This window comes from Bartonella sp. CL266QHHD (assembly GCF_042195355.1).
Lineage (GTDB): Bacteria > Pseudomonadota > Alphaproteobacteria > Rhizobiales > Rhizobiaceae > Bartonella.
Map to the genome: position 1 here is coordinate 57,672 of NZ_JBHIOD010000058.1, position 57,671 is coordinate 115,342.

The 57,671-nt window shown below is 37.5% G+C and carries 40 protein-coding genes and 2 pseudogenes (1 of these 42 only partly in view); 30 read left to right on the forward strand and 12 right to left on the reverse strand.

The features are described from left to right. Window positions 1-989 precede the first annotated feature (989 nt). Window positions 990-1,760: an energy transducer TonB gene (locus tag ACFIK7_RS07990; protein WP_375657761.1), complete on the reverse strand. Its 771-nt coding sequence runs from the start codon at window positions 1,758-1,760 to the stop codon at window positions 990-992. Window positions 1,761-2,004: 244 nt separating this feature from the next. Here ACFIK7_RS07990 and ACFIK7_RS07995 point away from each other — a divergent pair, with 244 nt between their 5' ends. The 5 genes from ACFIK7_RS07995 (at window position 2,005) to ACFIK7_RS08015 (ending at window position 8,354) form a co-directional block, all read left to right on the forward strand. Then, entirely contained in the window at window positions 2,005-4,185 is a 2,181-nt protein-coding gene (locus ACFIK7_RS07995; protein ID WP_375630794.1) for a TonB-dependent hemoglobin/transferrin/lactoferrin family receptor, read from the forward strand. Between the two features lie 271 nt (window positions 4,186-4,456). After that, window positions 4,457-5,500, forward strand: a complete 1,044-nt coding sequence (locus tag ACFIK7_RS08000; RefSeq protein WP_273791108.1) for a hemin-degrading factor — start codon at window positions 4,457-4,459, stop codon at window positions 5,498-5,500. 18 nt (window positions 5,501-5,518) lie between these two features. After that, on the forward strand, window positions 5,519-6,421 hold the full coding sequence (locus ACFIK7_RS08005; RefSeq protein ID WP_273791109.1) for a hemin ABC transporter substrate-binding protein: 903 nt from the start codon (window positions 5,519-5,521) through the stop codon (window positions 6,419-6,421). Window positions 6,422-6,426: 5 nt separating this feature from the next. Next, window positions 6,427-7,524 carry a FecCD family ABC transporter permease gene (locus tag ACFIK7_RS08010; protein ID WP_375630798.1) on the forward strand — a complete coding sequence of 366 codons (1,098 nt, stop codon included), beginning with the start codon at window positions 6,427-6,429 and terminating at the stop codon, window positions 7,522-7,524. Further along, window positions 7,521-8,354: a heme ABC transporter ATP-binding protein gene (locus ACFIK7_RS08015; protein ID WP_375630800.1), complete on the forward strand. Its 834-nt coding sequence runs from the start codon at window positions 7,521-7,523 to the stop codon at window positions 8,352-8,354. The genes ACFIK7_RS08010 and ACFIK7_RS08015 overlap by 4 nt, the downstream gene beginning before the upstream one ends. Window positions 8,355-9,481: 1,127 nt before the next feature. Here ACFIK7_RS08015 and ACFIK7_RS08020 read toward each other — a convergent pair. Then, window positions 9,482-10,456 carry a tail fiber protein gene (locus ACFIK7_RS08020; protein WP_375630802.1) on the reverse strand — a complete coding sequence of 325 codons (975 nt, stop codon included), beginning with the start codon at window positions 10,454-10,456 and terminating at the stop codon, window positions 9,482-9,484. Between the two features lie 3,357 nt (window positions 10,457-13,813). On the opposite strand from ACFIK7_RS08020, the gene thiC reads away from it, so the two are divergent. The 9 genes from thiC to ACFIK7_RS08065 all read left to right on the forward strand — a co-directional run bounded on the left by thiC (window position 13,814) and on the right by ACFIK7_RS08065 (window position 25,520). Beyond that, entirely contained in the window at window positions 13,814-15,649 is a 1,836-nt protein-coding gene (gene thiC, locus ACFIK7_RS08025; protein WP_273791113.1) for a phosphomethylpyrimidine synthase ThiC, read from the forward strand. After that, on the forward strand, window positions 15,646-16,596 hold the full coding sequence (gene thiO / locus ACFIK7_RS08030) for a glycine oxidase ThiO (protein ID WP_273791114.1): 951 nt from the start codon (window positions 15,646-15,648) through the stop codon (window positions 16,594-16,596). Before thiC ends, thiO begins: the two co-directional genes overlap by 4 nt. 3 nt (window positions 16,597-16,599) lie before the next feature. Then, window positions 16,600-16,797 carry a sulfur carrier protein ThiS gene (gene thiS / locus ACFIK7_RS08035; protein WP_375630804.1) on the forward strand — a complete coding sequence of 66 codons (198 nt, stop codon included), beginning with the start codon at window positions 16,600-16,602 and terminating at the stop codon, window positions 16,795-16,797. A gap of 4 nt (window positions 16,798-16,801) precedes the next feature. Then, entirely contained in the window at window positions 16,802-17,575 is a 774-nt protein-coding gene (locus tag ACFIK7_RS08040) for a thiazole synthase (protein WP_273791116.1), read from the forward strand. Further along, entirely contained in the window at window positions 17,572-18,177 is a 606-nt protein-coding gene (locus ACFIK7_RS08045) for a thiamine phosphate synthase (protein ID WP_273791117.1), read from the forward strand. Before ACFIK7_RS08040 ends, ACFIK7_RS08045 begins: the two co-directional genes overlap by 4 nt. Next, the gene (locus ACFIK7_RS08050; RefSeq protein ID WP_273791118.1) at window positions 18,168-18,926 is read left to right on the forward strand and encodes a hydroxymethylpyrimidine/phosphomethylpyrimidine kinase; all 759 of its coding nucleotides are present in this window, start codon (window positions 18,168-18,170) and stop codon (window positions 18,924-18,926) included. Before ACFIK7_RS08045 ends, ACFIK7_RS08050 begins: the two co-directional genes overlap by 10 nt. Window positions 18,927-19,372: 446 nt before the next feature. Further along, window positions 19,373-20,212 carry a uracil-DNA glycosylase family protein gene (locus ACFIK7_RS08055; RefSeq protein ID WP_273791211.1) on the forward strand — a complete coding sequence of 280 codons (840 nt, stop codon included), beginning with the start codon at window positions 19,373-19,375 and terminating at the stop codon, window positions 20,210-20,212. Window positions 20,213-20,285: 73 nt separating this feature from the next. Further along, window positions 20,286-22,913: an aminopeptidase N gene (gene pepN / locus ACFIK7_RS08060; protein ID WP_375663203.1), complete on the forward strand. Its 2,628-nt coding sequence runs from the start codon at window positions 20,286-20,288 to the stop codon at window positions 22,911-22,913. Between the two features lie 285 nt (window positions 22,914-23,198). Beyond that, window positions 23,199-25,520: an ATP-binding protein gene (locus ACFIK7_RS08065; RefSeq protein ID WP_375630809.1), complete on the forward strand. Its 2,322-nt coding sequence runs from the start codon at window positions 23,199-23,201 to the stop codon at window positions 25,518-25,520. Here the strand turns inward: ACFIK7_RS08065 and ACFIK7_RS08070 are convergent. Then, complete coding sequence (locus tag ACFIK7_RS08070; protein ID WP_273791214.1) at window positions 25,517-26,041, reverse strand: methylated-DNA--[protein]-cysteine S-methyltransferase; 525 nt, start codon at window positions 26,039-26,041, stop codon at window positions 25,517-25,519. The two genes, ACFIK7_RS08065 and ACFIK7_RS08070, sit on opposite strands and share 4 nt — an antisense overlap. Window positions 26,042-26,858: 817 nt before the next feature. Here ACFIK7_RS08070 and carB point away from each other — a divergent pair. The 3 genes from carB (at window position 26,859) to ACFIK7_RS08085 (ending at window position 32,322) form a co-directional block, all read left to right on the forward strand. Continuing rightward, the gene (gene carB, locus ACFIK7_RS08075; protein WP_375630813.1) at window positions 26,859-30,344 is read left to right on the forward strand and encodes a carbamoyl-phosphate synthase large subunit; all 3,486 of its coding nucleotides are present in this window, start codon (window positions 26,859-26,861) and stop codon (window positions 30,342-30,344) included. 245 nt (window positions 30,345-30,589) lie between these two features. Continuing rightward, window positions 30,590-30,799, forward strand: a complete 210-nt coding sequence (locus tag ACFIK7_RS08080) for a cold-shock protein (protein WP_012754908.1) — start codon at window positions 30,590-30,592, stop codon at window positions 30,797-30,799. A 320-nt stretch (window positions 30,800-31,119) separates the two neighbouring features. Beyond that, window positions 31,120-32,322 (forward strand): pyridoxal phosphate-dependent aminotransferase, encoded by a 1,203-nt coding sequence (locus tag ACFIK7_RS08085; RefSeq protein ID WP_375630815.1) that lies wholly within the window; start codon window positions 31,120-31,122, stop codon window positions 32,320-32,322. A 1,156-nt stretch (window positions 32,323-33,478) separates the two neighbouring features. Here ACFIK7_RS08085 and ACFIK7_RS08090 read toward each other — a convergent pair. Next, window positions 33,479-34,384, reverse strand: coding sequence for a LysR family transcriptional regulator (locus ACFIK7_RS08090; protein ID WP_273791217.1), 906 nt, complete (start codon window positions 34,382-34,384; stop codon window positions 33,479-33,481). Between the two features lie 42 nt (window positions 34,385-34,426). Continuing rightward, entirely contained in the window at window positions 34,427-35,383 is a 957-nt protein-coding gene (trxB, locus tag ACFIK7_RS08095) for a thioredoxin-disulfide reductase (protein WP_375630817.1), read from the reverse strand. A gap of 310 nt (window positions 35,384-35,693) precedes the next feature. Here trxB and ACFIK7_RS08100 point away from each other — a divergent pair, with 310 nt between their 5' ends. Next, on the forward strand, window positions 35,694-37,088 hold the full coding sequence (locus ACFIK7_RS08100; RefSeq protein WP_273791219.1) for a TrkH family potassium uptake protein: 1,395 nt from the start codon (window positions 35,694-35,696) through the stop codon (window positions 37,086-37,088). A 1,212-nt stretch (window positions 37,089-38,300) separates the two neighbouring features. On the opposite strand, the gene ACFIK7_RS08105 is transcribed toward ACFIK7_RS08100, so the two are convergent. After that, on the reverse strand, window positions 38,301-39,359 hold the full coding sequence (locus ACFIK7_RS08105) for a glycosyltransferase family 4 protein (protein ID WP_375663204.1): 1,059 nt from the start codon (window positions 39,357-39,359) through the stop codon (window positions 38,301-38,303). A gap of 17 nt (window positions 39,360-39,376) precedes the next feature. Then, window positions 39,377-39,850 (reverse strand): transcription elongation factor GreA, encoded by a 474-nt coding sequence (gene greA / locus ACFIK7_RS08110; RefSeq protein WP_007347010.1) that lies wholly within the window; start codon window positions 39,848-39,850, stop codon window positions 39,377-39,379. 339 nt (window positions 39,851-40,189) lie between these two features. Here greA and ACFIK7_RS08115 point away from each other — a divergent pair, with 339 nt between their 5' ends. From ACFIK7_RS08115 to ACFIK7_RS08125, 3 genes are all read left to right on the forward strand, one after another. Continuing rightward, on the forward strand, window positions 40,190-40,504 hold the full coding sequence (locus ACFIK7_RS08115; protein ID WP_375663205.1) for an SH3 domain-containing protein: 315 nt from the start codon (window positions 40,190-40,192) through the stop codon (window positions 40,502-40,504). A 257-nt stretch (window positions 40,505-40,761) separates the two neighbouring features. Beyond that, window positions 40,762-43,071 carry an excinuclease ABC subunit UvrB gene (uvrB, locus tag ACFIK7_RS08120; protein WP_375663206.1) on the forward strand — a complete coding sequence of 770 codons (2,310 nt, stop codon included), beginning with the start codon at window positions 40,762-40,764 and terminating at the stop codon, window positions 43,069-43,071. A gap of 627 nt (window positions 43,072-43,698) precedes the next feature. Then, on the forward strand, window positions 43,699-44,481 hold the full coding sequence (locus ACFIK7_RS08125) for a BA14K family protein (RefSeq protein WP_375663207.1): 783 nt from the start codon (window positions 43,699-43,701) through the stop codon (window positions 44,479-44,481). Window positions 44,482-44,550: 69 nt separating this feature from the next. Here ACFIK7_RS08125 and ACFIK7_RS08130 read toward each other — a convergent pair. Next, window positions 44,551-44,862 (reverse strand): annotated as a pseudogene (locus tag ACFIK7_RS08130) (MBL fold metallo-hydrolase); the annotation flags it as partial. Between the two features lie 4 nt (window positions 44,863-44,866). On the opposite strand from ACFIK7_RS08130, the pseudogene ACFIK7_RS08135 reads away from it, so the two are divergent. Together ACFIK7_RS08135 and ACFIK7_RS08140 are read left to right on the forward strand one after the other, a co-directional pair. Beyond that, a pseudogene (locus tag ACFIK7_RS08135) lies at window positions 44,867-45,487 on the forward strand (sensor histidine kinase); the annotation flags it as partial. Between the two features lie 579 nt (window positions 45,488-46,066). Continuing rightward, window positions 46,067-46,690, forward strand: coding sequence for a BA14K family protein (locus ACFIK7_RS08140; protein WP_375663208.1), 624 nt, complete (start codon window positions 46,067-46,069; stop codon window positions 46,688-46,690). 69 nt (window positions 46,691-46,759) lie between these two features. Here ACFIK7_RS08140 and ACFIK7_RS08145 read toward each other — a convergent pair whose 3' ends face one another. Next, window positions 46,760-47,410, reverse strand: a complete 651-nt coding sequence (locus ACFIK7_RS08145; protein ID WP_273791225.1) for an MBL fold metallo-hydrolase — start codon at window positions 47,408-47,410, stop codon at window positions 46,760-46,762. Window positions 47,411-47,554: 144 nt separating this feature from the next. Here ACFIK7_RS08145 and ACFIK7_RS08150 point away from each other — a divergent pair, with 144 nt between their 5' ends. Continuing rightward, window positions 47,555-48,259, forward strand: coding sequence for a response regulator (locus ACFIK7_RS08150; RefSeq protein ID WP_273791226.1), 705 nt, complete (start codon window positions 47,555-47,557; stop codon window positions 48,257-48,259). 8 nt (window positions 48,260-48,267) lie between these two features. Further along, entirely contained in the window at window positions 48,268-49,608 is a 1,341-nt protein-coding gene (locus ACFIK7_RS08155; protein ID WP_273791227.1) for an ATP-binding protein, read from the forward strand. Between the two features lie 45 nt (window positions 49,609-49,653). On the opposite strand, the gene ACFIK7_RS08160 is transcribed toward ACFIK7_RS08155, so the two are convergent. Together ACFIK7_RS08160 and ACFIK7_RS08165 are read right to left on the reverse strand one after the other, a co-directional pair. After that, window positions 49,654-50,154 carry a YbjN domain-containing protein gene (locus tag ACFIK7_RS08160; protein WP_375629408.1) on the reverse strand — a complete coding sequence of 167 codons (501 nt, stop codon included), beginning with the start codon at window positions 50,152-50,154 and terminating at the stop codon, window positions 49,654-49,656. 403 nt (window positions 50,155-50,557) lie between these two features. Continuing rightward, a complete protein-coding gene (locus tag ACFIK7_RS08165) occupies window positions 50,558-50,803 on the reverse strand; it encodes an accessory factor UbiK family protein (RefSeq protein ID WP_375630830.1) in 246 nt (81 codons plus the stop codon). Window positions 50,804-51,107: 304 nt separating this feature from the next. Here ACFIK7_RS08165 and lgt point away from each other — a divergent pair, with 304 nt between their 5' ends. The 4 genes from lgt to ACFIK7_RS08185 all read left to right on the forward strand — a co-directional run bounded on the left by lgt (window position 51,108) and on the right by ACFIK7_RS08185 (window position 55,341). Continuing rightward, window positions 51,108-51,986 carry a prolipoprotein diacylglyceryl transferase gene (gene lgt, locus ACFIK7_RS08170; protein WP_273791229.1) on the forward strand — a complete coding sequence of 293 codons (879 nt, stop codon included), beginning with the start codon at window positions 51,108-51,110 and terminating at the stop codon, window positions 51,984-51,986. Further along, on the forward strand, window positions 51,961-53,040 hold the full coding sequence (locus tag ACFIK7_RS08175; protein ID WP_273791230.1) for a class I SAM-dependent methyltransferase: 1,080 nt from the start codon (window positions 51,961-51,963) through the stop codon (window positions 53,038-53,040). The genes lgt and ACFIK7_RS08175 overlap by 26 nt, the downstream gene beginning before the upstream one ends. 102 nt (window positions 53,041-53,142) lie before the next feature. After that, window positions 53,143-53,934 (forward strand): peptidoglycan editing factor PgeF, encoded by a 792-nt coding sequence (pgeF, locus tag ACFIK7_RS08180; protein WP_273791231.1) that lies wholly within the window; start codon window positions 53,143-53,145, stop codon window positions 53,932-53,934. A gap of 474 nt (window positions 53,935-54,408) precedes the next feature. Continuing rightward, window positions 54,409-55,341 (forward strand): ribose-phosphate pyrophosphokinase, encoded by a 933-nt coding sequence (locus tag ACFIK7_RS08185; protein ID WP_273791232.1) that lies wholly within the window; start codon window positions 54,409-54,411, stop codon window positions 55,339-55,341. Here ACFIK7_RS08185 and ACFIK7_RS08190 read toward each other — a convergent pair. Further along, window positions 55,338-56,837, reverse strand: coding sequence for a helicase HerA domain-containing protein (locus tag ACFIK7_RS08190; RefSeq protein ID WP_375663209.1), 1,500 nt, complete (start codon window positions 56,835-56,837; stop codon window positions 55,338-55,340). The two genes, ACFIK7_RS08185 and ACFIK7_RS08190, sit on opposite strands and share 4 nt — an antisense overlap. 292 nt (window positions 56,838-57,129) lie before the next feature. Here ACFIK7_RS08190 and ACFIK7_RS08195 point away from each other — a divergent pair, with 292 nt between their 5' ends. Then, window positions 57,130-57,671, forward strand: the 5' portion of a protein-coding gene (locus ACFIK7_RS08195) for a 50S ribosomal protein L25/general stress protein Ctc (RefSeq protein WP_273791234.1). The gene runs 88 nt beyond the window's last position; 542 of the gene's 630 nt are visible here — the first part of the coding sequence; its start codon is at window positions 57,130-57,132; its stop codon lies beyond the right edge, outside the window.

Consider the following 57,671-nt stretch of genomic DNA (forward strand, 5'->3'; position numbering starts at 1 on the left):
TTATTCCTTTTTAAATAGTACCCACATACCAGCCTTCTTATGATGTATAAGCAAGTAATTTTAATTGATTCAGTATCAATAAATTCAAAATAAGAAAACCCTGCGCTATTCGGGTCTTTTATTCTAAATACAAAATGATGAATTATCATTATAAATCAACATGTCATACAAATAGTTCATTTCTTCTCAACATAAACGACAATATCATAGAGATTACAAATATAAGAGAAGAGTGAAACAAATAGCTCATCCTTTTACTGTTGCTTATTAGTCAATATTCAAATCTTGTGAAACAGCATATTTTAAAACTATTTTTTTCTGCTTATAACATTTCTATACCAAATAGAGAGTAGGTTGTTATATATATCGTTTGGATTATCTCTGATAACAGAAAGACAGACTCATTGAGTTAGAAAGCCTTAAAGACAAACAATTTTCTTCTGCCCCTTCCCTTTCATTCGGTTTTACGACTTTTAAATATGTCAATATCTTTTAATGATGAAGATGAAGCTTTGCTTTTTGTTTTTCTCATTTTTACATATAAGTTCACATCCTTCACACAAAAACAGAGCATCCCAAAATAGTATGTTTTTCTTATTGATATTCTTGTTTTATTTTAATATTTCTAAGTCTATTTCACAACGGTGTATCTGGAAAGTACTTACGAAAATCCTCTCACGAACGGTATAAAAATCGATTAGACACGATTAACCTTTACTTAATTACTTAATAAAAGCTATAGCTCTATCATCCCATAACTCCCAATGTTGCAACAACCCTTTCATTTAGAGCATTCATAAGAAGTATATTCGCTGCTTTTTAGAAGTTTTTATTCATGCTCCCCCCTCAACTTATATCATAAGTAAGCGAATGGTTTTGATTAATTCAACGTCAAAAAAATTAGAACAAACTATATTTTAACTTTCATTAAAATTATAAACAATCATTATAAATCAATATATTATAAGAAAAGCGCCCCGCATAAGAAATCAGCTAAATATTAGGGATACTCTGATTGTTTTATTCACTTTTGATGGTGGTGGTGGTGGAAAAGAACCAATGCGTTGAAGTGCCGCCATCGCTAATCGATCAAGTTCCGGATCACCAGCAGAGACTGCTACACGACTAGAAAAAATACTCCCCTGCTCATGTACCATAAATTCTAACTTCACCGTTCCTTTTGTATGACTGGTACGCTGTCCCACAATATAATTTTTTTGCCTTTCTAATTGTGACTGTACCTTTGCTAACCACTCCATTAACAACATATCTTCAGTCCCTGCTGTAACACCGCCCTTATTGGTGGAAGAAGAACGTACCGCCTTTGTATTGGAGCGCTTTACTACAGCCTTTGGCATCGGTATTGTTTTTTTGATAAACGCTTTATGCTCCACTTTTTGAGGAAGGGGGTCTTCTAAAGACTTTAAGTCATCCTGTTCTACTATATGCTGAGGTTCTTGCGATTGAACTTCATCCACGGATTGCAATCCTTCTAACTCCTGCTCTAGGAGATCAGACTGTAATACTTCTGGCTCTGTATTAATATCCGACTCTGTATGAATATCTGGCAAATCTGTATCAACATCCGGATATACAGTTTCTTGCGCAAAAGTCAGCATAATCTCCGACGAGAGCAAGCCATTACTTACACCAATACTTTGAAAATAAAACTGCGCTCCCAATAATACATGCAAAAAGAAAGCTCCAACAAATGCACCAATCCAAAGAGTTAATAATTGCTTCGTATTTGCAAAATTCATCGTTTTTTCTGCCACTATTTTAAGCTTAATATTGGTGTTCAATCTCATTAAAACAGGCTATTTTGAAATTGCAACTTTTTTCTTGACTGATTTTGTCATGTTTAATATGGTTTTCCAGTGATTTTGTGTTGTTTTCAAAATCATTTCTACTTGGCTGGCAAGTTTTAATCAGCGGGTCCAGCCTTTTTGTATGTAAATAAAATTTCAAAACAGAGAGGGGACGTTAAAAGGGTTGTGATGTGTTATGCAAATAAGACGAAAAAATATCTATAAAAGCTGTGTGATTTTAAGTGCATTATCGGTCTGTATACCTTCATTTGTTTTCGCACGAAGTAATGATGGAGCTTCTGTCACTGAACTCAAACCAATTGTTATTGAAGAGAAAAAAATAGGGACGGCCTTGGATTCGGTCACTATTTTGACGAGTCGAAAAACCGCGAAAGATATTCGTGAAAAACAAATAACTGATGCCTATGATATTAATCGCCTTGATCCATCCGTATCCTATAACCCAGGGAATAACAGTTTTGTCATTCGTGGTTTAGAGGCAAGCCGTATTCTTACAACGATGGATGGTATCGTTCTTCCATGGTTGGACGATATATTCCGCGGAAATAGTGGTAACACAACGTTTGATTTTGGTGCACTTTCCACACTTGATATTATTCAAGGATCGGATTCTAGCCTTTATGGATCTGGTGCGCTAGGAGGAATTGTTGCTTTGCGTACCCTTGATCCTGAAGATCTTATCACAGAAGGAAAAAATTGGGGTGGTCTTATAAAAGGTGGTTATCATTCTGTTGATAATAGTTGGCACGTAGATCAAGCTGTTGCAATGCGTGCTCAACAAACGTTTTTGCTTTTCCAGGGTTCTTATGCGGAAGGTCATGAGCGCAAAAATATGGGAACCTTAGAGGGCTATGGAGAGCGCACACGTAAAAACCCTGCTCATTTTGATCAAAATAATTTGCTCTTTAAAATTCACCAATACCTTGATGATAATCACCGACTTGGTTTTACCGCCGAGCGTTTTGGTCACACCATTGATACACATTCATTGAATGCTTCTGAGAGATATTATGCCCCTAGTTCTGTTTATGATAAGGACGACAAACTCCGTGAACGCCTTTCTCTTTCTTATGACTATAATGGCAATGAAGATGCACTTTTTGATGCATTTCGTGGGCAGATTTATTGGCAAAGACAGTCAAATCGTCATATTCTGACCGGATTTCGTGTTAGGGCCCCCAAAGGGGATTTTTTGAGAGATAATTTTTTGCGTAATACTAATTATGGTATCAATGCTAACGCTCTCAAGAAAGTTCATATTGGCACTGTAGATCATACGTTAAAGATTGCCACTAATGTTTTATCATCTAAATTTCATCATTATTTGTTAGGGAAAGATAATTGTCATTTGGCGGAAAATGCACGGGGCTGTCTCTTTGTACCCGCTAATCGGTCAGATTCACCAGATGCGAATGGCTATAATTTGGGTTTTGTTTTCGAAGATGAAATTGGCTTTGCTGATAACCATTTCCGTATAACACCTGGAGTTCGTTATGATTGGTTTAAATATATCCCTCAAAAAACGTCCTCTTATGAGAAAGCTCTGATTTCTGACAAATTTCCTCCAGAAAGAAATGGTTCACGTTTTTCTCCCAAATTACGTATGGAGCTGGATGTTCGTAATCAAGTAACACTTTATGCTCAATGGGCGCAAGCTTTTCGTGCACCACGTATTCCAGAACTTTATGTCTCTTATATAAAACCCTCTGCTTATTATGTGAAGGGAAACCCTGATCTTAAAGCAGAAACAAGCAATGGATATGATGTTGGTATAAGGTATGGAAATGGAAATTTCGGCGGTTCAGTCAGTGCCTTTTTTAATCAATACAAGGACTTCATAGATACTATAGATAAAGGGCCATCAGAGGAATTCAAATTTGCGCGTCGCCATTACATAAATCGTGCGAATGTGCGTATTTATGGTGCTGAAGCCAAAATACATTTGGCTCTTAATGGTGGATTCCATAGCAATTTTGCTCTTGCCTATTCGCAAGGAAAAGATCTTGATAAAGATGAATATCTTAACTCAATTCCAGCTTTAAAAGCGATTGTTGGGATCGGATATGCAAAAGAAATCTGGGGAGCAGACGTTGTTCTTACCTCATCTGCCAAACGCGATAAAGTTGCTAAGGAATCGGACTATCAAAAAATTCCAGGTTATAATATTATTGATGTGTCAGGTTGGTTGAAGCCATTTGGTGAAAAGGGTCCTGTTATAAGGGCTGGTGTTTATAATCTGTTCAATCAAAAATATTGGAATGTATCAGATCTTCCTTCCGGTGAAAGCTCAACGCCGAAGGATTATTATACTCAGCCTGGTCGCAACTTTAAAGTTTCGTTCGTGCAAAAATTTTAGTTACTTTTGTTAACCATTAGATCAATTAAAAAGGTTAGATCGATAAAGAATAAGTCATTGTGTTTCTGTTCTTCTTGTTCTCTAAACAACAGATTTTGAGGTTTACGCTTTAGCTTTTTGCAATTTATCGGTTTTTATTGTTCTACTGTTAATAAAAAAAGGGCTTATTTGGTAGTAGGTTGAACCATTAGTTGATAGTGGTTCGACTTACTGTCTTTGAGTTGAAAAATTAAACAATTAACCCTCAAACAGGTAACATAAGGATAAGCCCATGTCATACACAGCCGAAATGATTATTCGCTTGCGTGAAGAAAAAAAAGAGATGCGTAACCGCGATTTCGCGGACTCTATTGGTATATCTGAAGCAGAACTCATTGCGGCTTATTGTACAATTGGAAAAGCAAAAAAACTACGCGCTGATGTCGCTACTCTCTTGGAAAATGCTCCTAAACTTGGCACAGTTATGGCATTGACACGGAATGATAATGCTGTCCATGAAATAACAGGATGTTTTGAGAAAATTGTTCAAAGCCAGCATATCCCGATAACACTCGGTGAAATTGACTTGCGTGTTTTTTCAAAAAAATGGAAGTTTGGTTTCGAGCATGATGTGATTATTCTCGGAACACCTATGAAAAGTTTGCAATTCTTTGATCAATATGGCATTGCCATTTTCAAACTCTATTCTAAAGACGCAACAAATATGGAAGAATGGGCTGCACTTGTTGAAAAGTTGCTTCATGACGATCAATCACCTGTACTTGATATTTCTCCCGTTCTTACTCCAGTACAATGTGATACGACAAAGCTGGATGTTGAAAAGTTCCGAGATCGTTGGCGCCAGATGACTGATGTGCATCAACTTCATGAGATTATTTCTGAACTGAAAATTAATCGACATGATGCTGTAAAACATGTCGGAAATGAGTTTGCCGATGAGTTAAAAATAGAAGCTGTTGAAATGATGCTCAGACAAGTTGCACAACAAGAGTTACCAATTATGTGTTTTGTTGGTAATAAAGGATGTATTCAAATTTTCACTGGGCAAGTAAAGAACATTAAGCAAATGGGACCTTGGCTTAATGTTCTCGATCAGAAATTTCACCTCCATTTACTCGTTTCTGGATTTTATAAGGTATGGCGTGTTCGCAAGCCTACGATTGATGGGTATGTCAGCTCACTTGAAGTTTTCGATAAAGCTGATGAGATGGTTATTCAATTCTTTGGCGTACGCAAGGAGGGACAAAAAGAACGTGACGATTGGCGCTCTTTATTGAATAGTTTGCCATCATGCCAAGAAAACAGCAGTAACTAAGATAAGGTAAGGTTGGACATGTTCATATCTCTTTTACATAGGTTATCAAACCTTTTTCTTATGTGTTTACTGCTCTCTCTTACTTGTTTTTCTAAACAAGTAATTGCTGAACCTGCAACGCGTTTTCCTGAAAATGCTCGAATTGTTTCTATCGGCGGAGCACTTACAGAAATTGTCTATGCATTAGGAGCCCAAGATCAACTTGTCGCCCGTGATAGTACAAGTGTCTACCCACAAGAAGCGCTCAAGCTTCCTGTGCTTGGATATATGCGTGCTCTTTCACCTGAGGGTGTTTTATCACTTGCTCCAGAGGGTATATTGCTTGTTGAAGGAAGCGGTCCCGCTTCAACAATTGATATTCTCAAAAAAACATCGATACCTCTGGTGATCATACCAGAAGACTACTCCCGTGAAAATGTGATAGAAAAGATTCGCCTCGTTGGTCAAGCCATTCATCGGGAAGTGCAAGCGGCTGCGTTAATTGAGAAATTGAAGCGTAATTTTTTAGACAACGATGCGCTTTTGGCGAAAGTAACAAGACCAAAGCGTGTTCTTTTTGTTTTCTCTGTGCAAAATGGACGCGTCATGGCATCTGGAACAGGTACTGCAGCTGATAGTATGATAAAACTTTCAGGCGCTATCAATGCTATCACCGATTATAAAGGATATAAACTTCTCAACGGCGAAGCGTTATTGAAATCAGATCCCGATGTTATCTTACTTGTAAAACATGGTGCAAGATCAACCAGCATTGATAAGATTTTAGCCATACCGGCAGTTCAAGCAACAACTGCAGCAAAAAATCATGCCATAAAACAGATGGATGCCATGTATTTTTTGGGATTTGGTCCACGCACTGCAGACGCATCAAGAGAGCTTATTGAGATACTTTATGGTGCAAATCAAAACGGTAAGAGCTGATAAAAATGGTAGACGGTACATCCATGATGCATTTACCTGAAGCAAAAGAAGGTAAAAAAATAAGCCGTTCAAAGCAGGGGAAGATTTTATTATTAAGCTTAATAATCTTCCTTATCTTCAGTATTTTTGGTGGGCTCTTGAATGGTGCTGCAAAAGTTTCTTTCGTTGATCTCCTCCATGTGATGCTTACACAAGATTTTTCGGTAAGTAGTAAAACGCGTGATTACCTCGTGCTCATAGACATAAGGCTTCCCCGTGTTATCTTGGGATTATTGATTGGAGCAGCTTTAGCTGTCTCCGGTGTTCTTATGCAAGGGCTTTTTCGTAATCCTCTTGCAGATCCCGGAATTGTAGGTGTATCAGCAGGCGCTGGACTTGGAGCAGTCTTAGCAATTGTTGTCGGTATTGCTTTTCCTGTTTCATTTGCACCTTTTCTAGAGCCTTATAAAGTTATCATAGGTGCTTTTTTTGGTGGACTTTTATCAACGATTATTCTCTACATAATAGCAACGCATAATAGCTTTACCTCTATTGCAACCATGCTGCTTGCTGGTATTGCTCTTGGTGCATTAAGCAGTGCAGTTGTCGGAACATTGATTTTTGTCGCAAATGACCAACAACTGCGCGATATCACTTTTTGGAGTCTTGGCTCTCTTGCGGGCGCTACATGGTTAAAAGTATGGCTCGTTCTTCCTTTTATCGTTATTGGTCTTCTTTTCTCTCCCTTTTTATCACGAGCACTTAATGCCCTTGCTCTTGGAGAAGCTGTTGCTGGCCATATTGGTTTCCATATTCAACGCGTCAAAAATATTGCTATTCCCCTTGTTGCTCTTATGTGTGGTAGTGCTGTTGCTGTCAGTGGTGGTATTGGTTTTATTGGTATTATTGTTCCTCATATTTTACGTCAGCTCATAGGTCCTGATCATCGCTATCTCATTCCTTGCTCTGCTCTCCTGGGAGCAGCATTACTTATTTTTGCTGATATGTTTGCACGCTTAATTGTTGCCCCCGCTGAATTGCCGATTGGGATTGTAACAGCACTTTTTGGTGCACCTTTCTTTCTATGGATCCTTATATGCAAAAGAGGAACAGACTTTTCATGATTGAAGCGACAAATATTTGTGTTCAGCGCGGAAAGAAGAAGATTCTTAAACACATTAATCTTCAAGCTAAAAGTGGTGCTTTTACCATTATTATTGGTCCTAATGGATCAGGAAAAAGTACTTTTATCAAAGCTCTGAGTGGTGAAATTCCTTACAGCGGAAAAATAACCTTAAATGGTTATAATGTACGCCAAACAAAGACTCATATAATGGCAAAAATGCGCGCTGTACTACCACAATCAACAACGCTCGTATTTCCATTCTTAGTCCATGAAGTTGTAGGACTTGGCCTTTCTGTAAACCAATTTACCTTTGCCACAACCGAATTGCAAAATCTTATCCAGAAAGCTTTAGAGTGCGTTGACCTTTCTGATTATGGCAGCCTGTATTATCACCAATTATCAGGCGGAGAACAAGCTAGAGTACAACTTGCCCGTGTACTTTGCCAAGTCTGGAAACCTGTTCATAATGGGATTCCTCGCTGGATGATATTAGATGAACCTATTGCTAGCCTCGATATTCAACATCAAATCATCGTTATGGATATTGCTAAACAATTTTCCTATTCTGGTGGCGGCGTTCTTGCTGTTCTTCATGACCTCAATCTCGCGGCACATTATGCAGATAACATGATCTTGCTCAAGGAAGGTGAGATTTATTGCGAAGGAAATGCAACTAATGTTTTGACAACACAAAATCTCCGCAATGTTTATCATTGTTCTTTAAACGTTTCTGAATTACCTAAAGAAGATATCCCTTTTATACTCCCTCAAACGGCATCCTCCTATGAAATTAGATCTCTAAGCTGTCGGCTTCAATCTAAAAACTAAAGTCCATAGCAAAATAAAACACGCAAATATTCAAGAATCTTTTTTATTTTTATATGAACTCCTTTTTGTCATCTATCATTAAAAAAGAAGACCAAGCACCCTAAAGATATTTTTTGAAAAAACTACCAGTTTAAAATCTTTCAAGATTTTACGTAACTAAAAACATGTGAAGTTTTGTTTTGCTATCAAACTGTTAGATAATACGAATTTATACAACATAAATATGCGTTTTCCTACTCTTTCTATCACTTTTATCTTTATAAAAATGATTCAAGAAATGCGTACAAATGCCTTTGTTATAATAACGGGTGTATTATTTATATCTTCTAAGGACCATATAGAAATCAAGTACTTTTCTCCCCTCCACAAAAGATTTGTTTGTAGCTTTAATAGTAACATCTTCTTTATAACACATATACTTTAACTTTTTTTATAAATAAATATTAATTTATACTAATATTTTTTACTTTTCTCTTTCTATTAAAAAATTGTTTATTGGCATATCACAAAGAATTAACCTATTGAATAAAAACTTTAAAATAAACTCAATAACACTTCTTGTAAGCCCCCCTAATGCAAAAACAATGCGAAATATAGGGATGAGGAGAGAGTATAGAAATAGCGTTTGTCTTCTGCTTCACAAGCATAATGATGATTCCACTCAAGGAGTACTATCATTTACAGATAAAGCCTCCACCATGGCAATGCAAAGAAATGAAATCGACAACAAGGTGAGAGATATCTTTATAAGATGAATTAACTCATACGGGGGTATGCTGTTTTTGCACAAAAAAACGTTAAAATATTGTACTTTATTTATGCCTCAGGTTGAATAATTTTATCACCTTACCCCCTATCAAAACACCTTATGAAAAAATGTATCTCTAGATCACTTCACGGTACAGTTTAAATGATTTTTACATATTTTCCCTATGTTATCATACAATTATAAAATAAATTATATCCTTAACTCTTTCTTTTAATCATTTTTAAATTGTTTTTTGACTCTCTCAAGTATCCTATTAACAATATAGATTTCCTCTTCATATGCATAGAAAATAACGCGGAATTGCTCCGCGTTAACAAAATTATCAAGGTCTATAGATTATTTATGGACCCGACCATACTCATGATTTTATAGCATAGACAACGGTTGTATTAACAGGGCGCGTTTCTGCCTCACCCGTATGGGAAAGAGTTACCTTGTGTGTATGTGCACCAGCAGAAGCTGTTCTCCCTTTCAGGGTCGTATTATAAGTATAATGATTCGGGAGTCTCCCAATATCACCAACGGGCCAGCCTACCCCTTGATACTCAAAATTGTGTGCATGCTCGCCTGCGTTTTCAATGCTTCCAATATGCGTATGCGATTTTATGCTATCTTGTTGTTCATCCGCAAACTTTCTACCACCATCTAAACCCCGACCATTATCAAAGCCGCGTAAAAACATGCCTCTAAAATCAGGAACTTTAAAAGTTTTATTGCTGTCTTTTCCCCATTTATCACCTATTGCATTGAATAACAGCGGATAATCTTCACGCTTATAGGCCTTACCATCACATAAAAGCCAACCATTTGGCACATTTTGCATAGCAAATGTTGCAATGAATCCAGCGGGAAAACTTTCTATCTTTGGTGGTGTAGGATTTAATAAATACCAACCCTCATGCTCTTTTATTAAAACACCATTATTGTATACCATTTCATAAATGCCATCTGTTTGAAATTCTCCACCTTCTAATGGTATAACCCCCACATCAGTGGCTTTATAGATAAGCTTTTCTCCTATATTATTAACAGTTATGGTTGTCGCGCCAATATTTACACCACAAGCTTTAAAACGTATGACGATATCATTGTTGTATTTCTTTATAGGCGAAACTGTCTTTAAAGTAATTAATGTTGTTTTATCATCCACATTTACTGTAAAGCTTGAATTAATAGATCCTCCATTATCTGCAAGATATTCACGTACGCGCTGCATCATCGCCCGTGCACTATCATTAACAGAACTAGGCGGCTGACCTTCTGCCCAATTAATGATACTATCTGAATAAGCATTTTCATCAGCCTTTAGAGACCAATCGTAAATATTAGACATTTTAAATCCCCCATTATTTTCATAGTTTTTCTAACAATTTCTCGTTCTGTGCACTAAAATGTGCGGCCGCTGTTGATTGGTACATCATAACCACTGTACCATCCGTATTTACGCATTTTATCTCTCTTCACTCCTTCCAATTTTATAACCTAAATTCACCAGACGCTTTTCATAACATTAGTATTAATGCTTTCTCTTCTAATGTGTAATGTAACCACCTCATTTGAGGTTACTCAGTATCTTGTTTTGTTGTTTTGCTGTTGTTATATAATTATTTCTCAAATCTTGCATCTTGTTGCAAAATTTATAAATACTGTTCAAAATTTTTCTTATTATGGATTTCATATAACCATTACTGAATGTAATAACTTATCACCCACATAGAAAGTTTCTGACTTAAACATTATCTTTTTTTATTTTTTCAATAGTTTAAATCTATCTCGTCGATATTTTATACCATATATTTTAAACAAAGAAATTCTATCTTTTAGCTATCATTTGTATTAAAATTTTAAAATTAGCTTCAAATTTTTTGCATGCTTCATTATGTTTTTATTCACATGCAGATACTTTGTTCTATTTTATTCAATTTATTCCTGAAATTGTGTTACAGGATTATCACCAATGTTTTTTTGAACAAGCTTTTGTTCAATCTAAATACATCATAGAGAATATATTCAATATGGCTATTTCCTCACGCTTTCATTGAACTGAAAAGAAATACTTTGAAATACTAAAGAAACACTACACACCTTCACAAAATTTGAAGGTTGTATCCGATCCGGAAAAAATTAAAAAGCATAACCTAGCACCCTCCCCCAATTTTTATGAACAATATCCTTGTTTTTTAAACGCCCCATAACCAACTTTTCCCCTCCCACACTTAGCACATCTGCCTCTATATATTATTATATGTATATCTTTTTTGCAAGAACAATAAATCATTCTAAACAACATCTTGCAATTATTGGTGTTCTTCTTAATTCATGACAATATCAAAAAGCATTCTCTAAACTGTTTTTCTAACTCATCTGCTTCATCAATCCAAACAAAAAATACGCTCCATCGATTTAACACTTGCTATACCCTTAACTATCAAAGAAAACACCTTACAAAATCTTGCATAAGTAGCCAGACAATTGGACTATCCATGGCTTGTCTTTTCCAAATAAAATATCCTCTCCACTCATTACCGACTTTATTTTCAGTGTTCTCTGCACCTTGAACTTCTATCTTCCCTTTAAAATATACATCATTTATTAGCTACACCCTTTACCAGCTCTCGATGGGGTTATTTTTACTGTTTTTGAAGTTATTGCTATATTTTCTAATGTCAGAAACATTTTCTTTAGGTAATAAAAAACTCAGAAATTCCAGACTTTTTACATACATAACGCTAATATATAACCTTACAATACATGAATAAAATGTGATCTATTCTACAAAAATATAATACGTATTGATGAATCAACAAAACCAACACTCAAAAAGAAAGATGGGAATATGAGTTTTGGAGATCTTATCGTATGCAGTATATTAGGATTTTTGTTTACAATCTTTTCATTGGGGGGGGGATGCTTAAAATCGTTACAGTAGAATTAAAAAAAAATATTTTAGGTGTCCTTTTCTATTCCTTCCAGCATTTACCTCACTATTTAGTATAATTGCACTACTTAAATATGATCTTTTTAACAAGATTTAAAAGATAAGCTGTTTTTATATCCTTCATAAGGTGCATAACGAGTTTTATGATGTGAGTGGAGTAATGCAAAGCGATTATAGAATGCTATGATACTGCAGATAAAGAATTCACTAACGAATTTATTTATGAATCTCTTGTCAACACATTTGTCTATCTTTGGGGTGCACCAATCATCACTGGCTGTATAGCTGCAGCTTTTATATGGCTACCATTTATAATACTGTTAATAATAGTAATATTGGTGGGAATTTGGTTACTCTTCCTCATAATTCCCTACTTATTCAAAAATTGGTTTTCGGCTTTATTAATCATCATTATAATAATTCTTTGTTTGTGTTTATTTTAATTATTACCTATTTTAGTGTTTAAAATTTTTTTTGACGCAAATTTTCTCAATTTTTCTCTTGTTGTATTATAATAATAAGAGCACTTCATTATAATTAGAAAGCTTTTTGTATATAATTAGTGATTTCTTATCTGTAATATTGTTGCACGATATCACATGACACTTGAATAACTTTACCTTGAAAACAAAGAGCTTTATGTCTCAGAAAATGAATTTTCACCTCGTCTTAAGCTAAAACACAGCGCTTTGCACGCATTTCTATTGCAAACTAATTAATGAATTTACGTATACTTTTGTGCTGAGATACATCCTTTTGCTTTCCTCTCTCTTCCAACTATTTAAAATTGTTGATGAAATTTCAAGATAAAAAGCCTTTGTGCATTTTCATCATCATTTTTTAATTCAGCTTACGATTTTCAAAAGATTCAAAACAATATTATTTTTAATAATAAAGATTAAGTATTGTTTCACGCTTTTGTTTATCGCATTCTTAATGGGAACATCCCCCTCATGAAGAATAGAATGCTCCAAACAAAATATAATGATATTGCATATTACGCACTTTTTAAAGAAATATTGCTCAAAATATACTCCTTTTATTTTACGACAGCGCACGTCAATAATAAAATAGTAAGCCATTATAGATCATCAGCGTTAAGCTTTTGAAGATACAAGCTGGAACCCATTATACATTTTACTGTCCCCCACGTTTTGACAGTCCTCACATCTTAGAATATTCATTAAATGACATTGGGCTTCCTTTCTTCAAGTGTTTTGCCCCATACGCCCCCACTTATGACGTGCAAGGAAGTGATTTTATATGAAAAGATGTATGATGAGAGAATCTTATGGTATTCTGAGTTATTATTTTAATATGAAAAAAATCTCAATCAGAGCCATAAACTATCTACTTTTTCCCTGATAATCCGTTTTTAACTTTATTCTGGTTTATAAAAGCTTCAATATCATAGTTTATCACTTCATAATATCTATTTACACTCTTAAAAACACACCAAAATCGTTTAAAATATATTTTTATGATTGACAATATAGATATTTAAGCCAACCATATTCGTATTAACAAAAATACTTCAAGTGGGAGGAGGCATGCAAATATTAGAATAGATATTGTATCAATTTTCAAAATAACTTTTCTTGAGCTGTATTGGATTTTCTTTGCTACAAAGCAATATTATTCCTATTCACTCGGATGCTCGTGATTGATAATTTGAATACATCTCCATTAACATCGTAACTCCATTAACATCGCAACCTATTTTTGAACTCTGTGTCTATAAGGAAAAAGTTTGTGCAGAAAAATACTCCATCAATCAGTTGTAGCCCCTTTCCCGCTTCACGCAAAATTTATCAACAGAGCCTTCTCTTTTCTGATGTGCGCGTACCATTGCGTGAAATTTCACTGACTGATGGCAGTGGTGAAAAACCTTTAAACGTCTACGATACTTCTGGCCCCTATACAGATAAAGATATGATCATTGATATTACAAAAGGCTTGCCAGCAATTAGCTTACCTTGGCTCTCTAAGCGGGATGATACTGAAACTTATCCTGCACGATTAGTTAAACCTGAAGATAATGGATTGACTTCTGATAAAAATCTTACACCAGCCTTTAAACAAAAACGTCCTATTTTACGAGCAAAAAATGGCAAAGCAATTACACAAATGGCTTACGCACGCGCAGGCATTATTACCGAAGAAATGGAATATGTGGCTATACGAGAAAATGAAGGATTAGCAGTAAAAGAACGGCAGAATGTACCATCAAATGAAACATTTTCTGGATCAATACCAGAAATTTATACTGCCGAATTTGTTCGCAATGAAATTGCTTGTGGACGCGCCATTATTCCACAAAACATTAATCATCCAGAGTGCGAACCCATGATTATTGGGCGTAATTTCCGTGTTAAAATTAATGCCAATATTGGTAATTCAGCAGTAACGTCATCTATGGAAGAAGAAGTTGATAAAATGGTTTGGGCCATTCGCTGGGGAGCAGATACAGTTATGGATCTCTCTACAGGACGAAATATTCACAATATTCGTGAATGGATTATCCGAAATTCTCCTGTGCCCATCGGAACAGTCCCTCTTTATCAAGCACTCGAAAAAGTACAGGGTATTGCCGAAAACTTAACATGGGATATTTTCCGTGATACCCTTATTGAGCAAGCAGAGCAAGGTGTTGATTATTTTACCATTCATGCAGGATTAAGATTACCATTTATTCCTATGACCATTGATCGTGTAACAGGTATTGTTTCACGAGGCGGTTCTATTATGGCAAAATGGTGTCTCCATCATCACAAAGAAAGCTTTCTCTATGAACATTTTGATGAAATTTGTGATGTTGCAAAAACATATGATATCTCTCTTTCATTGGGGGATGGATTGCGCCCTGGCTCTATTGCCGATGCCAATGATGAAGCCCAATTTGCAGAGCTTAAAACTTTGGGAGAATTGACAAAAATTGCTTGGAAAAAAGATGTACAGGTTATGATTGAAGGTCCTGGGCATGTCCCAATGCACAAAATTAAAGAAAATATGGAGCAACAATTAGATCTTTGTCATGAGGCGCCTTTTTATACTTTGGGACCTCTTACAACGGACATTGCTCCTGGTTATGACCATATTACATCAGCAATTGGTGCCGCTATGATTGGATGGTTTGGAACTGCTATGTTGTGTTATGTAACACCTAAAGAACACCTAGGACTCCCCGATAGGAATGATGTAAAAACTGGTGTGATCACTTATAAAATTGCTGCTCATGCCGCTGACCTTGCTAAAGGTTTGCCTAGAGCACAATTGCGCGACAATGCTCTTTCGCGTGCACGATTTGATTTTAGATGGCACGATCAATTTAACCTTTCTCTTGATCCAGAAACAGCCTGTGCCTTTCATGATGAGACAATGCCTAAAGAAGCCCATAAATTAGTGCATTTTTGTTCCATGTGTGGACCAAAATTCTGTTCTATGCGTATTTCCCATGATATTCGTGAGGCAGCTGCAATAAGAAAAACAAAAGGGGAAGGTATGATCGCCATGGCCGAAAAATATCAGAAAAATGGTGACCTTTATATGGAAACTGTTCCTCCTCAAAAAAAGAAAGTAAACAGTTGAAAAACATTCTTATCAAAGGTGCAGGTGTAGGCGGCTTAACAGTTGCCTTTATGTTACAGCAAAAAGGTGCTTCTGTTACTGTATCGGCCCCCCCTCATTCACCTATAGGAAGTGCTAGTTGGTATGCAGGAGGAATGCTTGCACCTTACTGTGAAAGGGAAAGTGCAGAACAAATTGTTGAAGATCTTGGTGTACAAGCTATACAATGGTGGCGTAAAACGCTCCCCAACCTTGTCATACAAAAAGGCACTTTAGTGGTTGCACCTACACGAGATAGAGGAGAGCTTGAACGATTTTCTGTGCGTACGCATAATCACAAAACCGTAGATAATACAGAAATAGCTCATCTTGAACCAGATCTTGCGGAACGTTTTAACTGTGCACTCTTTTATGAAAATGAAGCCCATATTGATCCTCGCAAAGCACTTATGGCTTTAAAAGAAAAGCTTCTCAACAATGGAGCCTGTTTTGTTGATGTAGAAATAGCTGAAAAAAAATTTGATATTGTTATTGATGCGACAGGAATAGCACGTTTAGGAAAAGATAAAAATATACGGGGCGTACGTGGTGAAATGCTTCTCGTGCGCTGCACCGATATTAAAATTTCGCGTCCAATTCGTCTTCTTCATCCACGGTTTCCTCTCTACATTGTACCTCGACAAGATAATATTTTTATGATTGGTGCAACGATGATTGAAAGTGACTTTGATGGTGCAATCTCTGTAAGATCAATGATGGAACTGCTCAACGCGGCTTATACTTTACATCCTGCTTTTGCTGAAGCAGAAATTATTGAATCTGGCGTTGGTGTTCGTCCATGTTATCCTAATAACTTCCCTTCTGTGCATAAAGATGGTAACTTTATTTCTATTAATGGATTTTATAGACATGGTTTTCTGTTGTCTCCAGAAATGGCAAAACGAGCAATGGAATTGGCATTGGAATAAAACATGCAAGTATTTGTTAATGGTGAAACAGTCCAAACAGAAGTTATGACTCTCGGTCTCTTGCTTGAAGAATTGGGGTATGAAGGAAATTGGCTTGCAACTGCTGTTAACGCTGAAGTTGTTCCCATAGATGCACGAAGCCAATTTGTCTTGCATGAAGGAGATAAAATTGAAATTTTAAGCCCAATGCAAGGAGGCTAAAATTATGCTGAATCTTTATGGACGACAATTCTCTTCCCGTCTTCTATTAGGTACAGCGCAATATCCTTCACCAGCAATCCTTCGTGATGCTATTCATAAATCGAATACGGAAATTGTAACTGTTTCCTTGCGCCGTGAAACTGCAGGTGGAAAACAAGGTGGACAATTTTGGAAATTTCTTCAAGAACTTGGGGTAACAGTGCTTCCTAATACTGCTGGTTGTTATACTGTTAAAGAGGCCGTAACCACAGCCCAATTAGCAAGAGATCTTTTTAAAACGGCTTGGATTAAACTCGAAATTATCGGTAATTCAGATACCTTACAGCCAAATATTTTTTCCTTAATCGAAGCTGCTCAAATTTTAAACAATGAAGGTTTCAAAATTTTTGCCTATACAACGGATGATCTCATTGTTGCTGAAAAACTTTTTGACATTGGTTGCCGTGTTATTATGCCTTGGTGTGCTCCTATTGGTTCTGCCAAAGGACCTCATAATACTGATGGATTGCGTTCTATCCGTGCTTACCTTCCTGATGCTACTCTTGTTATTGATGCCGGCATTGGACGCCCATCACATGCCGCCATTGCGATGGAACTCGGTTATGATGCAGTACTGCTTAATACCGCAGTTGCTAAAGCAGGTGATCCTGTCTTAATGGCTGAAGCATTTTCTAAAGCTGTTCAAGCAGGACGTATGGGATATAAAGCTGGCATGATCGAAGCACGCAGTGTAGCAGTCCCTTCAACGCCAATCATTGGAAAAGCAGTATTTTCATGAAACTGGATCCATTTTACCTCATCGTTGATAACGCTGATTGGATTGAACGTTTGCTTCCTCTTGGTATCAAGCTCGTACAATTGCGTATGAAACATGAAAATCAACAAATAATCCGTCAACATATCAAGCGTGCAAAAAACATATGCAATAAATTGGGAGCACAATTAATTATTAATGATCATTGGGAAATAGCAATTGATGAAAAGTGCAATTTTATTCATCTGGGACAAGAAGACCTGAGCAATGCTGATCTTCACGCAATTCGTAAAAGTGATATAAAAGTTGGTCTTAGTACACATGATGAACATGAATTGGATACCGCACTCTCTGCTAATCCTGAGTATATTGCACTTGGTCCTATTTATCCGACAATCTTAAAAAAAATGAAATGGATGCCGCAAGGATTAGAGAAAATCAAACAATGGAGAAAGCGGATTGGTGCTTTACCTTTGGTGGGTATTGGTGGTTTAACACCAGAACGCGCAGTTGGTGTTTTAAAAGCAGGAGCAAATAGTGCTGCTGTTGTGACTGATATTATCCTCCATAAAAAACCTGAAGAGCGTGTACAGCAGTGGATAAAAGTGACACAAACATGGCGTTGATACCTTCCATTCTTATTGTTGCGGGCACTGATCCAACAGGAGGTGCTGGTATTGTTCGTGATATAGAAACCTCTGCGCATTTTCAAATAAAAGCAAATTTAGCAATTACTTGTGTTAACGTACAAGATGATAATCGCGTTGTCGAAATCATTCCAATGCGTGGAGACCTCGTCGCTGCGCAAATGCGTGCTGCCCTAGAAGCAAATCCAATAAGCGCAATAAAAATCGGTATGACGGGGACAAAAGCAATTATAGCAGCAATCTGTAACGTACTCAAAGACTATCCCCATGTTCCAGTTATTTTGGACCCTGTACTTGTCGCTTCATCAGGAGGAAAACTAATAACGGAAACAATCATCGACACTATGATCGATAAACTGCTTCCTCATGTTGATCTTTTAACACCGAATAGAGAAGAACTCGCTCTTCTTAGCCAAAGTCCATTGGCATCTCATGATAAGCAAGCAATACAACAAGCAAAAAAACTTTTGTCATTGGGAGCTCGCTCTATTTTAGTAAAAGGGGGACATGCGGAGGGGCCTCTTGCAATTGATAGCTTCATTGACAAAACTGAAGTCATAAATATCTCTACTCCACGTTTAAAAGGAACAATGCGAGGAACAGGTTGCATTCTCTCAAGCGCTATTGCAGCGCATTTAGCATTAAATGAACCTCTCATTTCAGCGGTAAAAAAAGCAAAAGAATATATCCACACATTGCTTTTAACTCATTGTAAAAATAGTTTATAACGTCTTAGTATTTTTTTCATATAAAATTAATGTTTATATATTCATTAATATATTTATTTTTTTAATAAAAATTATTTAAAAAATATAATAATAAAAAATTTATACTTTATTTTATAAATAAAATACTACAAAAGTAACTTTAATTAAGTATTAAATATATAATACAATGATAACAAATATTATAACACCACTTGCATTCAGTAAAAAAATCTTTTATTATGAATGAGTTTAGTCTGTTTAAAAAGTTGAAATAGCGCAATTTAAACAAATTGTACATTTAAAGATGTATATAATCGCGAACACTCGCATTTTACGATTTGCCTTTTTTGTGAAAAGAGAGAATCCTATCAGCGTTCTTATACATTAATGGCTAGCGAATACATTTAATAAAACTTGAAGGATAATTTTGTTTGATCTATAATCGCTAGATCATTAGAAAAAGTAAAATGTTAAATCAAACGCCGTGCTCAATTTCCTATGAAGAACTCTTAAACTTTTATAAAGAAAGTGGTGCGGATGCCGTTCTGACGGATTTCCCTATTGATCGTTTTAAGCAGTCTGCTTGTTCAGAGAGAAAATTAATATCTGTCGTGAACATTTCTCATAATCAACAAGCATCTCCCAAAACATCTCCAACCGTAAAATTAGATCATCATCAGCTGCATAACTCTAGGACTATACAAAATGAATCCACAGCTATAGAGAGTGCAAAAAGTGCCAAGACACTTGATGAATTAAAATCTGCTCTCCTTGCATTTAATGGCTGTTCATTAAAATTGACAGCAAAAAATACCTGTTTTTCAGATGGAACAGCAGGAAGCCCCCTGATGCTTATAGGCGAAGCACCAGGACGAGACGAGGATATACAAGGAATTCCTTTTGTGGGAAAAGCCGGGATGTTGCTTAATAAAATCCTCGCATCAATTGGCTTAACAAGAAATAATGTTTACATTGCCAACACTATTCCTTGGCGTCCACCAGGAAATCGTACACCAACACCAAGAGAAGTTGCCTTGTGCCGCCCTTTTATTGAACGGCACATTTATTTAGCGCGTCCTCGTGTTCTTATAGCACTGGGAGGTGTTGCTGCACAGTTTCTTACTGGATCTCAAAATGGAATTATCCGAACAAGAGGGAAATGGCATATCTATGAAAGCGAGGATAATATAAAAATACCTGTTATGCCAACTTTCCACCCAGCCTACCTTCTTAGAACCCCTAGTCAAAAGAAGCTTACATGGATAGACTTCTTAGAAGTAAAAAATCGCCTCGACAGCCTTTTGTAATTCTTTAATCCTATCTTGCTTCTAAAATTAACACACCCTTCTTTAACTCTTAAAATACAAATGGGAAAAAACTATGAAACAGCCAATAACATCTATTTATCGTTTGGAAGACTACCAACCAACACCTTACGTTATCCCTAAAACACAACTTTCTTTCCAATTGGCACCGACAAAAACCTATGTTACAGCCATATTGTCTATTGAATCCCGTCACGATACAAAAGAATTAACACCTCTTGTTCTTTCTGGTGATGATCTTACTTTAATTTCCGTTTCTATTAATGATGAGATATTAGCCCCAAACACTTATAAAGTGACGCCTTCACGTTTAGAAATTACAACGCCACCAACGGCTCCTTTTACATTGAAATTGGTTACAGAACTGAATCCTGAAAGCAACCGCCAACTTATGGGGCTTTACCTTTCAAATGGTGTTTATTGCTCACAATGCGAATCGGAAGGTTTTCGTCGTATTACTTATTTTTACGACCGCCCAGATGTTCTTTCTACCTATAGAGTGAAAATTGAAGCAGATTCCCAAACAATCCCAATCTTGCTTTCCAATGGTAATCTGGTGGAAACAGGAACTTTAGAGAATAATCGCCATTTTGCCATTTGGGAAGATCCTTATCCCAAACCATCTTATCTCTTTGCTTTAGTAGGTGGAGATCTTGATAAGTTAGAAGACCATTTTACAACTGTATCTGGACGACGTATCGAGCTTGGTATCTATGTAGAAAAAGGAAAAACCGAACGCGCAACCTATGCAATGGATGCTCTTAAACGTTCCATGCGTTGGGATGAACAATGTTTCGGACGCGAATATGATCTTGATGTTTTCAATATTGTTGCTGTGTCCGACTTTAACATGGGAGCAATGGAAAACAAAGGCCTTAACGTTTTTAATGATAAATATGTTCTTGTCGATCCTGAAACAGCAACCGATCAGGATTATAGAAATGTTGAACGTGTCATTGCACATGAATATTTCCATAATTGGAGCGGTAATCGTGTTACCTGTCGCGATTGGTTTCAACTCTGTTTAAAAGAAGGATTCACTGTTTATCGTGATCAGGAATTTTCATCAGATCAAAATGTACGCAGCCTACAGAGAATTGAAAATGTAAAAGCATTAAAAGCAACGCAATTTGCAGAAGACGCAGGACCTCTTGCGCATCCTGTACGTCCTCGTCAATATAGCCAAATTAATAATTTTTACACCACAACTGTTTATGAAAAAGGTGCTGAAGTTGTTCGCATGATACGAACTATTTTAGGTCCTATTCTGTTTCGTAAAGGCACTGATCTTTATTTTCAACGTCATGATGGACAAGCTTGTACAATTGAAGATTTTATTACCTGTTTTGCTGAAGTGTCTGGTCAAGACTTCTCCCAATTCATGCTATGGTATGAACAGGCAGGAACACCCAATGTAGAAATCGATAGTCATTATAGCGATGGTGTTTTAACAATTCATGCAAAGCAACATATTCCCGCAACCCCACAACAAAATACAAAAAAGCCCATGCTTATCCCTATCGTATTTGGCTTGTTAGGACCTAACGGAGAAAACCTCACCTATGAAGCAGATACAGATATTCAATCAGATGTTATGCTTTTATCCAAGGAAAGCCAAACGTTTACATTAAAGGGACTGCGTGAAAAACCCGTTTTATCACTGCTGCGGGACTTTTCAGCACCAATCATTCTACACACTCCATTCAATGAAAGAGAACTTATTTTTCTTGCACAACATGATGACAATCACATCAATCGCTGGCAATCTCTTAATCATTTAATGACGCAAGCTTTGATTCAAAGCATTCAAGATAAAACACAAGAAAAAGCAACACTCCCTTCTGCTTTGCTAAAGCTGATTGAAACGATCATAACAGATGAAACCTTAGAGCCTGAATTTCGTGCCTTCTGTTTAAATTTACCTAGTGAAGTTGAGCTTGCTCATACAATCGGTAAAAATATTGACCCAGATCGTATTCATTATGTCCGCAATCAGTTTTTAGCTTCACTTGCACAAACTCATCAAGAGCTCTTAACAAAATTCTATGGACAAATGCAAACCCAAGAGCCCTATTCACCAAACACTGCACAAGCTGGAAAACGAGCATTAAAGAATATCATACTGGATTACCTTTCCATTGCTGAAGCCAATCCAAATCGAGCTGCTATACAATATGCAACAGCTGATAATATGACTGACCGTATGGCTAGTATCGCTGTTCTCGTGAAGCGTTTTAATGAAAGTGAGCAGGCACAAAATACCTTAAATGATTTTGAAAACCGCTATCGGCATGACCCTTTGGTCATGGATAAATGGTTTTCTATTCAAGCAATGGTTGCTGGCACATCAACACTCGAGAATGTTCAAAAGCTCATGCAACATCCGCTTTTTTCACAAGATAATCCTAATCGTGTACGTTCCCTAATCGGTGTTTTTGCCTCTAACAATCTCACGGGCTTTAATAGGATGGATGGAGCGTCTTATCATTTTCTTTGCCAAGTCATTTTGGAAATTGACAAAAAAAATCCACAGCTTGCTTCACGATTATTAACAATGATGCGCTCTTGGCGACAATTAGAACCTATTCGACAACAAAAACTTGAAACTGAATTAAAAATGATTGCTGTTGCGCCAAAATTATCAAGCGATGTTGCTGATATCATTAATCGTCTGCTCACTTAAAACAAAAAATTATTTTAAATCAATATGCTATAATATTTTTTTAAATAAATTCTATAAACTATTCGATCATCATTAAACCTATAAACAGGTAATCTAAGCCTGTTTATAGGTCACGTTTAAAGTGCTTTTTTCTTTTCATATTCCAAAATTATAAAAGTAAAATTATTTTTTTAAAAAAAAGACTGGACAGAAGACTCCTGTTTTGATTCATTGCACTCGATGGGGTTACTATGAATATCGAAGCAGTTTTTAAATCACATTATTCCAGAATTAAAGGAACGCGAGATGGCTAAATTGGACGCATATAATGCGCCAAGGGAGGTGTATGCTGATTCAAAATCAAGCGCTCAAAGTCGCAAGGAGCGGACAGAGCGTACCAATCTGTTTTCTGGTCCTGCCTATCAAAAACTTCTTTTTATTGAACCTTGGCTGCGACGTTCACTCCCATTTGTAATTCTTGCATTTCTTGTTACGCTAGCAGCGATCCGTTTCCTATCAATCTATGATTGGCGCAACACAATTGATAAAAACACGCATTCTACCATCACTCTCTTAGCTTCTCATATTACCAATACGATTGACCGTGACTTACTTGCAGCCACTCGACAAGGAAAAACTGCTGTTCTTTCTCATAATCATTTACAAAATATCCTGACTAATTTTCGTAACAAAGGTCTTATAAAAACCAGCGCTGTTATTGCTATTGTCGATCAAAAAGGCAATGTCCTAGCTTCATCAAGTTCCGAGATTGTCTTAGGAAAACCCTTACAGGATTTTACCTCTGAAAGCATTGCTTTACAAGCTCTAGGAAAACATGCTGGAATCATGAAAATTACAATAGGAAAAGATATTCCTGCTCTCGCTTCCTTTCAGCAAACAGAAAATGGACAATATGGGGTATTCATCAGTGAAAAAATGCAACATATTTACATGGAATGGCGGAAAGCTCTCTCGTTAAATATAACCATGTTTATTGGAACTAGTGGCGTTATCCTCGCTCTTCTTTATGCTTATTACAACCAAATTGTACGAGCACGCAAAACAGATCTTGTTTCAGAAAAAATTCAAAACCGTATTGATATGGCAATGATGCGTGGACGCTGTGGACTATGGGATTGGAATATGGCAAGTGGACGTGTCTACTGGTCACGAGCAATGTACGAAATGCTCGGCTATGTCCCTCAAGATGCACTGCTCTCAATTTCCCAAATTAGCGCCATTATCAATCCAAATGATGCGAATTTTTTTGATCTTGCTCAGGAATTAATGAGCGGTAAAAAGAAGCATATCGATATTAACGTTCCTATGCGTCATGCTGATGGTCATTATGTATGGATGCGCATTCGTGCCGAAGTTACTGAAGAAGAAGAACCCCATTTGGTTGGTATTTCCTTCGATATTAGTGAACAGCAACAATTGGCTGAACAAACAGCGCAAGCCGACCTTCGTATCCGTGATGCGATTGAAAACATTTCAGAATCTTTCGTTTTGTGGGATGCTGAAGGACGTTTAGTCATGTCCAACAGCAAATTTTGCGAATATGCCGCTATTCCTAAACAAATTCTCCAATCAGGTATCCAACGTGCAACGGTCGAAGCCATGGCACGCCCTGCACTCAGTGAATATCCCCTTAAAGATGATGGTACTGGTAACTTAACCAGTATTCGCCAAACGGCAGATGGTTGTTGGCTCAAAATTAACGAACGACGAACCCAAGATGGAGGATTGGTTTGTATTGGTACTGACATTTCTGAGCTTAAACAACAACAGGAAAAATTTGAAGACAGTGAAAGGCGTCTTTTTTCTTTCATTCAAGAACTCAAGCGCGCGCGAGGGAGTGCTCAACAACGCGCAACAGAAGTTGAAAAACTTAATAAAAGTTTGAAAGCAGAAAAAGAACGCGCCGAAAGTGCTAATAAGGCTAAATCAGAATTTTTAGCCAATATGTCTCATGAATTGCGCACGCCTCTGAATGCTATTCTTGGTTTTTCAGATATCATGTTGCAATCGACTTTTGGTCCTCTTGGTTCACAACGCTATAAGGAATATATGCATGATATTTACAATTCAGGAACCCATCTTCTAACCCTTATCAATGACATCCTTGATATGTCAAAAATCGAAGCAGGAAGATTTACGCTTGATTGTAAAAATACCGATCTTGAGCCCATCATTAGTGAAGCAGTACGAACACTAACACCTCAAGCTCAAGAAAAAAATATTGTTGTTACAACAAACATTACCCCAGAACTTCATGCTGAAGTTGATGGTCGTGCAATGAAACAGATTTTCCTTAATCTCATCTCTAATGCCGTTAAATTTACGCCTTCTGGCGGAAATATTGATGTCTGCGCTTTCAAGAAAAAAAATAACCTTATTTTTAAAATTACAGATACAGGCGTTGGTATTCCCCAATCAGCAATTAAAAAACTTGGGCAACCTTTTGAACAAGTCGAAAATCAGCTCACTAAATCTCATACGGGCTCAGGTCTTGGATTAGCCATTTCACGCTCCTTGCTAGAACTCCACAAAGGAAAACTTGAAATTACTTCAAAAGAAATGAAAGGAACAACTGTAACGATTATAATGCCCATCACACAAAGTTAAATTTTTCCATTTTGTTCCCGTTGTAGTAAAATCTGTTTCCGTTTTTCCCCCCAACGATACCCTGAAATAAAACCATTTTTACGCACAACACGATGACACGGAATGATAATAGCCAATTCGTTACGTGCACAGGCATGAGCAACGGCACGAAAAGCTTTCGGCATACCAATACGGCATGCTAAGATCTCATATGAAATTGTTTCACCACATGGTATATCACATAATACTGCCCATACTTGTCGTTGAAAAACTGTACCATTTATATCTAAGGGAAAATTATATTTTTTTACCAGCTTAGGTGTTTCTATCATGGCTATAATATGGGCAACTTCTCTCTTAAATGTATTGTCACCTACAACTTGTTGTGCATCACCAAAGCGTATCGTAAACTCCTGTAATAATTGCTCTATAGTGTCTCCTAACGCTATATGACAAATCCCTTTTTGAGACCTAGCCACCAAAAGCTTTCCTATTGATACATCTTTCAGACAGAATACTCTCGTTTGGGAAATATTCAGCATTTTAGTCTTCTTTATATTTTAAAAAGTTTTGAACATCATCCATAAAGTAAAGGGAGAGTATTCACTATCTTTTAAAAACAAACAAAATCATTCTGAAATTATCTCCTTAGCCATTGTATTAAAATACACTCTCACCTTTTTATGAAATGGAAAGATACATAGATTGACTTTCTTCCTACCCTAAGACGGAAACTTCGACCAGAGCTGATCTATCAACAATCTTGCTTTTTATATAACAGATTCCAACTGAACCCATTTGATATGGTTTATTTCATAAGCTCTCTACAGACAAATCCTGCTCTGAATTCTATCATACACTCTAACAAAAACACCTTAATGTGGTAAATTTTCATACCTTATATCACAACTCTAAACGGCAGTATTTTACGGAACAACACGATAAGCTTCCCATTTTATTTTACGAAATCCCATCGAACCATAAATAATAGCTTATGTTTTACAAGCAACAGAAAAAGCGCGTGCTCTCTTAAGCAAAAAACGTCATAAAACACAAAGAAAGTATGCCGGCAATGGATTGGAAAGATGTCCCGGCTTTTTATGCTCCACAGTATGCTTGAATATTCTAATTTGTTGGAGCACTGTTATTATTTTTTATCAAAGGTCATACTTTTGATAAACTGACGAGATGACTCAACTCAAAAAAGAAATTTATCTTCAATTTTATGAAAAAAAGCATGGAAAAGGTATTTTAATGCTTACTTTCTTTGTCACTTAACTTATAAAATGACGGTAGCCTCAGAACTAAAATATTTTGCCCGCAACAATCGCACACAGATATTTGTCATAGGAAAAAGTCATGCCCAAACGCACAGATATAAAATCTATTCTTATCATCGGAGCAGGACCTATTATCATTGGTCAGGCATGTGAATTTGATTATTCAGGCACTCAAGCCTGTAAAGCATTAAAAGAAGAAGGTTACCGAATTATTTTGGTAAATTCTAATCCTGCCACGATTATGACAGATCCAGATCTAGCTGATGCAACTTATATAGAGCCCATTACTCCTGAAATAGTTGCCAAAATTATTGCTCACGAGCGTCCCGATGCCCTTTTGCCCACTATGGGAGGACAAACAGCCCTCAATACTGCTTTATCATTAAAGCGTATGGGTATTTTAGACCGCTACCATGTTGAAATGATAGGAGCCAATGCTGATGCTATTGATAAAGCTGAAGATCGTGCTTTATTCCGCCAAGCGATGGCAAAAATCGGTTTGGAAACGCCACGCTCTATGTTAGCCAATGCAACAGAACTGAAAGAAGAAAATCGCCAACAACACGCAAAAACGTGTGCTGAACTTAAAGCAAAACTTTCTGGTGCTGCGCTTGACAAAGCACTCGAAGAACTTGAGCGCAACTGGCGACATACCGAAGCTGATCGCAAACAACATTATATCGCTCATGCAACAGCAAAAGCAGTTCAAGCTCTTGATGTTGTTGGGCTTCCAGCTATTATTCGTCCTTCATTCACCCTTGGTGGAACTGGTGGTGGAATCGCTTATAACCGCTCTGAATTCTATGAAATTATTGAACGTGGGCTTGAAGCTTCACCAACAACAGAAGTATTAATTGAAGAAAGTGTTTTAGGGTGGAAAGAATATGAGATGGAAGTTGTTCGTGATAAGAACGACAACTGTATCATCGTTTGTTCTATTGAAAACATTGATCCAATGGGGATTCATACCGGTGATTCGATCACTGTAGCACCTGCTCTCACCTTAACCGATAAAGAATATCAATGTATGCGTAATGCTTCGATTGCTGTTTTGCGCGAAATTGGTGTTGAAACGGGAGGATCCAATGTACAGTTTGCTGTCAATCCTGAAAATGGGCGCCTCATTGTTATTGAAATGAATCCGCGTGTTTCTCGCTCTTCAGCGCTTGCCTCAAAAGCAACGGGGTTTCCCATTGCCAAAGTAGCGGCTAAACTGGCTGTTGGTTATACACTTGATGAATTAAAAAATGATATCACGGGTGGTGCAACACCAGCATCATTTGAACCTTCTATTGACTATATTGTGACAAAAATTCCTCGTTTTGCGTTCGAAAAATTTCCCGGTTCATCACCTGTCCTCACAACTGCGATGAAATCTGTAGGAGAAGTCATGGCAATTGGACGCACTTTTCAAGAATCGTTACAAAAAGCACTCCGTGGACTTGAAACAGGGCTTACGGGTCTTGATGAAATTGTGATTCCAGAGCATGCTGAAGGTGATGAAAAAAGTTCTATACGCTCAGCCATTGCCATACCAAGCCCTGATCGTCTACGCTATATTGCTCAAGCCATGCGCACAGGCTTACCCTTAAATGAGATTCACCAAATTAGCAAAATTGATCCGTGGTTTTTAGAACAAATAGCCTCCATCATTGAAATGGAGCAGCGTATCCGCATTCATGGATTACCCCAAGACGCAGATAATTTACGTATGTTAAAAGCTATGGGCTTTTCAGATGCGCGATTAGCCTCCCTTACAGGGAAAGAACCGGATTATATCGCTGCTTTACGTAAATCACTGAATGTTAAACACGTCTTCAAACGGATTGATACTTGTGCCGCTGAATTTTCTTCTCCTACAGCCTATATGTATTCAACATATGAAGTTCCCTTTGCAGGTGTAGAGCACTCGGAAGCACACGTTTCTGAACGCAAAAAAATTGCTATTTTAGGCGGTGGACCAAACCGCATTGGGCAAGGTATTGAATTTGATTACTGTTGCTGCCACGCTGCTTTTGCACTGCGTGATGCAGGATTTGAAGCGATTATGATTAACTGTAATCCTGAAACAGTTTCAACCGACTATGATACCTCTGATCGCCTTTACTTTGAATCTTTAACAACAGAAGACGTTATCGCTATTTTAGAAGCAGAACAGGAAAAAGGAGATTTGGTTGGAGTCATCGTCCAATTTGGCGGACAAACACCCTTGAAATTGGCAAGCGCTCTAGAAAAACACAATATCCCCATCCTAGGTACTTCACCTGACGCTATCGACTTAGCAGAAGATAGAGACCGCTTTCAAAAACTGTTATTTAAACTTAATTTAACACAACCTCAAAATGGTATTGCCCACTCCATTGAACAAGCACGCCTCATTGCCCACGAACTAGGCTTCCCTTTGGTTGTACGTCCCTCTTATGTTTTAGGAGGACGTGCTATGCAAATTATTCGTGATGAACGTAGCTTACAAAATTATTTACTTGAGAGTGTCCCTGAATTAATTTCAGAAGATATCAAAGTCCGTTATCCTAACGACACAACAGGACAAATCAATATATTGCTTGGTAAAAATCCGCTTCTCTTTGATACCTATTTAACAGAAGCAATTGAAGTAGATGTTGATTGTCTATGTGATGGCAAAGAAACACTAATCGTTGGTATTATGGAACATATTGAAGAAGCTGGTATCCACTCTGGTGATTCAGCATGTTCTCTACCAGTCCATACGCTCTCAAATAAAATAGTTACTGAATTAGAGCGTCAAACCAAAGCATTAGCACAAGCACTTCATGTTCGCGGCTTAATGAATGTACAATATGCTATAAAAGATGACACCATTTATGTCTTAGAAGTCAATCCCCGTGCTTCACGTACTGTCCCATTTGTTGCAAAAACGATTGGTCGCCCTATTGCTAAAATGGCTGCACGTATTATGGCAGGAGAAACGCTTCATGATGCTCTTCAGGCTTATGGTGGATTACCTTCTTTGCAAAAAAAACAACATATTGCCGTCAAGGAAGCCGTATTTCCTTTTGCTCGTTTTTCAGGTGTTGATACACTTCTTGGTCCAGAAATGCGCTCAACCGGTGAAGTTATGGGACTTGACTATGAATTTTCGCTTGCTTTTGCTAAAGCCCAACTTGGAGCTGGTGTAAAACTCCCTAAAGAGGGAACTTTGTTCGTTTCTGTAAGAGATGAAGATAAAAAACGCATCTTAAATCCTGTAAAACGTTTAACTGAGCTTGGCTTTTCTGTTGTCGCCACAAGTGGAACACAAAAATTTCTCACCGAACACCACGTTGAAGCAAAAAAAATTAACAAAGTTCTAGAGGGACACCCCCATATTGAAGACGCTATTCGTAATCGCAAAATTCAATTGATTTTTAATACAACTAGCACGGCCAGTGCCATCTCAGATTCAAAATCATTACGTTATGCAGCCCTCATGCAAAATGTTCCCTATTATACAACAATAGCTGGAGCCGAAGCCGTTGTAGAAGCGATCAAAGCACTCAAAAAAAGGCGCCTTGAAGTACGTTCACTACAAAGTTATTTCAGTTGAATTTTTCTACTTAACAAAATGTACACTGTTTCCTTATTTTTTCTTTATATAAAAATTGATTAAGACTTGCTTTTTGTTCCAAAAACTTTTATAGAGGTTTCATCGAATTTTCGGTTACGTGACTTTCTTTCCTGTGCAATCTGCACTTTCGACGAAACTTCTCCCACCTAATTTCGATCTACAACCGTATTGAAGAAATGAAAGCTTCAATACTCAATATAATTATATATTCTAAGGAGTTTCCTATGTCTACAGGAACAGTTAAGTGGTTTAATACAACAAAAGGTTTCGGATTCATTCAACCTAGTGATGGTAGTGCAGATGTATTTGTACACATTTCTGCTGTCGAGCGTTCTGGTCTAAACAGTCTTAATGAAGGGCAAAAAATTTCTTATGATGTTCTTCAAGATCGTCGTTCAGGAAAATTTGCCGCTGGTAACCTTGCAGCCCTTTAAAGTTTAAATTCTGCAATATTTTATTTAAAAATCTTCGTCTGTAATGACGAAGATTTTTTTTATTTTGTATAAAGCATCATTTTACCTTGTTAACATAAAAGACTGCTTATCTCCTTTGCACAATTTATCAAACCTCCCTTATACTTCCTCAAAACTTTCATAAAATCTACAAAGAGATTATCTTGTGAAATCTCAAAAAAGAAGAATATAAAGCCCGTGTAAGAGTATTTTGGAAGTTTTTTATTGCATACAATATAATCTCTTATAGAATATCCTTAAAGCAATAACCATTTGTTGATATAATATAAGGATTTAAAATTATGGCTTTTATTGCCGACAAACTGTCTCTTATCAAACCTTCTGCAACAATAGCTGCTTCTCAAAAGGCCCGCCATTTAAAAGCATTAGGGCGCAATGTTATTGCTTTAAGTGCTGGAGAGCCAGACTTTGATACCCCAGAAAACATCAAAAACGCGGCTATTGAAGCTATTCGAAGAGGAGAAACAAAATACCCTCCCATATCTGGAATTCCAGAATTGCGCCAAGCAATTTCTGCAAAGTTTAAAAGAGAAAATAACCTTCTTTACCAACCAGAACAAATTATTGTTGGTACCGGTGGAAAACAAATTCTCTTTAATGCATTCATGGCAACTTTGAATAAAGGAGATGAGGTCATCATTCCATCCCCTTATTGGGTTAGTTATCCAGAAATGGTCGCACTCAACGATGGTAAGCCTGTCTTTTTAGAAACGAAAGCCGAATTTTCTTATAAACTCCAACCCCAAGAGCTAGAAGCTGCCATTACCCCCAAAACCAAATGGTTCATCTTTAACTCTCCTTCAAATCCATCAGGTGCTGCTTATACACATAATGAATTGAAAAAACTCACAGATGTTTTAGTAAAATATCCTCATGTTTATATCCTTTCCGATGATATATATGAACATCTCACATATGAGGGTTTTACCTTTGTTACTCCAGCTCAAGTAGAACCAGCGCTTTATGAGCGTACACTCACAATGAATGGTGTTTCTAAAGCCTATGCGATGACGGGATGGAGAATCGGCTATGCAGGCGGACCAAAAGAATTAATTAAAGCCATGGATACCATTCAAGGACAGCAAACATCTGGAACAAGTGTCATTTCACAATGGGCTGCGGTTGAAGCACTCAACGGGCCACAAGACTTTATTGCTAAAAATAAAAGTATTTTTCAAACACGCCGTGATCTCGTTGTCTCCATGCTAAATCAAGCTCCTGGCATTCACTGTCCAACGCCTGAGGGTGCTTTTTATGTTTATCCTTCTTGCTCCGGAATTATTGGAAAGAAAACACCTAACGGCCAATGTATTACCAATGATGAGGACTTCGCCATAGCGCTTCTAGAAACAGAAGCTGTTGCTGTCGTCCAAGGATCTGCTTTTGGACTTGGATCAGCTTTTCGTATTTCTTATGCAACATCAGAAGAATTACTTGAAGAAGCTTGTATACGTATACAGCGCTTTTGCAACAGTCTAATTTAAAATTTTTAAATATCATCTCTTGTGATTGTTTTTACCGAATGTCAGTATATCCGAGAAAATATCGGAAACTGTGTCATGGTCTAAATCTATCGATTCAGCAAAAATATCTATGAATAAACACAAAAATAGAGGCTGTAGATAAAGATCAAAAAAATCTAGCTATCAAATAAATGAATCGGTCTATTATCATAAGAGATGAAAAACCTATTCTGCTTTCTCCATTCAATTTATAACTCTAAAAAAGACCGAGCGCTTTTAAACACAATTGCCCTTATAATCAAAGGCCCTTACAATAAAATCTCTTCTATTTCTCGGCTTCTTCTTCGTCCTAAAATGAAGAAGAAGCCACCTCCCATCGTTGTGTAAGCAATCCAGTTTCCTTTAAGTTCTATCTAATAACTACTTGATTTACTTCATAGGCTTTATGAACAAGACCTGCCTTAAATATTCACCTCACACTCTAATAAAAAGCACTTCATGTATAAGGTTTTAAATATTTTATATCACACCCCTAAAAGACAGACTTTTATGGTATAACAGGATAAATCTCTCTTAAACTCCTCATTGAATTTTAGTATTCTTAAAAAATTGTTGGATATCCACAAGTTTCGAAATTTTTTCCTTATCATCTTCCCATATATTGCAATTTCTAAGGACTCTTTCAAAAATAATAAAAAAAAGCCGGACATATTGTCCGGCAAATTTGGAAAATCTTCAGAGATAAAATCAATCTGATAGATCTTCGTAAGGGAACACTCAAGAAAACGCACTGGGAGGCAACATAATCAAGAGATAGCATTCTATGTCATTTTATAAGCAAAAGCACAATAAAGACTTAAGCGTATCTGCTATGCAATAAACACATAGCTTTAAATTTGTCTCCATTATGTAGCACTCTCTTTAATTAAATATAAAAATGTAAGCTACACCATCACACGATTGTCCATTATATAATAGCTCTCACGTTTGCTAGCATTTGTAAAAAAACATTTATCCCTTTTTTCAAAAATATTTACCCGCGCAGACTCCCTCCACTTTTAATGTGCAACGAATAATTTTAATTGATTCAATATGAGCAAATTTGAAACGAAAGAATATTACGGGAGTCTCAAGTTGCAAAACAGCTAATTGTTCCTTATAAATTAAGACATTAATATTAAAAAGACCACTGACGAGCTTTTAAAAAAATATAATCTCGAAAAGCATTTAACCTTGCCAAATTCTTTAAATTATAAGGATAACAAAAAAAAGTATCAAAAGAAGGAATATCAACCATATCAGGAAAAAGACGCACCAAATGCTCATCATTATTGACGATATAATCAGGAAGCACAGCAATCCCAAGATCACGCATAAGCGCATTCTTTATTGAGATGATATTGTTGATTTGTAGAACTGAAACGCGCAATGATCCATCACTTCTACCAGCCTTTTCCAACCAATTTAAACCAGACAAATAAGGTGGAACAGGTTCACCGAACGAAATAATACGATGCTCATCGAGATCAGATAATTTTTCCGGCTTTCCATAATTTGCAATATACTTTTCCGAAGCATAAACATGCATATGAATTGTAAAGAGTTTTCTTTGTATAAGATCAGGTTGTTTGGGTTGATGTAAGCGAACAGCACAATCCGCATGACACATTGTCAAATCAAGCTCTTCATCGGAAAGCAAAAGCTGAACCTGCATATCAGGATAAAGACTAAGAAATTCTGGCATACGCTCTGCAATCCACCCTGCCCCCATTCCAAAGGTCGAGGTCACACGCAAGTGCCCCGTTGGTTTTGCATAGCTTTCACTTAATTGCAAACGCACACTTTCAAGCTTCATCAAAACATCATGAGCTGTACGATAAAGAGTTTCTCCCTGTTCTGTAAGAATCAAACCACGCGCATGACGTTGAAATAAGGATACCCCAACCTCTTGTTCTAAAGCCGAAACCTGTCGTGAAACGGCTGATTGAGATAAATGAAGTTTTTGAGCAGCATGCGTAAAAGATCCCGCTTCTGCTGCAGCGTGAAAAACCCTTAACTTATCCCAATCCAACGGTGGCGCCACAATTAATTCTACCTCTATATTCTCTATTTTCTCAATGAGTTACTAACGCTTGGATATATCCAAAAACCGTTCTGCTTCCAACGCTGCCATACATCCTCTTCCCGCAGCTGTTACAGCTTGGCGGAATGTTTCATCTGTCACATCCCCAGCAGCAAAAACACCAGCAATGCTTGTTGCTGTTGAGTCCGGTGCTGTCCATAAATAGCCGCCTCGTTTTTGTTTCAGCTGTCCTTCAAACAGAGAAACAGCAGGATCATGCCCAATGGCAATAAATATGCCCTCTGCATTCACTTTCATCTCATGACCTGTCTTAACATTTTTCAGACGTGCCCCTGTTACAACAGCGCCCATTGCCCCCTGTGCTGGCAGCCCCAGAATTTCTTCGACCACATGATCCCAAAAAACACGCACATTATTACAAGCCAGCAACCTATCTTGCAAAATTTTTTCTGCCCGAAACTGCCCCCGCCTGTGAACCACGCTTACACTCTTAGCCAAATGCGATAAATAAAGTGCTTCTTCAACAGCCGTATTTCCTCCTCCCACGACAATAACGTCCTTATCACGATAAAAAAAGCCATCACATGTAGCACAAGCGGAAACACCTCCGCCCATAAAGGTCTGTTCACTTTCTAAACCAAGCCAGCGTGCTTGAGCTCCTGTTGCAATAATCAGTGCATCACAAGAATATTGTGTTCCTGAATCCCCATATAAGACAAAAGGATACTTCAACAAATCAGCCTTTATAATTGTATCATAGACAATTTTTGTCCCCATATTCTCAGCTTGTTTTGCCATTTGTTCCATCAACCATGGTCCTTGAATGGGATCTGCAAAACCTGGATAATTCTCAACATCAGTTGTAATTGTTAATTGTCCACCCTGCTGCAAGCCCGTCACCAAAACCGGCTTAAGCATTGCTCTTGCTGCATAGATCGCCGCTGTATAACCAGCCGGACCTGAGCCAATAATCAGCAGACGAATATGCGATTGCACCATTAAATCCCCTTCACTTTATTATAAATTAATTATTCTATAAATGATAACGGAATGCAGCCTTTTAAAAAAATATTTTTCAAGAGCCCTAATTATGTTATGTATACTTCTTTTCAAGTTTTATGAAAAGGTCTGATTACTAATTCATCAAGGCACGCTAATGTTAAGAATTAATCCTTATCCTATAAAGAGAAAAATGTAACTTCTTATGAGCACAAAACCATAATAAAAAGAGATACAAAGATAGGGAACGATCATTTTTCAATTTATTATCAATGTCTGTGCACGTTTTGCCTTAATCATGGGAGGAGCAATGCTTTTGCCAATTTTTGTGGATTTGCACGACAACAATCGTAATTGGATAAGCTTTCTCTATTCTTGTGCCATAACCACCATGTTAGCAACGCTGATTCTTTTAGCAACTAAGGGAGCTACTTGTCGCTTTTCAGCACGGCTTGGCTTTATGCTCACTGTTTGTCTTTGGCTTACAGGAAGCATCGTAGGTGCCTTACCTCTTTATCTTTCTCCTCTTCCCATCTCTCTAGCAGGAGCCATTTTTGAATCTGTTTCTGGAATTACAACAACAGGCTCCACAGTCCTTTCTGATCTTGATAATTTATCGCGAAGTATTTTATTATGGCGTTCTCTTATATGCTGGATTGGGGGCATTGGTTTTATCGGTTTAGCCCTCTTAATTTTGCCTTCACTGCGTGTGGGTGGCGTGCGACTTTTTCATATGGAATCATCTGATAAATCTGAAAAAATATTGCCTCGCATCAACCAAATTGCTAACGGAATTATCATCGCTTATGTTGGGTTAACATTGGCTTGTATGCTTTCTTATTTTGCTGCAGGCATGAATTTATTTGATGCCATTAACCATGCAATGAGTACAGTAGCAACAGCTGGTTTTTCAACGCATGATGCTTCTTTTGGCTATTTTTCTGATAAACCAGCCATCTTAATTATTTCAACAATCTTCATGTTGCTTTCTGCTTTACCCTTCGTACTTTATGTTAAATTAGTCCTTCCTGGACACTCCAAACGCTTCCTTGACCCACAAGTGATTGTTTTTCTCCATATCGTTCTCCTTTTCAGCTTTGCTTTAGCGGCATGGCTACGGTTTTATGATCATCGCGCGTTCCACTTGATTTTCCTTGATGTCATTTTTCACCTTTCATCCATTATTAGCACCACAGGTTATAGCGCTGAAGATTATCAACTTTGGGGACCGTTTGCGCTTGGAATTTTCTTCATTGTTTCTTTTACAGGCGGATGTGCTGGTTCTACTTCTGGTGGCATGAAAATCAATCGCCTCATTATTCTTTGGCGTATTACACAAACAAATATAGAAAAACTTCTTTCTCCTAATGTCGTTGTAAAAGCGCGCTACGATCACTCAAATATATCAAATGATGTTGCTCAAGCCGTTTTGTTTTTTGTCTGTCTTTATATGTTTTGCCTTGTTATCGGCACTGCACTTTTGCTTACAACCGGTCTTGACTTTACCTCTGCCTTTACGGGGGTCTTAACCGCACTTTCAAATGTTGGTCCAGGCTTTGGAGATATTATTGGCCCCACTGGTAATTTCTCTACAATCAACGACCATGCTTTATGGATTTTAAGTTTTCTAATGTTAGCTGGACGCCTTGAAATCATAACAATATTCGTCCTTTTTATTCCCGCTTTCTGGCGTGAACAATTCTAATGCAGAGAGTATTTTATTCTACCATGATAAAAAATTTACAAGATAAAAAGGTGTGAACAGTATGCATCATAATATTCACCCCTTACTCAATCCACTGAAGATTTTCTAAAATTCTATACAAATCATCATATCAATGATATAAAAATAATTCAACAAAAACAATCAAATACCAATATTTTCAAAGTCATAACATATAAAGCTTCACTTTATTGATCTTCTTTATCAAATAAAGTGGACGCATAGAACATTCTTTTTTACGAATAATCTCTCATGCAAAAAATATGAATATTTACTGATAAAAGTGTTTTTTCTCTTTAATAGAGTTACCTCCTTATAGAAAAAAATGCTATTATATTACGAACTCACAAGCTTATAAAAAAACATCTCACAGTACTCATCACCCCCATTCCACGACAGCCTTCATGAAAGATATAAAATGGTCACCATCATTTTTACTTAAATAACAATAAGGTGCAAGTCGGTACTACAAAATAAGATATAAATTAGTACCACCATATTATTTCTGTTAATGTCGTAACAGCTTGCATTTCAGACAATTTATAAGAAATCTCTTTACACCTTGTCTTCAATAGTTTTTATCCACCACATGCCTTCTTCCGATTGTGATGTGCTAGAGGATAGCTCTCATTGATTTAATATCAACAGATTTGACATAAGAAAATCTTACGCTACTCAAAGCTCTTATTCAAATTGAAAAGGTAAATTATCTATAAAAATCATATATATATATATATATTGATCTTAAATCCATCTTATCATGAATTTATTGAAAATATGTACGACTATTTTATCCATGGAGATAGCATCATTATCTTTTTAAGACAAGAAAACGTTTTTTTGCTATCTATTTAAGTCTTACAAAACGAACAATATCAGTACGACACCGTATAAGATAGTGCATAAATCCCCAGACTTGAGTTAAAGCATTATTTTCTTATTCTAAAACATCAATGAATAAAAGTAGCTTTCCTCTCTCCTAGTATGCTTTATCATAAACTACATATCGCTCTCAAGCGTATACATTTTTAATCTTTTATCCAAAATTTTGAGAACTTCTTATAGCGTTCTACTAAAGACAATATAAATTTTGTAAAATAACATTTATATCATTGAGCTGTTTTCTTGATGACTATGAAAAACCTTTAAGGAAAATACTTTTTATCATCCCTCAAGAAGATTTTTGATATCATATCAAAGTGTTTTTTCCGCAAACAGTTCTTTGTAAACACTTTCAATCTTGCTTGCCTCTTTTTCCAAAGGAAAGTGAGTACGAACATGGGTTAAAGCTTTCTTTCCGGCTGCCAATGTTTTTTCCACATCAGAAAAATAAGGTTCAATTGCTGCTGTTAAAGCCGCTCCATCTCCTGCTTGAACAACCGTTCCTGTTCCCTCGACCACCAATTCTTTAAAAATTCCTACATCACTCGCCACTACAGCCGTCTGTGATGCCATTGCCTCCAATGGTGTCAGACCAAAACCTTCCAAACGAGAAGGAGTCACATAAAGTGATAGACGGCGATACCACACAGGTATATCAAGCCTTTCACCAAGAAAAATAATGCGGTCGTTTAAACCAGCTTCAGCAATCTTCTGTCGTAATTTCTTTTCAAAACCATAATGCTGTTCTGTCGTACGACCAGCGATAAGTGCTGTCCATTCGGGATAGTCAGGCAATAATGCTATCATCGCGTCCACAAACAAATCAGTACCCTTTAAATAGCGCACACGCCCAAAACATCCTACTGCATATTTTCCTGGCACCCCAGTTGCTGGAAAGTAATCATCAGGAATTTTTGGGGGTGAAAAACGTCTAATATCCACTCCATGCATAATAACCTTATGAGGCACTTCTAGATAGGTTCCCGTACATACACTAGTAGCGATAACCTTATCCATACGACGAAGCAACCATTTAGTAAAAGGCTTGTGTTCGCGACGAGATGCCGAAGTAAAGATGAGTTTAAGCTTCATTCGCAAAACATCGCGTAAAAAAAACCCGCAAAGCATCTCAATATTGCGTCGTGCATGCCAAATACGAAATGGCTTCCCTTTCGGACTTTTCCAAAGTCCGAAAAGGTCCCTAAAGGCAAGAGTCGGTAAAGTTTGTGGTAAACCAAACCCCAAAGTGGATATACGCACACCCTGTTCGCGTTGCAGTGGAATAAGCTGAATAATCGTAGATGTTACTCCCGATAAACGCCTTTTAAAGTGAGGCGCAATAACCTCAGTTTCGTCCAAAGATACACGCATAATAATCCATATGTTATTTAGATGTACTGAACCTTAATGATCTCATAATTATGCGCACCACCTGGTGCATTCACCTCAATCACATCACCTTCTTGCTTGCCAATAAGTGCACGTGCGATAGGCGAAGAAATAGAGATTTTACCAACCTTTACATCAGCTTCTTGATCTCCTACGATCTGATACACTTTTTTTTCTTCAGTGTCCTCATCCAAGAGTTTAATGGTTGCGCCAAATTTTATTTTGTCACCTGAAAGACGCGAGACATCTATAACTTCTGCTCGCGCGATATAATCTTCAAGCTCATTTATACGCCCCTCATTATGACTTTGCGCTTCTTTAGCTGCGTGATACTCAGCATTTTCGGATAAATCACCATGCGCACGCGCTTCAGAAATTGCTTCAATAATTCGCGGACGCTCCTGTTGTTGACGCCAACGCAACTCTTCTTTAAGACTCTCAAAACCAGCTGTAGTCATCGGAACTTTTTCCATAATCCGTCCCTTTCTATTACACGGAAGGTTTAATAAAAATACAAAAAACGGCTTCCAAAATTACTTTTGGAATCCGAAAACTACGATCTTTTTTATTATATAGTACAGTATCGCTGTTTTCCATACAAAAATAAATAAAGGAAACAAAACATGCACAAATAGTGATTAAAACATCTCATTTTGGTGTTTAAAACGTTAAACTTCACTCTTCTCTTTAAAAGTGTCCTAAAGAAGAAAGAATTGTGTTTTTTTCTGTTTTATCATAATCTAGTAAAAGAAATCATATGGGATATGAAGAGAGAAGGATAGAAAATCTCTAAAGAAATTCTTTACAGAAAAATGAAAAAAATCGTCATTTTTTTTATGTTTGGCTCTTTCTTTTTAGCCACAACAATATCAGAGGCAGCAGATGCTTTTGTTACGAGAAATCTTAATTTTAGAACAGGTCCCAGCACTCAGTATGAGCTTTGCGGCTTAATCTCTGCTGGAGAATTGGTTTTTGTTAAAAACTGTGAAGGAAATTGGTGCCATATCCGATATAACACTCAAATAGGTTGGGTGTCATCTCGTTATCTTTCATTTAAAGATGGAAACGATCTTTATCACACATATACAATGTCTTTAGTGCCCAAACATACCGATTATTCTCCATAACAGCCATAATAACTTATGCCCTCTTGAATATCATCATGGCAAAAATGCAATAGTGTCCACGAACAACCACAAATATACCCCCTCCAAAGAAATACTTCAAAGAACTCGTCTCATAAAAAACTTGATCAATATCCTAATGAAAGCTCTAATAAACCAAAATAAATCTGTTCAATAACGTTTTGCTGTTGTCGTAATAAATTTGTAAAATTAGTATTTTCTTTAAAATCACCAACACTTTTCTATCAAAGGATACAACAATGAAAAATGGTGTTACTGCAACAGTAGAAGCTCTTTCTGCTCTTATTGCTTCAGGTAATCCTCTTTTTAAGAATGGTGCATTATGGACACCTCATCGCCCTATTCGTCCTGAAAAGTCTGAAGGTGGTATTCCATTTCAACTCGAAACATCTTTTAAACCCGCGGGAGATCAACCTCAAGCCATAAAAACTCTGGTTGAGGGAATTCAAAAAGATGAACGTACACAAGTGCTTTTGGGTGTTACCGGCTCAGGAAAAACCTATACAATGGCCAATATCATTGAAAAAACACAGCGTCCAGCTTTAATCTTAGCACCAAATAAAACTCTAGCAGCGCAGCTTTATGGGGAATTTAAAAGTTTTTTTCCCCATAATGCTGTCGAATATTTTGTTTCTTATTATGACTATTATCAACCAGAAGCCTACGTTGCACGCTCTGATACCTATATTGAAAAAGAATCCTCAATTAATGAACAAATCGACCGGATGCGTCATGCTGCAACACGCGCCGTCTTAGAGCGTGATGACGTTATTATCGTCGCCTCTGTCTCCTGCATCTACGGGATTGGTTCCGTAGAAACCTATACTGCTATGACCTTCAAAATAGAAAAAGGTGATAAACTCAATCAACGAACACTCTTGGCTGATTTAGTCTCTCAACAGTATTATCGACAAGATATCAATTTCATTCGTGGTTCCTTTCGTGTACGAGGGGATACAATCGAAATTTTCCCTGCCCACCTCGAAGATCGTGCTTGGCGTATTTCGCTCTTTGGCGATGAAGTGGAAACAATTACGGAATTCGATCCTCTCACCGGACAAAAAACAGGCGATCTTCAATCGATTAAAATTTATGCCAATTCACACTATGTAATACCGCGACCAACACTCAATCAAGCAATGAAAGCCATCAAAATGGAACTCGTTCAACGCCTCGATGAGTTGAACGCAGCTGGACGTCTTTTAGAAGCACAACGTTTAGAACAACGTACAATTTTTGATTTAGAAATGTTAGAAACCACCGGTTCATGCGCCGGAATAGAAAATTATTCACGTTATTTAACAGGACGAAAACCCGGAGAACCACCACCAACCTTGTTCGAATACATTCCAAATAATGCTCTTGTTTTTATCGATGAAAGCCACGTAACCATTCCCCAAATTGGGGGCATGTACCGAGGTGACTTTCGTAGAAAAGCAACACTAGCAGAATATGGTTTTCGCCTCCCTTCTTGTATGGATAACCGTCCTTTGCGCTTTGAAGAATGGGATGCTATGCGCCCACAAACGATTGCTGTCTCCGCAACACCTGGACGCTGGGAAATAGAACAATCTCACGGCACTTTTGCGGAACAAGTTATTCGCCCAACAGGGCTTGTTGACCCACCAACAGAGGTTCGTCCAGCCAAAAATCAAGTCGATGATGTTGTGAATGAAATTCGTAAAACAATTCAAAAAGGCTACCGTACATTGGTGACAGTTCTCACAAAGCGTATGGCTGAGGACTTAACTGAATATCTCCACGAACAAGACATTCGTGTACGCTACATGCATTCTGACATTGATACATTAGAACGCATTGAAATTCTACGCGATCTTCGGCTTGGCACCTTTGATGTCCTCATCGGTATCAACTTGCTCCGAGAAGGCTTAGATATTCCAGAATGTGGTTTTGTTGCCATTCTAGATGCCGATAAAGAGGGCTTTTTGCGCTCTGAAACTTCCCTCATACAAACAATCGGACGTGCTGCACGTAACGTAGATGGCCGTGTTATCCTCTATGCAGATACGATCACTGGTTCCATAGAACGAGCCTTACAGGAGACACAAAGACGTCGACAAAAACAAATAGCCTATAATGAAGAACACCATATCACACCGAAAAGTATCAAAAAAAATATCGGAGATATTCTCAATTCAGGCGATGAAAACAACCATGTTCGTACAAATATCCCTGATGTTATCGAGAAAAAAAATATGGTTGGCAACAATTTAGCATCTCATATTAAACACCTCGAAAAATTAATGCATGAAGCAGCTGCTGATCTTAATTTTGAAGAAGCAGCGCGACTTCGCGATGAAATCAAACAATTACAAAAGATAGAACTAGAACTCGCAGAAAATCCCTTAACACATCATAGCGAACAATCCACCCATGAGCCCGTGTTACAACAAAGTCTTTTCTCCAAACCAGACCTTGCACACATGGGACCAACCATGGACACTGGTATTTTGGAAAATAAAAAAGGAAAATCTCGTAAAAACCCCCCTAATCAAGCAACAATAAAACGAAAAAAACGCAATCAATGAAGGAGTAAGAAATTTCAAACCGCATAAAATAATCTTCAGCTCTTCTAAAAAAGACTAAGGTTCAAAAGCAAACAGCATTATCCGAAAAATAGACAACCTCCAACATCAAGGGTGCTCCAATTTGTCTAAAACAACATAAGAAAGAACATTTTACAAAAAATTCCAAAATATATTATTTTATACAGTTATACTCTGATATTTAACTCAATATTATCGATCCTTACAAAAAAATATTCAAATAGGTCACTGTTCTATAACACAAATAAAGTAAAATAAGACTTTCTCATAGAACCATAAGACTATGATAAAAAATGATAACTTTGTATTCATACACCTATTGTTCAATTCATATTGTACCAAACAATAAAAAAGTACCAATAAATAAAGATTTTATATCCCATAGTAAAAAATCGGGTACTCTCAATACAAATTTATTAATTAACCTCAAGCAGAGTACATTAATTGAAATCAAAATTCTGTTATGATTTTATTGTACTGTCTCCGCGGTAGATTTAACTAAATGAATTTTTATTTTTTTGTCACAATAAAGTCCAAAATTGTTCAGGCTCTATTCAGTTTGAAACGTGTAGGATGTGAAAAATACGAATTTACACAAGGAGCATCATTATGAAAAAAGTGATCAGGTTAGCGGTATTATCAGCAATGTCAACTGTGACCGTTTTGATGCCGCTAAATGCAACGCTTGCGAATATGGCATGGAATCGTAGTGACTCTATCTCGAGAGAAATAGATGATATGATGAGGAAGATGCGTAAAGAAACAGATGATGCGATAAGGGAAATAAGGAAGAAAGCTGATATCCCGCCTTGCGGTTTTGCTCGCTCCCATTGTTCTGATAGAAAACGTGGCTTTTTTTCTGATGATTTCCAAAAGTTTGTTGATGATTTCCACAAGAGTTTTGAAGACGGCAAAAGAAGATTTAAAGCCGAACATGAAAGGTTTGTAGCCAAACATAGTAAGACGGAACAACAACACCATCATCACCACCACCACCATTATCATTATATTGAAAACAAAACGTATCATTACGTCGAGCGCAAAAAGACAAAACACCGTAATGTTCATATAGAAAACTCAGGAGATGCTGTAGTAATGGGTATTCTTGGTCTTGCAACAGGTACGATTCTTGGTACAGTTTTAAAAAAACCAGAACAGCCACAAGTTGTTTATCAAACCGTACCACAACATCAAATTGTATATCAACAGGTTCCACAAGAACAGATAATTTATGAAGCTCCGCAAACGGTGAAATATGAGCCAGTACAACAATCATGGGAATCTGATTGGCTTAACTATTGCAAGAAAAAATACCGTTCTTTCAACCCTAAAACAGGAACTTTCCGAGACCGTAATGGTTTGGAACACGTTTGTTATGCCCCAATAAATTAACTTCTGTTCCGCCCTACTAAAAAGTCTTAAATGGCACAAAAAAACGCTTCAAAGCGTTTTTTTGTTTGCTCATATATTAAAATCTTGAAGAAAAGGATTATTTTGGCGCCCATAGCCTATGCTACTTTTAGGACCATGCCCACAAATAAAACAAACATCATCGCCTAAGGGTAAAACTTTTTCTCGAAGAGATTGTATCAATTTTTCATAGGAACAGAAGGGGAAGTCCGTACGTCCAATAGAACCACGAAAGAGAACATCACCCAAGAGGGCTAAGCGCTCTTTTTCATTGAAATAAATAACATGACCAAGGGAATGCCCTAGTGTATGCAAAACCCTAAACTCATGTCTAGCAAAATACACACACTCACCATCTTCTAACTATATCGAACAACGCACCATAATGCTTTCGGGTGTAAGCCATGATTTAAGAACCATTCTCACCCGTTTTAAACTTCAACTAGCGTTAGCAAATACTGACTTTGATATTAAGCCGCTTGAGCAAGATGTGAGCGACATGCAAAATATGTTAGAAAATTACCTTGCTTTTGCCCGTAGTGAAGGAAGTGAGTGTATTAAAACTTTTGATTTAAATGCTCTTATGCAAAAATTCTCTACCGATGCGCATCTTCACAAACGTCAATTTTCCTACACCATTGAAAGCCCTACACAAATACAAGTACGCCCCCATGCCTTCACGCGTCTCATCAGCAATCTTGTATCAAAAGCATTTTGTCATGCTAATACTGTCAAACTAACAGCCATATCCCAACAAGAATCTTTCATCATAACTATTGATGATGATGGACCTAGGATTCATAAAAATATGCGCACAGAAGTCTTTAAGCCATTCTTTAAACTTGATAAAACACAAAATCAAGATGCGAGTAGAGCAGGACTCGGCCTTTCTATTGCTCAAGATATAGCACGTAGCCATGGAGGCAATATTCAATTGGATGATAGCCCTCTAGGGGGCTTACGCGCTATTATTGATGTCCCCCTTTAGCAATTTTTCTTGTTAAACCACGTTATAAAAAAATCCCTAAAACTATCAAAACATGCCAAAAACACTTCTAAAACCTAAATGAGCACAAAAAAATTAAAGAGAATGTTTCCCATATATCAAAAAAAGTTCCCGCAATATATTATCTTATACAGTTATAATCTGATATCGAACTCAATATTTAACCTCACAAGAGAGTAGTCAAACAGGACTGTATTCTATCACACAAATAAGATTTTATCTTAGCACCATAAGCCTATAATAAAAAACGATAACTTTTATTCATACACCTATTGTTTAATTCATATTGTGTCAATTAATAAAAAAGTACTCATCAATAAAGAATTTATAACCAATAGTAAAAAATCTGCTGCTCTCAATACAAGCTGCTTAATTAACCTTAAGAATATTACATTAATTGAAATCAAAATTTTGTCATGATTTTATTTTACTGTACCGGCAATGTTTTAACTAAATGAATTTTTATTTTTTTGTCACAATAAAGTCCAAAATTGTTCAGGCTCTATTCAGTTTGAAACGTGTAGGATGTGAAAAATACGAATTTACACAAGGAGCATCATTATGAAAAAACTCTTCAGATTAGCGGTATTATCAGCAATGTCTACTGCAACCGTTTTGATGCCATTAAATCCAACGCTTGCAGATATGGCATGGTATCATAGCTATGATATGAGGAGGGAGGCTGGTTTACCAGCTCACAATTTTAGCTCCCATTTTTCTCATAGTGAACATCGCTCTTTTGATAATCCCCACAAGCGTCATTATGTTAGCCATAAATGGGGAGCACAACAACACCATCATGTTGAACACAAGACATATCATTATGTCGAGCGCAAAAAGACAAAACACAGTAGTATTAATATAAATAACTCAGGAGAAGCTTTAGCAATAGGCATTCTTGCTCTTGCAGCAGGTGCACTTCTCGGCAAAATTTTAAAAAAACCAGAACAGCCACAAGTTGTTTATCAAACCACACCACAGCATCAAATTGTATATCAACAGGTTCCACAAGAACAGATAATTTATGAAGCTCCGCAAACGGTGGAATATGAGCCAGTACAACAATCATGGGAATCTGATTGGCTTAACTATTGTAAGAAAAAATACCGTTCTTTCAACCCTAAAACAGGAACTTTCCGAGACCGTAATGGTTTGGAACACGTTTGTTATGCCCCAATAAATTAACTTCTGTTCCGCCCTACTAAAAAGCCTTAAATGGCACAAAAAAACGCTTCAAAGCGTTTTTTTGTTTGCTCATATATTAAAATCTTGAAGAAAAGGATTATTTTGGCGCTCATAGCCTATGCTACTTTTGGGACCATGCCCACAAATAAAACAAACATCATCGCCTAAGGGTAAAACTTTTTCTCGAAGAGATTGCATCAATTTTTCATAGGAACAGAAGGGGAAGTCCGTACGTCCAATAGAACCACGAAAGAGCACATCACCCAAGAGAGCTAAGCGCTCTTTTTCATTGAAATAAATAACATGACCAGGGGAATGTCCTGGGGTGTGAAAAACCTTAAACACATGTCCAGCAAAATGAACACACTCACCATCTTCTAACCATTTGTCAGGAATACAGATGCAAGCATCAGTGATGCCATAATTTTTTGCGCTTTCGCTCACAGCATCCATCACAGGCTTATCATCGCGATGTGAACCGATAATTTTTACATTAAGCGCTTCTTTCGCTTGCATTGCTGCTCCTACATGATCAAAATGACCATGTGTTACCCAAATAGCCTCAACAATAACACCATTCTTTTCGATTACGTCTTGAATCCGCGGCCAATCACCACCAGGATCAACGAGAACCCCCGTTTTACATTCACTATCAAAAAGCAAAGTGCAATTTTGTTGGAATGTCGTAACGGGAATAATATGTATATTAAGACTACCCATAATATCCTTTTCAAAAGTAACTTTTTTAAATTTATAAATAAAACTTTCTCTCCTTTAAGGTAAAGGTGCTGCTCGACAGCTTTATACAACTTATGTAAACTTGTATTTTGTGTAAACTAAATTTTTATCAAGGTTTTTTTAAGAATGACCAATCACGTTCAAGTTTTGTGTGACGATGCCCCTCACCTTCTTGTGATTGATGACGATACTCGTATTCGCAATCTTTTATTTCAGTTTCTCATTAAAAATGGATTTCGTGTTTCAGTTTCAGCCAATGCGAATGAAGCAAGACGACTGTTGGCAAGTTTAGATTTTGATCTTCTTATTGTTGATGTCATGATGCCTAGCGAAAACGGTATTGATCTCACTCATTCACTCCGCCAAACAAAAGATGTTCCTATCTTGATGCTAACAGCTTTATCAGAAATAGACAATCGTATCCGTGGATTAGAAGCAGGGGCCGATGATTATCTGTCTAAGCCGTTTGACCCTCGTGAACTTCTCCTTCGCATCAACGCCATTTTACGACGTGGTTTTCCCCTTAGCCAACCTAAAATTGAGCAAATCGTTTTTGGTCCTTATATATTTTCAATTTCACGACGCGAACTCAAAAAAGGAGGAGAAATTATTAAATTAACAGATAAAGAACAAGAAATGATGGTCATGTTTGCCGAAAATGCAGGCGATACAATTCCGCGCCATAAATTCGCGACAGATGACAGCAATATAAGTGAACGTGCCATTGATGTGCAGATCAACCGCCTTCGTCGTAAGATCGAAAAAAATCCAGCACTGCCTATATGGCTCCAAACCGTGCGAGGAATAGGGTATAAACTCTCTATTGAATAGGCACAAGAATGATCAAACCTTTAAGATTTTTTCTTCGATGGTTAACGAAAAAAATGCCTAAACGGCTTTATGCTCGCTCTTTAATCATTATTATCGCTCCCATGGTGCTTCTGCAAACGGTCATTGCTTATGTCTTTATGGAACGCCATTGGCAAATGGTAACCGAGCGTCTTTCAACAGCTGTCGTGCATGATATTTCAGCCATTATTGATATTCTTGAAACATATCCCCAACAAGATAACTATGAAGATATCAAGCGTATTGCACAACAACGTATGGGATTAAATATTTCTATTCTATCTCCTACCTCCTTACCCCCTCCAGGACCTAAGCCATTTTTTGCAATTCTTGACTATTTTTTAAGTGAAGAAATCACCCGCCAAATTAACCGTCCCTTCTGGATCGATACCGTAGGAGATTCTGATCTTGTTGAAATCCGTATCCACCTTGGTCACAACATCTTACGCGTCTTTGCTCCACGCAGCCAAGCCTATGCTTCCAATACTGCTATTTTTTTAAGCTGGATGGTAGGAACAGCTCTTGTTTTATTGCTGATAGCAATTTACTTCTTGCGCAATCAAATCAAACCGATTCAACAATTGGCTGAAGCAGCAGAAAGCTTTGGACGCGGTCGTCCTTTACCAAAAGGTTTTCAACCACAAGGAGCTGATGAAGTCCGTCGTGCAGGCATCGCTTTTTTACGCATGCGTGAACGTATTGAACGCCAAATTGAACAACGTACCATGATGCTCTCAGGAGTAAGTCATGATTTAAGAACCATTCTTACACGCTTTAAACTTCAGCTGGCATTAGTAAATACTGACTTTGATATTAAACCGCTTGAGCAAGATGTAAGTGACATGCAAAATATGTTAGAAGATTATCTTGCTTTTGCTCGTGGTGAAGGAAGTGAAAGTGTCAAGACTTTTGATTTAAATGCTCTTATGCAAAAATTCTCCACCGATGCTCGTCTTCACAAACGTCAATTTTCTTACACCATTGAAGGTCCTACAGAAATACAAGTACGTCCCCGTGCTTTCACACGCTTAGTCAGCAATCTTGTAACAAATGCATTTTGTTACGGCACGACTGTTAAACTAACCGCTAACTCTCAACAAGAATCTTTTATATTGATAATCGATGATAATGGACCTGGAATTCATGAAGATATGCGCACGGAAGTTTTTAAGCCATTCTTTCGACTTGATAAAGCGCGAAATCAAGATGCAAGTGGAACAGGACTTGGTCTTTCTATTGCTCAAGACATAGCACGCAGCCATGGTGGCAATATACAATTAGATGAGAGCCCACTCGGGGGAGTGCGCGCTATTCTTGATGTCCCCCTATGAGCAATATTTCCGCAAACCGTCTGTAAAAATAACAGACTGTATATTTTAGGCATTCCCTACAGTTTCAAACAAAGTGTACTGTAGTGCCTTGTAAGCACTTTCTCCCGACAAAGCAACCATCTGAAATGCAACATAATGGCTTTCACAGGCTTTAAGTGCATGTATCAACAATGTTTCAACCTGTATATGAGATGGATGCATCCCACCAGCCAAAAGAAGACCTTGTCGATAAATGACTGAATTATTCCTTTGCCAGTAATCAAAATGTCCCAACAACAACTTTTCATTAATTGCTAGCAATAAGCGCTGTATTTCAGCTGTTCGAGCATTTTTAGTAGAGAGATCAAACGAACAAGCTAAATGAAGTGCTTCATGCTCTTCCATCCATGAAAAAGCAAGACGATAGTTTGCGCGTTTTCCTTCCACACAAACGCTAATTTCATCTTGTGCATCCCGCTCAAACGACCAATCATATTCACAGGCAATCTGTTCGATAAAGTCAACAGGGTGCTCTTTTCTTTCTGTGGCGCAAAATGCAAGCCTCATCACAATCCTCAATCATCTTAAAACATTGTCAACAGAATATAAAACGTCTAAACTGTAACAATATTTTGCTACAATCAGAACCTTTACACCAAACAAATACACATAAAAACATCGACAGTACACAAACACCCAGAACACAATCGCGCTGTTTAGGGCAACCTGATAGTCATAAAACGAATCATCAAGTCTTTTCAGTGTATTGATACAATTTCATAGCGCCAGCCCCCCTGATTCAAAAAAATGTATTTTACCCAAAAAAAAATCAAAAATAAACAAATGCTCCGCTCTAACAGACTCAAGATTAAGCATTTTTTAGTTTCACGCATCACATTGAAAAATTGGGGATATTTTTTGAAGATTCTTTTTTTAAGAAACTATTTTACTTTTTTGTGTCTGCGTTTTTTTAATCACCTTTCTTTAAATCATCAAGGCGCCTTTTCAAATCAGCATTATCAGCATGGATTTTCAGCACCATCTCCTTAAAAGTCTCAAACTCTTCGCGAGAAACAAGATCAAGTTTGTTTGCTATCTTTTCAGCCTGCACACGAAAAGCTGTTCCAGCTTCACGTCGTATGCCTTGCGCAACGTCAGCAGCATCCGTTGCTAATTTTGCTAATTCATCAAGAATACGATTTGATCCATTACGCATAACATTTTTCCTTAAATTTTAATTATTGACGCACGCATTATAGCGTATTCTCATAACATTTAGATACTGTAATTTGTTCCTTTTACTCTATATTTTACATCCTATGTAGACTTTTCATAACGATTTTGTTTAAGATTTTTTAATATTCCTTTATCACCATATTTTTTACCGCGATAAATCAGTGGAAATCTATCTCCCTTTCTGACTAGCCTCCCTACTGACTTGACCATTGTGCATTCATCTGTCATTTCTGACCATCAGAGTCACTTCATATTCATCTCGTATAATGTAAAATGCTTAACTCATGAACAATCTGTCTTGTCCAGCCATTGCTTTTCCGTCTTTCCTTGATCCTGTCATTATCCAGCTAGGTCCCATAGCACTTCATTGGTATGGACTTGGTTACGTACTGGGTATTCTTTTTGCTTGGTGGTATGCGCAAAAATTATTAAAAAAAACATCTCTATGGTATAGAGACCACCCTCCTATGGATAAAGAAAAGATCGGAGATTTTGTTGTCTGGTCTGCCATAAGTGTTGTTATCGGAGGGCGTTTAGGACAAGTTCTTGTATGGGATCCCATTTACTATTTTAACCATCCAAGTGCTATCATTGCCGTATGGGATGGGGGAATGTCCTTTCATGGCGGACTTATTGGTATTATCATTGCTATGATCTGGTTTGCCCGTAAAAATTATATTAACATACGAGCCATGTTTGATATCATTGCTGCAGGTGCTCCTATTGGTATCGGCATTGTACGAATCTGCAACTTCATCAACCAAGAGTTATGGGGCAATATCACTACACATCCTTGGGCTGTTTGTTTTCCTCTCGATCCTTACTATTTACCGCGCCATCCAAGCCAGCTTTACGAAGCATTTATGGAAGGATTTCTTCTCTTCATCATCTTGTGTCTTCTTATTTTTGGGTTCAAAGCATTAAAGCGTCCCGGTGCTGTATCAGGAACATTTATTATAGGCTACGCAGTAGCACGCAGCATTTCTGAAGTTTACCGTGCGCCTCAAGAAGATCCAGAATGGTTTTCGACACTTTTCCATTCTACTGGTTTTACCTATGGCATGGCTTTATCTCTTCCCATGCTTCTTTTAGGGGGGTATCTTCTTCTCCACGCCTTTAAATATAAATCGACAGAAAATGGCCAATCTAAAAGAAAAAATTAAAGAAATTATTGTCCTTAATGGACCAATCACTGTTAGCCAATATATGACGTTGGCACTTACAGATCCTCAGTTTGGTTATTATCAAACACAAACACCTTTTGGACGTGATGGTGATTTCATTACAGCACCTGAAATAAGCCAATTATTTGGAGAGATGATTGGCATTTGGACTCTTGCGAGCTGGAAAGCTCAAGGTTGTCCTCATCCTTTTATCCTCGCTGAGATAGGTCCAGGACGTGGAATTTTGATGGATGACATTTTGCGAACCATCCAAAAGCTTTCTACAAGAGCATTTAATGCTGCTGAAATTTTTCTGATCGAAATAAGCAAAAAACTTGCAAAAGAACAAAAAAAGCGCCTTTGCTCTTATCAAAAACAAATCCATAGCATTGAAAATTTTAATCAAATTCCTTCAAAACCTCTCTTCCTCATTGCTAATGAATTTCTCGATACACTCCCTATCAACCAATATATTAAAGTCAATGGAGAATGGAAAGAGCGCTGCATTACAGTCAATCAAAATGGAGATTTCATCTTTATTGCTGCCCCGCATAAACTTCCCTCTTCTTGTCTACAAACCTATTGTTCTAAAGTGCCTGACGGAACAATTTTTGAACATGCCCCTTTACGGCATCAATTCATGCAACAAATCAGCCACCATTTAGTGCAAGTGACAGGTTCTGCTTTACTTATCGACTATGGTGCTTGTGAGCTTGCCTTTGGCGATACCTTGCAAGCACTCTCAAAACATAGATTTCGTGATGTTTTTGATGCCCCTGGTGAACATGATTTAACATCCCATGTTGATTTTTCTTTTTTAAAAAACATAGCTCTTGAACAGGGCTGTTTTGCTGAAATCTTAGAGCAAGGAGAATTTCTTTTTAAAATGGGGCTACTGGAGCGCGCAAACCAGCTTGGAGTTGGCAAAAGTGCTCCTTTGCAAGACAAAATCCGCCAAGACATCGAACGGCTCGCTGGTCCAGATCAGATGGGAAAATTATTTAAAGTTTTACATTTCAGTGATAAAAACATCTCCATACCTCCTCAATTTTGATGATCGGCGCTTTTGTCAATAAGCACATCATTATCTGAAATATTCATTGACAAATATGAACATCTCCATCCTCATTTCAAATAATCTCCATAAGGAACTTTTATGAAATCTATCCCTCATCCCATTCTTGCAAAAAATCTTTCTACTTTACACACCCATGGGATAAAACATGGATTTTTTACACGTGAAGGTGGTGTTTCAAAAAATCTTTATCATAGTCTTAATGTTGGGAAAGGTTCAAATGATCAGCTTGAATATATTGTACAGAATCGTCTTTTGATCGCCAATTACTTTTCTATTGAGGCGCAAAATTTAGTCACAGTCAATCAAATACACTCCTGTAACGTTGTCGTAGCTCATCAAGCAATTATCGGTGCACCTCCTCAAGCTGATGCTCTGGTTACGACCACCCCAGAACTCGTTATTGGGGTTCTTACAGCAGATTGCGGACCCATTCTGTTTGCTGATCCACAAGCTGGAGTCATCGCTGCAACTCATGCTGGCTGGCGTGGAAGCTTAAATGGAATTATCGAGAAAACAATTGCTGTTATGGAAAAACAAGGAGCCAAAAGACAATCAATAACAGCAGTCCTTGGACCTTGTATTGGCCCTTATCACTACGAAGTAACAAATGAATTTTACGACCAATTTATTGATTACCACAGCAAATACCAAAAATATTTTTTAAAAACAGACAAAATAAATCGCTTTTATTTTAATCTATGGGCATTTATTATAAACCAACTCAAAGAAGCAGGCGTTAATGCTTCTTGTGTAGAGCTTTGTACCTATCAAGATGAACAGCGTTTTTTCTCCTATCGCCGTGCAATACACCGCAACGAACCCGATTACGGACGGCAAATTTCTGCTATTATGCTGAAAAACAAAAGATGAGCCCCTTTTATGCTTGAGAACAATACCAAAACTGCAAAACTAAACTTTTTACCCAAATGTAAAAATAAATCCCATTGGACTTTGCTTTTTTCACGAAATTATCTACCAGCACATAAAATATGATTGCCTTCGCTGTGATCATTTTCAATGTTTGGTTATAATAATTGAAGGCAAGATGATACTTCTTTTTATTACTCCCCTTCATTCATCTTAAATATGAAACATTCCCCATATTGAAAGCATTTTTATAAAGTAATAACCAAAAAGATTAATCAATATGTATTTCTTTGCCGCATGGAGAAAAAACTTTGCTCTAAAAGTAACAAACTTTTGGAAAAAGAGAAACCATACTGCATAGCTCTTTAATAATAATCGATAAAATTGTAAGGCTTTTGTAATTGTTCTCTTGCAATTTAATAAAAAGAAATTAAAAACCGTGTCGCATTCTCACCATGATAATTCAGAGGTTCTACTATGAAACTTTTCTGCGGAAATTCTAATCCACGCCTAGCTGAAGATGTTGCAAATTATTTGAACATCCCCTTAGGCAAAGCAACTGTAAAGCGCTTTGCTGATCAAGAAATTTTTGTAGAACTGCATGAAAATGTACGTGGTCAAGATGTTTTTGTTTTGCAATCTACATCCTATCCCGCAAATGATCATTTGATGGAATTGCTCATCATGATTGATGCCCTTCGTCGTTCTTCTGCACGTCGTATTACAGCTGTTATCCCCTATTTTGGCTATGCCCGCCAAGATAGAAAACCAGGACCACGGACTCCTATTTCTGCAAAACTTGTTGCCAACCTAATTACGGAAGCAGGGGCCCATCGTGTTTTAACATTGGACCTTCATGCAGGACAAATTCAAGGTTTTTTTGATATCCCTACAGATAATCTCTATGCTGTTCCTGTCATTTCTCGCGATGTCAAAGTGCATTATTCTCTTGAAAATGTTATCGTTGTTTCACCTGATGTGGGTGGTGTGGTTCGCGCTCGCGCGCTCGCCAAGCGCTTGAACAGTTTGCTCGCTATTGTGGATAAACGTCGCGAAAGCCCTGGTGAATCAGAAGTTATGAATATCATTGGAGATGTATCGGGAAAAGATTGCCTTCTGCTTGATGATATTGTTGATTCAGGTGGAACTTTATGCAATGCAGCAAGTGCTCTGCTTAAACATGGTGCCAATAGTGTCACGGCTTATATCACGCACGGTGTTCTTTCTGGTAATGCAATCGAACGAATTGCCAATTCAGAGATGAAAGAATTGGTTATTACAGATTCAATTATGCCAACACAAGCTATTGAGAAAACCCATAATATTCGTGTTTTGCCCATTGCCGACCTTATTGGAGAAGCAATAGCAAGGACAGCAGCAGAACAATCGGTTTCCAGCTTATTTGGTTAAAGTGGTTCCTTGGGGTCTCCCGGTGCTGTTTCAACACCAAGATCAGGAAATGCAACAATACGTTGACCACTAAAATGCGTATGAATAACAATAAGTCCACGCTCTTCAAAGTAGGTTAAAAGTCGGCGTGCACGGCTTAAAGAATGAGTTCCATAAAGACGTGCTAAAAATGCATCAGATGGACATGGCTTTCCCCCTAATGCGGCCTGTGCCACATTCAAGAAGACTCCTTGAACATCTTCTTCCAAACTTTCTGATATCTGCAAAATATGTTTCCAATGTTCACTGACAGCCGTTTGTTCATCAACAAAAGCCTGAGCAATAGCCAATTTACGCCGAAATTGTGAAAGATTAAAAGGAACCTTTGACATACCATGGATACGGCAACGAACTGAAAAATCTTGATAAAGCACCGCTGTTGAACGATAAAAAGCCTCAGAATCCTCAAGAATTTCCCGAATAATATGTTCTGCTTGGCCGTCACGCTCAACATCAGAAAGTTCAGGAAATAAACTCAGGTTTTCTTCCAACAGCTCTTGTTTTTTATGCACTACCTCCTCTAACATCTCGTGCATTGATTTTTCCCTCATCGGCTCTCGTGTTTGTTTAAATGGCGTTAAAATTTCCTCTGGTGAAGCAGTAAAAACGAGCTCTTGCACATCATCCCGCTCTGTTGGAAGTGGCATTAATTTAGGACTAGAAGAGCGTGCCAAAGTTTCAACAGAACCGATAATGATTGGTAAGGGACGTCGTGATAAAGCAGGGCCTAAAGCTATAAAATTTCCCCGTTCAAGATCTCTAAATATTTCCGCTTGGCGACGCTCCATTCCCAAAAGATCAGCAGCGCGCACCATATCAATATCTAAAAAAGTCCGCCCTATTAAAAAGTTTGAAGCTTCAGCAGCAACATTTTTGGCAAGCTTAGCCAAACGTTGTGTCGCAATAACACCAGCAAGACCACGTTTACGTCCTCGACACATAAGATTGGTCATAGCGCTCAAAGAAATTTTACGCGCTTCATCAGAAACTTCTCCTGCTGCAGTTGGAGCAAACAATTGCGCTTCATCGACAACGACAAGCATAGGATACCAATAATCACGTTCCACATCAAACAGTGCCCCAAGGAAAGCCCCTACAGCACGCATCTGTTGTTCAGTATCCAAACCTTCAAGATTAAATACCACTGAAACCCGATGTTGTCGAATGCGATGGGCAATACGAGTCAACTCTAATTCACTACGTTGAGCCTCTACAATAACATGACCAAATTTATCTGCCAAAGTTACAAAATCGCCTTCTGGATCAATTACACAATGCTGCACCCACTTAGCACTTTGCTCCAAAAGACGGCGTAAAAGATGTGATTTCCCTGAACCGGAATTACCTTGTACAAGAAGACGTGTCGCCAATAATTCTTCTAAGTCAAGAAGTGCTGGCATCGATTTATGCAAAGCACGATTCTCTGACATCTCACCCAAGGCAATCTCAACCTTCATAACATCTCCAGTGTTTGATTTTGAACATATCAGTGCCAGCACATATTGGTTGATTCTCCATCCACACCGCAATTTGTAACATTTCCTCCTTTTTAACGGTAGAAATCATCGATTTTTCCCACAACTCTTGCATCTATGAATAGTTTGAACTATAGAACAAACTTCTGCGTAGACACCCTTGGAGGCAACGTAGAATGGAGTGATCGCTGTTGGTTAGCGCATATCTTCATATCCATGCAAAAACTATTACTGTTTTTGAAGGATCTCCAATCATGTAAAAAGGACTTAAATTATGAGTAAAAGCTACACTCTTAAGGCCGAAAAACGCGAGCGGGTTGGTAAGGGGTCCTCCCGTGAACTTCGCCGCAACGGTCTTATTCCTGCTGTCATTTATGGTGAAAAACAACCACCCTTGGCAATAACAGTTCCCTATAAAGAAATTTTCTACAAAATTCATGCCGGTGGCTTTCGTACCACCATTGCAACGATTATTCTTGACAAGCAAAAAATTATGGTTTTGCCAAAAGATTATCAATTAGATCCCGTGCGTGACTTTCCCCTCCATGTAGACTTTTTACGCATTTCAGCAAAATCCGTTGTAGAAGTGAATATTCCTGTCCACTTCCTCAATGAAGATACGGCACCTGGACTTAAAAAGGGTGGTGTCCTCAATATTGTTCGGCACGAAATTGAATGTACAGCTCCAGCAAGTGCTATTCCTGAAGCTATTGAAATTGATCTCTCCAGCTACTCTATTGGTGATTCTATTCACATTTCAGCAGTGCAACTGCCAAAAGATGTGACTCCCATCATCCAAGATCGAGACTTTACCAT

What these genes read in the sequence shown, in the direction of transcription:
- ACFIK7_RS07990 (WP_375657761.1), bottom strand. Translation starts at nt 1,760, where the DNA reads ATGAATTTTGCAAATACGAAGCAATTATTAACTCTTTGGATTGGTGCA.
- ACFIK7_RS07995 (WP_375630794.1), top strand. Translation starts at nt 2,005, where the DNA reads ATGCAAATAAGACGAAAAAATATCTATAAAAGCTGTGTGATTTTAAGT.
- ACFIK7_RS08000 (WP_273791108.1), top strand. Translation starts at nt 4,457, where the DNA reads ATGTCATACACAGCCGAAATGATTATTCGCTTGCGTGAAGAAAAAAAA.
- ACFIK7_RS08005 (WP_273791109.1), top strand. Translation starts at nt 5,519, where the DNA reads ATGTTCATATCTCTTTTACATAGGTTATCAAACCTTTTTCTTATGTGT.
- ACFIK7_RS08010 (WP_375630798.1), top strand. Translation starts at nt 6,427, where the DNA reads ATGGTAGACGGTACATCCATGATGCATTTACCTGAAGCAAAAGAAGGT.
- ACFIK7_RS08015 (WP_375630800.1), top strand. Translation starts at nt 7,521, where the DNA reads ATGATTGAAGCGACAAATATTTGTGTTCAGCGCGGAAAGAAGAAGATT.
- ACFIK7_RS08020 (WP_375630802.1), bottom strand. Translation starts at nt 10,456, where the DNA reads ATGTCTAATATTTACGATTGGTCTCTAAAGGCTGATGAAAATGCTTAT.
- thiS (WP_375630804.1), top strand. Translation starts at nt 16,600, where the DNA reads ATGCAAGTATTTGTTAATGGTGAAACAGTCCAAACAGAAGTTATGACT.
- ACFIK7_RS08040 (WP_273791116.1), top strand. Translation starts at nt 16,802, where the DNA reads ATGCTGAATCTTTATGGACGACAATTCTCTTCCCGTCTTCTATTAGGT.
- ACFIK7_RS08045 (WP_273791117.1), top strand. Translation starts at nt 17,572, where the DNA reads ATGAAACTGGATCCATTTTACCTCATCGTTGATAACGCTGATTGGATT.
- ACFIK7_RS08050 (WP_273791118.1), top strand. Translation starts at nt 18,168, where the DNA reads ATGGCGTTGATACCTTCCATTCTTATTGTTGCGGGCACTGATCCAACA.
- ACFIK7_RS08055 (WP_273791211.1), top strand. Translation starts at nt 19,373, where the DNA reads ATGTTAAATCAAACGCCGTGCTCAATTTCCTATGAAGAACTCTTAAAC.
- pepN (WP_375663203.1), top strand. Translation starts at nt 20,286, where the DNA reads ATGAAACAGCCAATAACATCTATTTATCGTTTGGAAGACTACCAACCA.
- ACFIK7_RS08065 (WP_375630809.1), top strand. Translation starts at nt 23,199, where the DNA reads ATGGCTAAATTGGACGCATATAATGCGCCAAGGGAGGTGTATGCTGAT.
- ACFIK7_RS08070 (WP_273791214.1), bottom strand. Translation starts at nt 26,041, where the DNA reads ATGCTGAATATTTCCCAAACGAGAGTATTCTGTCTGAAAGATGTATCA.
- carB (WP_375630813.1), top strand. Translation starts at nt 26,859, where the DNA reads ATGCCCAAACGCACAGATATAAAATCTATTCTTATCATCGGAGCAGGA.
- ACFIK7_RS08080 (WP_012754908.1), top strand. Translation starts at nt 30,590, where the DNA reads ATGTCTACAGGAACAGTTAAGTGGTTTAATACAACAAAAGGTTTCGGA.
- ACFIK7_RS08085 (WP_375630815.1), top strand. Translation starts at nt 31,120, where the DNA reads ATGGCTTTTATTGCCGACAAACTGTCTCTTATCAAACCTTCTGCAACA.
- trxB (WP_375630817.1), bottom strand. Translation starts at nt 35,383, where the DNA reads ATGGTGCAATCGCATATTCGTCTGCTGATTATTGGCTCAGGTCCGGCT.
- ACFIK7_RS08100 (WP_273791219.1), top strand. Translation starts at nt 35,694, where the DNA reads ATGCTTTTGCCAATTTTTGTGGATTTGCACGACAACAATCGTAATTGG.
- ACFIK7_RS08105 (WP_375663204.1), bottom strand. Translation starts at nt 39,359, where the DNA reads ATGCGTGTATCTTTGGACGAAACTGAGGTTATTGCGCCTCACTTTAAA.
- greA (WP_007347010.1), bottom strand. Translation starts at nt 39,850, where the DNA reads ATGGAAAAAGTTCCGATGACTACAGCTGGTTTTGAGAGTCTTAAAGAA.
- ACFIK7_RS08115 (WP_375663205.1), top strand. Translation starts at nt 40,190, where the DNA reads ATGAAAAAAATCGTCATTTTTTTTATGTTTGGCTCTTTCTTTTTAGCC.
- uvrB (WP_375663206.1), top strand. Translation starts at nt 40,762, where the DNA reads ATGAAAAATGGTGTTACTGCAACAGTAGAAGCTCTTTCTGCTCTTATT.
- ACFIK7_RS08125 (WP_375663207.1), top strand. Translation starts at nt 43,699, where the DNA reads ATGAAAAAAGTGATCAGGTTAGCGGTATTATCAGCAATGTCAACTGTG.
- ACFIK7_RS08140 (WP_375663208.1), top strand. Translation starts at nt 46,067, where the DNA reads ATGAAAAAACTCTTCAGATTAGCGGTATTATCAGCAATGTCTACTGCA.
- ACFIK7_RS08145 (WP_273791225.1), bottom strand. Translation starts at nt 47,410, where the DNA reads ATGGGTAGTCTTAATATACATATTATTCCCGTTACGACATTCCAACAA.
- ACFIK7_RS08150 (WP_273791226.1), top strand. Translation starts at nt 47,555, where the DNA reads ATGACCAATCACGTTCAAGTTTTGTGTGACGATGCCCCTCACCTTCTT.
- ACFIK7_RS08155 (WP_273791227.1), top strand. Translation starts at nt 48,268, where the DNA reads ATGATCAAACCTTTAAGATTTTTTCTTCGATGGTTAACGAAAAAAATG.
- ACFIK7_RS08160 (WP_375629408.1), bottom strand. Translation starts at nt 50,154, where the DNA reads ATGAGGCTTGCATTTTGCGCCACAGAAAGAAAAGAGCACCCTGTTGAC.
- ACFIK7_RS08165 (WP_375630830.1), bottom strand. Translation starts at nt 50,803, where the DNA reads ATGCGTAATGGATCAAATCGTATTCTTGATGAATTAGCAAAATTAGCA.
- lgt (WP_273791229.1), top strand. Translation starts at nt 51,108, where the DNA reads ATGAACAATCTGTCTTGTCCAGCCATTGCTTTTCCGTCTTTCCTTGAT.
- ACFIK7_RS08175 (WP_273791230.1), top strand. Translation starts at nt 51,961, where the DNA reads ATGGCCAATCTAAAAGAAAAAATTAAAGAAATTATTGTCCTTAATGGA.
- pgeF (WP_273791231.1), top strand. Translation starts at nt 53,143, where the DNA reads ATGAAATCTATCCCTCATCCCATTCTTGCAAAAAATCTTTCTACTTTA.
- ACFIK7_RS08185 (WP_273791232.1), top strand. Translation starts at nt 54,409, where the DNA reads ATGAAACTTTTCTGCGGAAATTCTAATCCACGCCTAGCTGAAGATGTT.
- ACFIK7_RS08190 (WP_375663209.1), bottom strand. Translation starts at nt 56,837, where the DNA reads ATGAAGGTTGAGATTGCCTTGGGTGAGATGTCAGAGAATCGTGCTTTG.